At 29.1% G+C, this 57671-nt stretch carries 59 protein-coding genes, 1 pseudogene and 1 riboswitch (1 of these 61 cut by a window edge); of the genes and pseudogenes, 2 read left to right on the top strand and 58 right to left on the bottom strand.

What is annotated here, in order from left to right:
- The 48 genes from thiC to HLB29_RS02575 all read right to left on the bottom strand — a co-directional run.
- Window positions 1-193, bottom strand: the 5' portion of a protein-coding gene (gene thiC, locus HLB29_RS02800) for a phosphomethylpyrimidine synthase ThiC (protein WP_185623603.1). Its footprint begins 1118 nt before the window's first position; 193 of the gene's 1311 nt are visible here — the first part of the coding sequence; its start codon is at window positions 191-193; its stop codon lies beyond the left edge, outside the window.
- A gap of 64 nt (window positions 194-257) precedes the next feature.
- Window positions 258-1718, bottom strand: coding sequence for a hydroxyethylthiazole kinase (thiM, locus tag HLB29_RS02795; protein ID WP_185623602.1), 1461 nt, complete (start codon window positions 1716-1718; stop codon window positions 258-260).
- 2 nt (window positions 1719-1720) lie between these two features.
- Window positions 1721-2548 (bottom strand): bifunctional hydroxymethylpyrimidine kinase/phosphomethylpyrimidine kinase, encoded by an 828-nt coding sequence (thiD, locus tag HLB29_RS02790; protein ID WP_185623601.1) that lies wholly within the window; start codon window positions 2546-2548, stop codon window positions 1721-1723.
- 51 nt (window positions 2549-2599) lie between these two features.
- A riboswitch (TPP riboswitch) is annotated at window positions 2600-2705 on the bottom strand.
- A gap of 81 nt (window positions 2706-2786) precedes the next feature.
- On the bottom strand, window positions 2787-3713 hold the full coding sequence (locus HLB29_RS02785) for an AEC family transporter (RefSeq protein ID WP_185623600.1): 927 nt from the start codon (window positions 3711-3713) through the stop codon (window positions 2787-2789).
- 61 nt (window positions 3714-3774) lie between these two features.
- On the bottom strand, window positions 3775-5565 hold the full coding sequence (locus tag HLB29_RS02780) for a heavy metal translocating P-type ATPase (RefSeq protein WP_330604362.1): 1791 nt from the start codon (window positions 5563-5565) through the stop codon (window positions 3775-3777).
- A 114-nt stretch (window positions 5566-5679) separates the two neighbouring features.
- Window positions 5680-5940, bottom strand: coding sequence for a heavy metal-associated domain-containing protein (locus HLB29_RS09780; RefSeq protein ID WP_330604361.1), 261 nt, complete (start codon window positions 5938-5940; stop codon window positions 5680-5682).
- A gap of 9 nt (window positions 5941-5949) precedes the next feature.
- Entirely contained in the window at window positions 5950-6255 is a 306-nt protein-coding gene (locus HLB29_RS02775) for an ArsR/SmtB family transcription factor (RefSeq protein ID WP_408635102.1), read from the bottom strand.
- A gap of 340 nt (window positions 6256-6595) precedes the next feature.
- A complete protein-coding gene (locus HLB29_RS02770) occupies window positions 6596-8353 on the bottom strand; it encodes an ABC transporter ATP-binding protein (RefSeq protein ID WP_185623598.1) in 1758 nt (585 codons plus the stop codon).
- Between the two features lie 42 nt (window positions 8354-8395).
- Window positions 8396-10084 (bottom strand): phosphoenolpyruvate carboxykinase (ATP), encoded by a 1689-nt coding sequence (locus HLB29_RS02765; protein ID WP_185623597.1) that lies wholly within the window; start codon window positions 10082-10084, stop codon window positions 8396-8398.
- Window positions 10085-10098: 14 nt separating this feature from the next.
- Window positions 10099-10962 carry a TatD family hydrolase gene (locus HLB29_RS02760; RefSeq protein ID WP_185623596.1) on the bottom strand — a complete coding sequence of 288 codons (864 nt, stop codon included), beginning with the start codon at window positions 10960-10962 and terminating at the stop codon, window positions 10099-10101.
- A gap of 86 nt (window positions 10963-11048) precedes the next feature.
- The gene (gene mscL, locus HLB29_RS02755; RefSeq protein WP_185623595.1) at window positions 11049-11438 is read right to left on the bottom strand and encodes a large conductance mechanosensitive channel protein MscL; all 390 of its coding nucleotides are present in this window, start codon (window positions 11436-11438) and stop codon (window positions 11049-11051) included.
- An 89-nt stretch (window positions 11439-11527) separates the two neighbouring features.
- Window positions 11528-13318: a vWA domain-containing protein gene (locus HLB29_RS02750; RefSeq protein WP_185623594.1), complete on the bottom strand. Its 1791-nt coding sequence runs from the start codon at window positions 13316-13318 to the stop codon at window positions 11528-11530.
- A gap of 164 nt (window positions 13319-13482) precedes the next feature.
- Window positions 13483-14397, bottom strand: a complete 915-nt coding sequence (locus tag HLB29_RS02745; RefSeq protein ID WP_185623593.1) for an AAA family ATPase — start codon at window positions 14395-14397, stop codon at window positions 13483-13485.
- A gap of 60 nt (window positions 14398-14457) precedes the next feature.
- Complete coding sequence (locus tag HLB29_RS02740) at window positions 14458-15291, bottom strand: DUF4097 family beta strand repeat-containing protein (RefSeq protein WP_185623592.1); 834 nt, start codon at window positions 15289-15291, stop codon at window positions 14458-14460.
- Window positions 15281-15877 carry a DUF1700 domain-containing protein gene (locus HLB29_RS02735; protein ID WP_185623591.1) on the bottom strand — a complete coding sequence of 199 codons (597 nt, stop codon included), beginning with the start codon at window positions 15875-15877 and terminating at the stop codon, window positions 15281-15283. Before HLB29_RS02735 ends, HLB29_RS02740 begins: the two co-directional genes overlap by 11 nt.
- Window positions 15870-16193 carry a PadR family transcriptional regulator gene (locus HLB29_RS02730; RefSeq protein WP_185623590.1) on the bottom strand — a complete coding sequence of 108 codons (324 nt, stop codon included), beginning with the start codon at window positions 16191-16193 and terminating at the stop codon, window positions 15870-15872. The genes HLB29_RS02735 and HLB29_RS02730 overlap by 8 nt, the downstream gene beginning before the upstream one ends.
- A 449-nt stretch (window positions 16194-16642) precedes the next feature.
- Window positions 16643-18901, bottom strand: coding sequence for an ABC transporter permease (locus HLB29_RS02725; protein WP_243155067.1), 2259 nt, complete (start codon window positions 18899-18901; stop codon window positions 16643-16645).
- A gap of 10 nt (window positions 18902-18911) precedes the next feature.
- The gene (locus HLB29_RS02720) at window positions 18912-19610 is read right to left on the bottom strand and encodes an ABC transporter ATP-binding protein (RefSeq protein WP_185623588.1); all 699 of its coding nucleotides are present in this window, start codon (window positions 19608-19610) and stop codon (window positions 18912-18914) included.
- 295 nt (window positions 19611-19905) lie between these two features.
- Window positions 19906-20865 carry a C1 family peptidase gene (locus HLB29_RS02715; RefSeq protein ID WP_243155066.1) on the bottom strand — a complete coding sequence of 320 codons (960 nt, stop codon included), beginning with the start codon at window positions 20863-20865 and terminating at the stop codon, window positions 19906-19908.
- Between the two features lie 18 nt (window positions 20866-20883).
- The gene (locus HLB29_RS02710) at window positions 20884-22686 is read right to left on the bottom strand and encodes a DNA/RNA non-specific endonuclease (protein WP_185623587.1); all 1803 of its coding nucleotides are present in this window, start codon (window positions 22684-22686) and stop codon (window positions 20884-20886) included.
- A gap of 392 nt (window positions 22687-23078) precedes the next feature.
- Window positions 23079-23774, bottom strand: a complete 696-nt coding sequence (locus HLB29_RS02705; protein ID WP_185623586.1) for an N-acetylmannosamine-6-phosphate 2-epimerase — start codon at window positions 23772-23774, stop codon at window positions 23079-23081.
- Window positions 23775-23946: 172 nt separating this feature from the next.
- Window positions 23947-24708, bottom strand: a complete 762-nt coding sequence (gene pflA / locus HLB29_RS02700; RefSeq protein ID WP_185623585.1) for a pyruvate formate-lyase-activating protein — start codon at window positions 24706-24708, stop codon at window positions 23947-23949.
- Between the two features lie 157 nt (window positions 24709-24865).
- Window positions 24866-27094: a formate C-acetyltransferase gene (pflB, locus tag HLB29_RS02695; protein WP_185623584.1), complete on the bottom strand. Its 2229-nt coding sequence runs from the start codon at window positions 27092-27094 to the stop codon at window positions 24866-24868.
- 254 nt (window positions 27095-27348) lie between these two features.
- Window positions 27349-28770 (bottom strand): leucyl aminopeptidase, encoded by a 1422-nt coding sequence (locus HLB29_RS02690; RefSeq protein ID WP_185623583.1) that lies wholly within the window; start codon window positions 28768-28770, stop codon window positions 27349-27351.
- 211 nt (window positions 28771-28981) lie between these two features.
- Window positions 28982-29488 carry a VanZ family protein gene (locus HLB29_RS02685; protein WP_185623582.1) on the bottom strand — a complete coding sequence of 169 codons (507 nt, stop codon included), beginning with the start codon at window positions 29486-29488 and terminating at the stop codon, window positions 28982-28984.
- 76 nt (window positions 29489-29564) lie between these two features.
- Window positions 29565-30464, bottom strand: a complete 900-nt coding sequence (locus HLB29_RS02680) for a helix-turn-helix transcriptional regulator (RefSeq protein ID WP_185623581.1) — start codon at window positions 30462-30464, stop codon at window positions 29565-29567.
- 222 nt (window positions 30465-30686) lie between these two features.
- Window positions 30687-31274: an L-2-amino-thiazoline-4-carboxylic acid hydrolase gene (locus HLB29_RS02675; RefSeq protein ID WP_185623580.1), complete on the bottom strand. Its 588-nt coding sequence runs from the start codon at window positions 31272-31274 to the stop codon at window positions 30687-30689.
- A gap of 268 nt (window positions 31275-31542) precedes the next feature.
- The gene (locus HLB29_RS02670; protein WP_185623579.1) at window positions 31543-32418 is read right to left on the bottom strand and encodes a hypothetical protein; all 876 of its coding nucleotides are present in this window, start codon (window positions 32416-32418) and stop codon (window positions 31543-31545) included.
- Between the two features lie 265 nt (window positions 32419-32683).
- Entirely contained in the window at window positions 32684-33241 is a 558-nt protein-coding gene (locus tag HLB29_RS02665) for a DUF2812 domain-containing protein (protein ID WP_185623578.1), read from the bottom strand.
- On the bottom strand, window positions 33234-33557 hold the full coding sequence (locus tag HLB29_RS02660) for a PadR family transcriptional regulator (protein ID WP_185623577.1): 324 nt from the start codon (window positions 33555-33557) through the stop codon (window positions 33234-33236). Before HLB29_RS02660 ends, HLB29_RS02665 begins: the two co-directional genes overlap by 8 nt.
- Before the next feature lie 177 nt (window positions 33558-33734).
- Window positions 33735-35066, bottom strand: coding sequence for an MATE family efflux transporter (locus HLB29_RS02655; protein ID WP_185623576.1), 1332 nt, complete (start codon window positions 35064-35066; stop codon window positions 33735-33737).
- 390 nt (window positions 35067-35456) lie between these two features.
- The gene (locus HLB29_RS02650; protein WP_185623575.1) at window positions 35457-37976 is read right to left on the bottom strand and encodes an ABC transporter permease; all 2520 of its coding nucleotides are present in this window, start codon (window positions 37974-37976) and stop codon (window positions 35457-35459) included.
- A 14-nt stretch (window positions 37977-37990) separates the two neighbouring features.
- Window positions 37991-38290 (bottom strand): ABC transporter ATP-binding protein, encoded by a 300-nt coding sequence (locus tag HLB29_RS09775; protein WP_330604359.1) that lies wholly within the window; start codon window positions 38288-38290, stop codon window positions 37991-37993.
- Window positions 38253-38489, bottom strand: coding sequence for an ATP-binding cassette domain-containing protein (locus HLB29_RS09770; RefSeq protein WP_330604358.1), 237 nt, complete (start codon window positions 38487-38489; stop codon window positions 38253-38255). Before HLB29_RS09770 ends, HLB29_RS09775 begins: the two co-directional genes overlap by 38 nt.
- Window positions 38490-38936: 447 nt before the next feature.
- Window positions 38937-39401 carry a hypothetical protein gene (locus HLB29_RS02640; RefSeq protein WP_185623574.1) on the bottom strand — a complete coding sequence of 155 codons (465 nt, stop codon included), beginning with the start codon at window positions 39399-39401 and terminating at the stop codon, window positions 38937-38939.
- A complete protein-coding gene (locus HLB29_RS02635) occupies window positions 39385-40035 on the bottom strand; it encodes a HEAT repeat domain-containing protein (protein WP_185623573.1) in 651 nt (216 codons plus the stop codon). Before HLB29_RS02635 ends, HLB29_RS02640 begins: the two co-directional genes overlap by 17 nt.
- A 6-nt stretch (window positions 40036-40041) precedes the next feature.
- On the bottom strand, window positions 40042-40566 hold the full coding sequence (locus tag HLB29_RS02630) for a PadR family transcriptional regulator (RefSeq protein WP_185623572.1): 525 nt from the start codon (window positions 40564-40566) through the stop codon (window positions 40042-40044).
- Window positions 40567-40655: 89 nt separating this feature from the next.
- Window positions 40656-41447, bottom strand: coding sequence for an ABC transporter permease (locus HLB29_RS02625; protein WP_185623571.1), 792 nt, complete (start codon window positions 41445-41447; stop codon window positions 40656-40658).
- Between the two features lie 18 nt (window positions 41448-41465).
- The gene (locus tag HLB29_RS02620; RefSeq protein ID WP_330604355.1) at window positions 41466-42470 is read right to left on the bottom strand and encodes an ABC transporter ATP-binding protein; all 1005 of its coding nucleotides are present in this window, start codon (window positions 42468-42470) and stop codon (window positions 41466-41468) included.
- The gene (locus tag HLB29_RS02615; protein ID WP_185623569.1) at window positions 42457-43245 is read right to left on the bottom strand and encodes an ABC transporter permease; all 789 of its coding nucleotides are present in this window, start codon (window positions 43243-43245) and stop codon (window positions 42457-42459) included. Before HLB29_RS02615 ends, HLB29_RS02620 begins: the two co-directional genes overlap by 14 nt.
- A 61-nt stretch (window positions 43246-43306) precedes the next feature.
- A complete protein-coding gene (locus HLB29_RS02610; protein ID WP_185623568.1) occupies window positions 43307-44227 on the bottom strand; it encodes a helix-turn-helix transcriptional regulator in 921 nt (306 codons plus the stop codon).
- Between the two features lie 44 nt (window positions 44228-44271).
- Window positions 44272-44577 (bottom strand): DUF2812 domain-containing protein, encoded by a 306-nt coding sequence (locus HLB29_RS02605; RefSeq protein WP_243155065.1) that lies wholly within the window; start codon window positions 44575-44577, stop codon window positions 44272-44274.
- Between the two features lie 215 nt (window positions 44578-44792).
- Window positions 44793-44978, bottom strand: a complete 186-nt coding sequence (locus HLB29_RS09870) for a PadR family transcriptional regulator (RefSeq protein ID WP_330604354.1) — start codon at window positions 44976-44978, stop codon at window positions 44793-44795.
- 270 nt (window positions 44979-45248) lie between these two features.
- Window positions 45249-45707, bottom strand: a complete 459-nt coding sequence (locus HLB29_RS02595) for a DUF6773 family protein (RefSeq protein WP_185623567.1) — start codon at window positions 45705-45707, stop codon at window positions 45249-45251.
- Window positions 45704-45904, bottom strand: a complete 201-nt coding sequence (locus tag HLB29_RS02590) for a helix-turn-helix transcriptional regulator (protein ID WP_185623566.1) — start codon at window positions 45902-45904, stop codon at window positions 45704-45706. Before HLB29_RS02590 ends, HLB29_RS02595 begins: the two co-directional genes overlap by 4 nt.
- A gap of 117 nt (window positions 45905-46021) precedes the next feature.
- Window positions 46022-47419, bottom strand: coding sequence for an MATE family efflux transporter (locus tag HLB29_RS02585; protein ID WP_330604353.1), 1398 nt, complete (start codon window positions 47417-47419; stop codon window positions 46022-46024).
- Window positions 47388-49853 carry a PEP/pyruvate-binding domain-containing protein gene (locus tag HLB29_RS02580; RefSeq protein WP_185623565.1) on the bottom strand — a complete coding sequence of 822 codons (2466 nt, stop codon included), beginning with the start codon at window positions 49851-49853 and terminating at the stop codon, window positions 47388-47390. The genes HLB29_RS02585 and HLB29_RS02580 overlap by 32 nt, the downstream gene beginning before the upstream one ends.
- A gap of 32 nt (window positions 49854-49885) precedes the next feature.
- Window positions 49886-50482, bottom strand: a complete 597-nt coding sequence (locus HLB29_RS02575) for a TetR/AcrR family transcriptional regulator (RefSeq protein ID WP_185623564.1) — start codon at window positions 50480-50482, stop codon at window positions 49886-49888.
- A 528-nt stretch (window positions 50483-51010) separates the two neighbouring features.
- On the opposite strand from HLB29_RS02575, the gene HLB29_RS02570 reads away from it, so the two are divergent.
- Window positions 51011-51334: a hypothetical protein gene (locus HLB29_RS02570; protein ID WP_185623563.1), complete on the top strand. Its 324-nt coding sequence runs from the start codon at window positions 51011-51013 to the stop codon at window positions 51332-51334.
- A gap of 133 nt (window positions 51335-51467) precedes the next feature.
- Here HLB29_RS02570 and HLB29_RS02565 read toward each other — a convergent pair whose 3' ends face one another.
- From HLB29_RS02565 to HLB29_RS02535, 7 genes and pseudogenes are all read right to left on the bottom strand, one after another.
- Complete coding sequence (locus HLB29_RS02565) at window positions 51468-52085, bottom strand: SAP domain-containing protein (RefSeq protein WP_185623562.1); 618 nt, start codon at window positions 52083-52085, stop codon at window positions 51468-51470.
- A 173-nt stretch (window positions 52086-52258) separates the two neighbouring features.
- Window positions 52259-52798 carry a ClbS/DfsB family four-helix bundle protein gene (locus HLB29_RS02560; RefSeq protein ID WP_185623561.1) on the bottom strand — a complete coding sequence of 180 codons (540 nt, stop codon included), beginning with the start codon at window positions 52796-52798 and terminating at the stop codon, window positions 52259-52261.
- A 6-nt stretch (window positions 52799-52804) separates the two neighbouring features.
- Window positions 52805-53068 (bottom strand): zinc ribbon domain-containing protein, encoded by a 264-nt coding sequence (locus HLB29_RS02555; protein ID WP_185623560.1) that lies wholly within the window; start codon window positions 53066-53068, stop codon window positions 52805-52807.
- Window positions 53069-53606: 538 nt separating this feature from the next.
- Window positions 53607-54077 carry a flavodoxin gene (locus tag HLB29_RS02550; protein WP_334298237.1) on the bottom strand — a complete coding sequence of 157 codons (471 nt, stop codon included), beginning with the start codon at window positions 54075-54077 and terminating at the stop codon, window positions 53607-53609.
- 20 nt (window positions 54078-54097) lie between these two features.
- Window positions 54098-54382 (bottom strand): annotated as a pseudogene (locus HLB29_RS02545) (GrpB family protein); the annotation flags it as partial.
- A gap of 7 nt (window positions 54383-54389) precedes the next feature.
- Window positions 54390-54839, bottom strand: a complete 450-nt coding sequence (locus HLB29_RS02540; RefSeq protein WP_185623558.1) for a hypothetical protein — start codon at window positions 54837-54839, stop codon at window positions 54390-54392.
- A gap of 58 nt (window positions 54840-54897) precedes the next feature.
- The gene (locus tag HLB29_RS02535) at window positions 54898-55368 is read right to left on the bottom strand and encodes a GNAT family N-acetyltransferase (protein ID WP_185623557.1); all 471 of its coding nucleotides are present in this window, start codon (window positions 55366-55368) and stop codon (window positions 54898-54900) included.
- A gap of 410 nt (window positions 55369-55778) precedes the next feature.
- On the opposite strand from HLB29_RS02535, the gene HLB29_RS02530 reads away from it, so the two are divergent.
- Window positions 55779-56030 (top strand): hypothetical protein, encoded by a 252-nt coding sequence (locus tag HLB29_RS02530; RefSeq protein ID WP_185623556.1) that lies wholly within the window; start codon window positions 55779-55781, stop codon window positions 56028-56030.
- Between the two features lie 104 nt (window positions 56031-56134).
- On the opposite strand, the gene HLB29_RS02525 is transcribed toward HLB29_RS02530, so the two are convergent.
- The 3 genes from HLB29_RS02525 to HLB29_RS02515 form a co-directional block, all read right to left on the bottom strand.
- Window positions 56135-56404: a hypothetical protein gene (locus HLB29_RS02525; RefSeq protein WP_185623555.1), complete on the bottom strand. Its 270-nt coding sequence runs from the start codon at window positions 56402-56404 to the stop codon at window positions 56135-56137.
- 66 nt (window positions 56405-56470) lie between these two features.
- The gene (locus tag HLB29_RS02520) at window positions 56471-56872 is read right to left on the bottom strand and encodes an ABC transporter transmembrane domain-containing protein (protein WP_279287992.1); all 402 of its coding nucleotides are present in this window, start codon (window positions 56870-56872) and stop codon (window positions 56471-56473) included.
- A 291-nt stretch (window positions 56873-57163) separates the two neighbouring features.
- A complete protein-coding gene (locus HLB29_RS02515; protein ID WP_185623554.1) occupies window positions 57164-57565 on the bottom strand; it encodes a DUF3592 domain-containing protein in 402 nt (133 codons plus the stop codon).
- Between the last annotated feature and the right edge of the window lie 106 nt (window positions 57566-57671).

The raw sequence follows: 57671 nt of genomic DNA, 5'->3' as shown, positions 1-57671 counted from the left end.
TCTTTGTACTTAAACCTAAGCCCACACCTTCGGCTAATAGACTAGTGTGATTTATATTTGCAGGTATTGCTACTTTACCTTCTGCTACTCTTTGCATTAAAACTTGTGGATCCATATGCTCCTTTTCAGCCACCCTTTTCATCTGATTAGTTAGAACTCCCTTTTTAGCGGCTTCCATTTGTGTCTTATACATTATTATACTACCTCCAAATTATTAATATTATTATTATTTATAAAATCGAATTATATTCGAATTATTATCTAAAATTTTTGAATTTCTCTATTATTTCTCTTGTTCTCTTCTCACAGTCATCTGCACCGAGAATATCCGATATCACACATACACCTTGTATATCTATTTCTGACAAATAACCCATATTATCATATTTTATTCCTCCAATTGCCAATATGGGAATAAATAGTTCCTCTGTCATCTTTTGTACCGTTTCCAGGCTAATAACCTTGGCGTCATCTTTTGTATCAGTTGAAAAAATTGCTCCTACACCGATATAGTCAGCTCCATTTTCTTGGGCTTCTCTTGCCTCTTCCATAGTTTTGGCGGATATACCTATTATCTTATTGTGACCAAGCAGTTTTTTAGCATGAAGTATAGGCATATCGGATTGACCCAAATGAACACCATCTGCGTCTACAGCCAAAGCAATATCTAATCTGTCATTTACCAAAAATGGAATGTTGTATCTATGGCAGATTTCTTTTAACTTACTGGCTCTTTCAAAAAATTCTTTCGTATTCATCTTCTTTTCTCTAAGTTGAACTATTTTAGTACCACCTTTTATACTTGCCTCTACGGATTCATAAAAGTCTTTTCCTTTACAGGCTTTTTCATCCGTTACTAAATACATTGAATACTTGTGTTCTATTTTTTCAATATGTATTTTCGATCTTAATCTTATTATATTTTCATCGAATTTAAATATATTGTTTATTACATTTTCTTTATATGAACAAATACCTTTGTCAATAGAATCATCTTTTAAATATGATTCATATGCCATCTCTCCGGAAAGACTCATAGCTAATATTCCCGATACAGCACTTATAAATGGATCTTTAGTAGCCCCCAAAAAACCTCCCATAAGTGAACCTATCATACATCCGGTTCCTGTAATATAAGATAAAAGATCTGACTCATTATATATTTTTGCAACTTGTTTACCATCAGTTATAATATCGATTTTTCCTGTTACTGCACATACACTTCTGTATTTATTAGAAATTTCAATAGCATATTTATATGCTTCAATACTTTCTTGGTCAGAATCTACACCTTTAGTTTTTATATCTGCACCTGCTAGTGACATAATTTCAGATGCATTTCCTTTGATAAGATTGATATGAACATTTTCCAAAAGTTTTTTTATTGATTTATTTCTGAAATCCGTGGCACCTACACCGACTGCATCCAAGACTATTGGTATATTTTTTTCATTTGCGACTTTACCGGCATTTATCATAGTCTGAAGAGATGTTTCGCTAATACCGCCAAAATTTATAACCAGACAATCTGATATTTCCGTCATCTGATGTGCCTCATCAATAGAATCCGCCATGACCGGTGATGCCCCTATTGCAAGTGCTACATTTGCACAATCATTAATTGTCACATAATTTGTAATTTGCTCAATAAGCGGTTTATTTTCTTTTACTAATCTGCCTGCCTCGCATATTTTTTCTATAAGTCTTTTATTATCCATAATTAAACCTCCATACCGAGTTTCTTGTAAATTTCTCCCATTGGATTAGTAGGACCGCAACCTCTGCCTATATCCAATGAATTGCTGATAGCATTCGAAATAAATTCTTTAGCATTGCCTACTGCAACCTCTACATCGTATCCCAACGCCAAATTGGCTGCAATTGCAGATGAAAGAGTACAGCCTGTACCATGAGTATTTTTTGTGTCTATTCTTCTATCATCATACAAAATAACTTTTTTATCTTTCGTGACTAGTACATCACATGGGTTAGATTTTAAATGACCGCCTTTTATCAAGATATTGTTTCCCATAAACTCAGAAATAATTTTTCCGGCTTTTATCATTCTTTCTATAGAATCCAATTCTTCAATATCACATTTGCCAATTTCATTCAAAATACACTGTGTTTCCGATAAATTAGGAGTCAATACATCAGCTAATGGCATCAATTTATGTATTAACAGGTGTTTTGCTTTTGTGTTTACTAAATCAAATCCGGATGTAGAAACCATTACGGGATCCAAAACTATATTTTTAGGATTGTAAAATTTAAACATATCATAAACGGCTTCTATAATATCGATTTCTGAAAGCATACCTATTTTTACCGAATCTACTTCTATATCCTCAAAAAGAGATCTTATTTGCGCTTTTACCATTTGTGGAGATATACTTTCTACACTGCTTACTCCCAAAGTATTCTGCGCGGTTACAGCGGTAATTACACTCATTCCGTACACACCATGCGCGGCAAAAGTCTTTAAATCAGTTTGTATTCCCGCTCCGCCACTAGAATCAGATCCGGCTATTGTAATTGACTTTTTCATGACACCTCCGAAATAAAAAATAAATTAAAAAAGCATATACCTAAGTATATGCTTGCGTTTTTTCATATTTCCTACGCTGGCATTACCCAGATCAGGTTAAAAGGTCAAGGCTCACATCCTTTTCTCAGCCGATTTATCAGCTCCCTAAAAAATATTAATTTTTCCACATTTTTATATTATCACAATTATTTTTCTATTTCAAGTTATTAATTTCCTAAAACAATTTAATATTTACATTTTATAATAATCCAGCGAAAATCGGTACTGACAATACACTTACTACGGTAGTAATAAAGACACATTTCGATGAAAATTCCGCACTTGTATTATATCTCTCAGCCATTATCGTTGTAAAAGCCGGGCTTGGAAGTACGGCTGTGTAAAACAGTACAGCCAACGGTAAATTTGTATCTATATCTATATTCATCATCTTGAAACCTATCAAAATAATAATTGGAAATACAATCATTCTAAAAAATGTCAGTCTATAGGCTTCCTTGTCTGTAAACATATTTTTTACATCATATCTGGACAAAGACAGACCAACTACCATCATCGAAAGTGGTACGGTTAAATTGGAAACGTAATTTAATAGTGTATTAACAGATTCCGGAACTTTAATCTGAGTTACAAATAATATCATACCAATAACTACTGCAAAATTCTGCTTTGTAAATATAATATTTCTTAATCTCACCCTTTCGCTTAGATTATAATTCATAGTAATCAATTTAACTCCCAGTGAGAATATTAGCACATTCTGTACGATATTCCCCATTGCCATAATGAATAATCCATCTTTTCCATATAAAGCAAACATAAGCGGGTATCCTATGAAGCCGTTATTTGAAAATACAGTGGCAAAAATCCAACTTCCCCTCTTTTTTTCGTCTACTTTCATTATTTTTGTTATAAAATATGAAATTCCCGTCATAGCTAAGTGATATATCAATACAGCTATCACAACTCTTATAGTATCCGTAATTAGTTTTTCACTAAACGGTCTTATCATTGAAACAATTATTGTACATGGAATACTCACATCAATTAATATGTTTGTGATATCGTTAATAGAAGAATGAGCAACTATTTTTTTAGCTCCCATATAATACCCTACAAACAATAACATAAATAATATCAGTACATTTGTAAAAACTACTTGCAATGGTGATTCTCCTCTCTTTTAAATTCACATTGCTTAGTATAACATAAAAAAAATAATATATCTACTTATATTTTAACACTCTTAAAGAATTTAATACAGCCAGCAGAGCAACTCCTACATCAGAAAATATAGCTACCCACATATTTGTAAGACCAAGTGCACTAAGTGCTAAAACCACAATTTTCACACTTAAAGCAAATACTATATTCTGCCAAACTATTTTACCTGTATGTCTAGCTATGCGTACTGAAAGAGGCAATTTTGAAATTTCATCAGTCATAAATACAACATCAGAAGCCTCAATAGCAGCATCTGAACCCATACCTCCCATAGATATTCCTACATCTGCTCTCGCAATAACAGGTGCATCATTTATTCCATCACCTATAAAAGCAACTTTTGTATTTCTATTTTTTTTGGACATTATTCTTTCCAAAATATCTACTTTATCATTTGGCAATAAATTAGAGTAATAAGTATCAATTCCTACTAATTTAGAAATTTCTTTTGCAACCGGTTCGGAATCACCAGTTAACATAACTATCTCTTTTATTCCAATTTCTTTCATATTGCTAATGGTATCTTTCATTCCTTCTTTTAATTCATCTGATATCTCTATACAACCATAATAAGTCTTATTAACTGCTATATGAACTTTTGTCGATGCATTATTTCTTTCTATGTACTGAATATTGAAATTCTCCATCATTCTCTTATTTCCTGCAAGCATTTCTACTCCATCATATAACATTTTAATTCCGTTTGAAGGAATCTCTTCGTACTTCTCTATTTTACCGTCCTCTACATCTATATTTGATATACATTTATTTTTGCAATATTCGAGTATAGATAGTGCAATTGGATGAGTTGACCTAGCTTCAGATATACACGCATATCTTAATATATCTTCAGCATTTGAAACTTCACTAGATAATACTACATCACTTACTTCAAAAATACCTTTTGTAATAGTACCAGTTTTATCCATAACCACAGTATCTACATATTTTAATGCCTCTAAGTAATTACTTCCCTTTACGAGGATACCGTTTCTGGAACACACACCTATTCCAGAAAAATAACTAAGCGGAATAGAAAGTACAAGTGCGCATGGGCAAGATACTACTAGAAAAATTAAACCTCTATAGAGCCATTTTCCCACGGGTTCGCCTAATAAAACAGGGGGTATAAATGATAGTGCCAATGCAAGTATAACTACAATAGGTGTATAATATTTTGCAAAAACAGTTATAAAATTCTCTGTCTTAGATTTTTTGGAAGTTGCATTTTCAACCATATCTAAAATTTTAGAAACAGTTGAATCTTTCATTGTCTTTAAAACTTCCATAGTTATAACTGATTTCTGATTGATAACTCCCGATAGTATTTGATCACCAACCTTACTACTTCTATATACAGATTCACCTGTTATAGCAGATGTATCAAATAAACTTTCCCCTTTTATTATTTTACCGTCTAAAGGCACTTTTTCACCGACTTTTACAACAAGTTTATCACCAATTTTAACTGTATTTGGATCCACCTCTACTATCTCATTTCCCACTATTAAATTTGCAATTTCAGGCTTTATATTCATCAGAGCTTCTATATTCTTTCTTGATTTTGCCAATGCCTTTGATTCCAAATATTCTCCTATTCCATAAAACAGCATTACTCCTACTGCTTCCGGATATTCTCCAATAGCAATTGCACCTATTGTAGCTATAGTCATCAAAAAGTTTTCATCTAACAAACTACCCTTCACTAAATTTCTTATAGCATTAAAAAGTACATTATATCCTACCAAAAAATATGCTATCATCATTAGTAAAATACTAAATACTTCAGACAATCCGAAATGTTTTCCAAGTATACCTAATATATACAATATTCCGGATATAATTATAAATTTTAGTTTATTATTTTTATTCCCACGTTCCTCATGGGTATCATTTATTTCTAAACCTCAGCCACAATCTTGAGTATTATTTTTTTTATCATCAATTATTGTTATTTCCAATCCGGGTTCAGTATTATCAATTATATTTGTCACTTTGTCTACTACATCATCTATTTTATTACCTTCTGTAATTTGTAGTGTAATTTTTTTATTGACAAAATTCAATGTAGCTGAATCAATTTCTTCCATTTTATTAACTTTTTCTTCAATCTTGCTTGCACAATGAGCACAATTGAGTCCTTTCAAAATCATCTCAATTTTTGACATAAAAACCTCCTAGTAATACATTTCTTTGATATGAGTCAGTCCACAATCAAATATTGTATTTATATGTTCATCATCAAGAGAATAATACACTGTTTTCCCTTCTTTTCTGAATTTAACTAATCTGGCTCTTTTCAAAACTCTTAACTGATGTGAAATAGCCGACTGAGTCATTCCTAGAAATTCCGCAATGTCACAAACACACATTTCATTTTCAGATATAGCATATATTATTTTTATTCTTGTAGCATCTCCTAAAACTTTGAATAACTCTGATAAATCTTCCAGCATTTCTGATGATGGGAGATTTTCTTTCATCTTATCAACTAATTTTTCATTTATACAATCTGATTCACAAACCTCTATTTTATCATCCGTTAAACATTTAGTTTTATTAAAATCCAAATTATCAACCATAAATATCCTCCTCTTTCAACATATGAATACATGTTCATATGTTTATATATTTGTATTATACACTTTTTTAATATATTTGTAAAGATTTTTGTAAAAAAATAAAGAGTTATTTCCAACAAAATGTTGAAAATAGCTCTTTAAACATTATTAATGTATTTTCTTATATTTTATTACTATTAACTTCTGCTATAATTTTCCCCATTATAAATCTATTTCAAGTATTTTTCTATACAATTCTTATTTATTCAGAAAAAATAGTGTTATTTCCCGCTTTGGTATACAGATCATAATAATAGTTTCGTCTTTCCATAAGTTCTTGATGATTGCCTCTTTCAACAATACCATCCTGAGTCATGACTATTATCATATCTGCATTTTGAATAGTAGTAAGTCTGTGGGCAATTGTAATGGTAGTTCTTCCTTTTGATAGCATTTCTAATGAAGATTGAACTATTGCCTCACTGTTATTATCAAGCGCTGAAGTAGCTTCATCTAGTATCAATATCGGAGGGTTCTTCAAGAAAACTCTGGCTATAGATATTCTCTGTTTTTGTCCACCTGATAATTTAACACCACGTTCACCTACATAAGTATCAAACCCATTGTCTAATTCCATAATGAAATCATATGCCCCGGCAAGTTTTGCTGCTTCTATTATCTCTTCTTCACCAGCTTCAGGTTTTCCATATCCAATATTTTCTCTAATTGTCCCTGAAAAAAGATATACGTCCTGCTGTACTATTCCTATATTGTTTCTCAATGATTTAAGGCTAAAATCTCTGATATCTGTTCCATCCAGATAAATTCCGCCTTCAGAAACATCATAAAACCTCGGTATTAAAGCACAAACTGTGGTTTTACCACTTCCCGATGGACCTACCAGCGCAATATTTTGCCCCTTTTTAATAGATAAATTAAAATCATCTAACACTTTTTCTAAACCTTCTTTATATCTAAATGAAACATTTCTAAATTCTATTTCACCTTTGACATCCTTAAGTTCAATAGCATTTTCTTTATCAGTTATTTCCGGTTTTATAGAGATAATTTCATTAAATCTTTCTATGCCGGTCATACCTTTTTGAAACTGTTCAGTAAACTCTATAATTCTTTTAACTGTTGCAAGAAGAGCTGTTACGTACATAACATAAGCAACCATATCTCCCGGTTCAAGCTTATTTTTTACTATTAAAAGTCCACCGAAAACAATTACAATTAAATACATAATACCGTCAATTGCTCTATTGACAGTACTAAAACCTGCCATTGACTTATAAAAAACTTTCTTTATAGAAAGAAATTTATTATTATCTTTTTGGAATTTTTCAAGTTCTATATCTTCATTTGCAAAACTTTTGACTACTCTTACACCTAAAAGACTATCCTCTATACTTGAATTTAAATCTCCGACATGAGCTCTTTGCTTCTTTGCAGCCTTTCTCATCTTATTTCTAAATTTGCTTGAACTTATAAACATTATAGGTATCATTATAAATATTGCAACAGTTAATTCAACATTTATATTTACCAATATAATAAACGAAACTATAAGCTTTATGGCACCAATAAAATATTCTTCCGGACAATGATGTGAAAATTCAGTTATATCAAATAAATCATTTGTCATTCTTGACATTATTTGTCCAACTTTTGTCTCATTATAGAAATTATCGGATAATGTTTGAAGATGCGTATAAACGTCTCTTCTCATATCTGTTTCAATCTTTGCTCCCATTATATGACCTATTGAGGCCATGTAATAAACCGCCACCAATTCTATAATTTTAATTACCACAAATAAAATTGACAATCTGGTTATTAATTCAAGTGTAAGAGATGTTCTATCCACTATACCTAAATTCGTTATATGCCTTAAAATTAGTGGTAATATCATTTCTGATGCAGTCGTCAATGCAGCACACAGTAAATCTAAAAATAATATATTTTTGTATTTTTTAAAATATGGTATTACACTTTTAATTAATTGTATATTTGTCATAAATCACACTTCCGTGCATTCATCTCCTTCCATTATATATAACTATTTATACAGCTCCTCCAATAACTGACGAGCTGAACTCTTTATACCTTCTCCCGTATTACTTACACCTAATTGTGTATATATCTGACCTACTTTTGTATTTGTGGCAAACAATGTTTCAAATATATTGTCTATCAATGGATTTGTTTCGCCCTGTTTCTGCTCGGGTCCAAACGGATTTGCAAAATATGTAGTGCTAATTCCCTTTTCATCTGTAGTTCCAAGAGCTTTTCTCTTTCCTTCAACAAATACAGGTCTTGCTTCTTGTGCATCTTTAAAATAATATACTCCAATTTCTTCATCGTAGTTATTAGCATATAAAAACATATCAACTTTTACACCCTTAATTATATCTTTATATGTTGATACAGGTATTACTACCCTTGCATTTGTAGTTTCAGGATTGAAGAAAATACTTCTGTCCATGTCCCTATAAGCAGCGCCGCTTTCAAGATCATCAAGTCTCACAAAAGCTCCTATTTCAGTACCTTTCGCATATACTTCTCCATTTTCAACATAAAAACTCCCCATATCATCAAATACTATATCCATATCTCTTATTCTATCCTCAGAAATCATTCTCAAAGCTTCTATAGTTTCTGATTTTCCGGCGCCTGAATCACCTAAAAAAGCAATATTTTTTATACTTCCATCGGTTAAGGTGATACTTACCATTGCACCATGTATAGGTAGATTTCCTTTTGATAGCATAGATACGTTATGAAGAGTCAAGCAAGTTTTTTTGATATACCCAAAATACTCCGCTTTTTTATCATAAGCTACTTGACCTACATAAATATCATTTTCTTGATCATAATAGAATTTGCATCCTTCGTTAACTGTAGTCATACCAAACAGACAAATTAAATCAGGTTTCTTGTACCTTATTTCGTCTTCAGTTGCCATTTCAAATAAATTAGCAAGCGATACTCCACTAGTTATAAAATCTTTATGAAAATATATAAACGCCAAACTTTCTCCTATTTTCGCCGGATAACAAAACCAATTTTCAGGGCTTTCATTAAACTCTTTAATAGGATTCTCAAACATTTCATCAAAAGTTCCTTCTCTCTTATTTGACGCAGGATGAATTAATAAAGGAGAACGAAGCATTATTGTATTAATAAATGGTATAGCGGCAAGCTTTCTATATGTATCACCTGATTGCCACTCTAGATGGTTTAATAATACACATGCATTTGACCCTGGATTAAGTTGTCTATAAACTTGATTTGCATGCCCCTGAACTTTTTCTCCAATTGTTCTATAAAAACTTAAAACTAAATTATTAAAATGATTATCTATATCCATAAATCTTTTGGAAGTAAGTACACTATTATTCAATTCAATTATCCCAAATTTTAATCTACTTCTAAAGAAAGTGTATATGTCTTCAAAAGTCTTTAAAAATAGGTTTCTATCTTCTAGATATTCATCCACTATTTCCTCTACATTAAAAATCAATAATTTTTTTAGACAAGCAATAAAATCATTTGCAGCCTGATAATTAGTCTTATTTTTTAGTATATATTTTGCAATTTTACCATTTCTTTTCTTAATTATAGAAATATAACTTGCCAATACTTCTTCCATTTCCTTGCTACTAACCAGCTCAAAAATATCTTTGAAATATGTTTCTTTATAGTTAATTATTATCGGAGAATTACTCCCCTCGCTGTAATTTACCATTCTATCACTCCTAACTAAAGACCTTTTAATAGTCTTTCTGAATTTTTTATAATATTTGAATAAATATATTCAAATGTTTCGGATCTTAAATTTGCAATTTCTTCAATTACATTAATTAAAATACCTCTGAGTTCTTTATGATTAAACTTTCTTTTAAAAAGCCACTCTAGTGCATCCACTCCATCTGTTTCAATTAAAATTCTATCCACTGAAACACCTTTAGCAAGTTTTCTAATATTATTATCCTCAAAAATTGCAGGTCCAAAAGTAAAATAACATCCTAAATCTATAAATTCTTCATTAAAATTATTACAACTATACCAATGAACAATATATGTTAAATCAAAATTTGAAATAATATTAAATATATCCTTCTCCATTCCTTTTGTGTGTAATACAATAGGCATATTTAGTTTTTTCCCAATTTCTAATGATTTTAAAAATTTTTTTTTCTGAGTATTTTTATCAATTTCACACCAAGAGCCATCCATTCCTATTTCTCCAATTAAATTAGATTTTTTCAGCAATAACTCATAGTCTTGACCATATTTTTTATCAAACTTATCAGAATCAAACGGATGCACGCCGGTACTTAAAAATAAACTCCCACAATTCTCATTTATTTTTAATAAATTTTCACCGTATTTACTTTTTTTCGACTTATTAATAAACTTATTTTCATTTGAATCCAAGTTATCCAACAGACTCTCAAAACACATTCTTTCATAGAAGGATTCTATTTTTAGAAATTCCTCTTTACTTCTAATATTTATTACGGGGATAATATTTTGATTATAATATGATATAAATTCTTGATAATCGCCTATGTGAGTATGAAAATCATATAAAATATTTTCTTTACTTAAAAATTTATTCATTTTAGTTCTCCATTTTTATACAAGTATACCCCACCAATTATTGGCAGGGCATAGCTAAAAAAGTATAATAATATTTTACCACATTATTATTTTTTTGCAAGTAAGTCTCTTATCTCTGTCAATAAAGCGATATTTGGATCAACAGTTGCTTCTTCTGCTGCCTCTTCTTGTTTTCTAACTTTATTGAAAGCAGTATTTATTAATTTCACAAAGACGAATATACAAAATGCTATAACTATAAAGTTTATTATAGCCTGTAAAAATGCTCCATATTGTAAAGAGACACCTTTTACTGTTAAAGCCATTTTGGAAATATCAATTCCTCCAATAGCTATTCCAACTAAAGGCATTATAATCTTTTCTACTAATGCAGTGATAATTGCACCAAATGCAGTTCCCATTACAACACCGACTGCCAAATCAAGAACATTCCCCTTCATAGCAAATTCTTTAAATTCATTTATAAATCCCTTCATAATACACACCTCCAAATATGTTATTCTATAAATTATAACACAAAATGCAATGTTTTTATTTATTTTTTTAAATCATATTAAAATATTGATTAAAATACAACTTGAGTAATAAAAAAACCAATTATATGTGAAAATCGTTCTATATTTTTTATATAAGCAAAGTCTTTGCCATATATTTTCTTTTCAATTTCTAAATCTTCGTCTTCACCTGTAAATATTCCCAGAACATATTTATCTCTTAGTTTCGCATTAAAAATCTCCTGTGCCGTATCCTTAACCGCAACTTCGTCTTCATAATCTTGCCCCTCAACATTCAAAAGCCCAGTTATTCCTAAATTAATTTTATCATTGGGTTTACCATCGCTTAAAACTATCAATACTTTATTTTCTTTTTCCAACAAATCCATTTGACGAGAAATCAATTTAATAGCTAAACCGTCCCTATTGCTTCCCGCTATTTTATAATTAAATAATCTGTTATTATAAGCTCTTGGATCATTATAATCTCTATATTGGGTAAGAACTAAATAATTAAAAAAATTACAAAAACCCGTAACTCTTGTAGGAATATTTAAAGAAGTAAGAGCCTCCGCAATTATAAAAGCCTGAGATGAAACATATTCCTCTCTTTCCATTTGGGAAGATGAAGCATCTAGCAAAATATCCACAGAAATTGATCCAATTTCATTTTGATTATTTTTTATAAAAATTTTATCGTCGTTTAAATATTTGCTTTTCCAAATTTTAGATGGTATAAGTTTACCATTATTAGTAAATTCAAATTCATCTTCTTCGTCTAAAAGCAGCTTTTTACCTAATATTTCTCTTAATTCATTTATCGATCTTCTAAATAAAAGTTCATTCTCTTTATAATACTCCAAATTTTTTTCTCTCTGTATATTTATGGCATTCGAATAAAATTTATCGTGCTTACCACTTATAAACTTTCCCTCGGTAAAATGAATCTTTATACCGTTATGTATACCTGTACATATTTCTTTTTCCAAACCATTTGTATAATAATCAGGAAATATTGATTCTCCAAATCTGGTTTCTATCATACTTTTAATTTTTTGATTAGAACTTAACTTTTGCCTAGCTTTATTATCATTAATTCTTTCATCAACAATTTTTTCATCTTCTGATATATTCTTAGTAAATTCAGCTGATTCAATACTAAAGTCTCCTATCAAATCACTATGTTTCATATCCCTAACATGTTTTTTCCTCATAGAAAAATTCAATCTTGTTCTATCAAATTCTTTGTTATTGTCTATTTTGTTATTGTTATTTTCTTTATCACCGGATTTTAAATAACTTTCATAATTTGCATTCTTCAAATTACTTCTATAATTTGCATAAAAATATTTCAAAAAAACTGCGTTAAGATCATTAATTAGAGTATCAATATCTTTAATCCCTCTTTTATACCTGAGTGTATTTACCAAATCTTCCGTAACATTTCTACATTTAACAAAGTTACCTTTTATTCTGGATACATATACATATTCTAATTCCTGTTCAACACTTAATTCAGTCTTTTTTTCATATTTTTTTATAACTTTATCATAAAATTTATTTCTATAATCTGATACACCCGGTCTGTCTTTTATAACCTCTGCACCAAAACAATCATCTAAATACAATTCCACCATTTTTAGAAATTCATTCTTTAACTTGGTCTTTTGCAAATGAATAGACAAATACTCAAATAATTTTTCCATATCAAGCACTTTATAAAGATATCCCAACAAAGCCATTCTATAATAGTCCATCTCAAAATCATTATATGAATCAAATAAATTAATAACCGGAATATAAGAATAGTCCTCTGATGTTGTCCAGACTATATTTTCTTTTCTTAGTTTTGAATCTTCCATTTTTGTACTCACTTTTCCAAATTAAAAACCATTTTAAATTTATTATGATTTAAAATTTAATTATATTACTATTTTATCTTTTTATATAATTGTGATATCTATAATTTATAAATATCACCATTATATACCTTTTTCATTGCACATTTTTTCATTGCTGCATAGCTTTATAATACTTTAAAAATATCACTACTTTTCAAGTCATCCTTAAATAATGAGTTAATAACATCAGAAACTACTTCTCTTTCATACGCATCAAAAGTTTTATTAACAATCCCCATTTCTAAAGCCAATTTAATCGGTAACCCTCTTTTCATTGTCTCTATACTGGAAAATAATCCACGCATATCTATAGGTTTAGAAGAAATTTCTGCATTTAAAGATTTTTTTTGCAAATCCATAAATAACCTTACAAATAAATCCAGATACTCATTATTCAAATCGAATTCTTCTTTTAATATCATTTTTAAGTTATCTTCACTGATTATCGGCATATCAATTACCAAAAATCTCGATACTAAGGCTTCATTCAGTTCCTTTGTACCGATATAACCATAATTCATTGTTCCTATAAATCTGGTTGCCTCATGCATATCTACTTTTTTATACCCCGGTATATCTATAACTCTTCTATAATCCAATGCAGAATAAATTACTGACAATGAATCGTTCTTTGCCATATTAATCTCATCAAATACTGCAAATCCCCCGTACTCGGCAGCAGAATAAACGGGACCTTTTCTTAGCACAACTTCATTATTTATAAAGGTATCCGTACCTAATAAACTTGCACTGTCGGATGTTATATTCATAGATATATTCCACATCGGTCTGCCAAATAACATCGCTAAATTTTCTGCAAGTACATTTTTTCCGGTAGCTTTTGGACCGGATAAAAGTATATTGTATCCACTAAGCAAGGCAGCTATAGACTTAGTTAAAATTTCTGTTCCATAATATTTGTAATGTGGTTTTGGAACTCTATCACTCACCTGTAAATCCAATTTATAATATTCTCTGAATTTATGTAGTTCCTTTAATAACTCTTCCGGAACACCTTGTTTAATTAAAAAATCGTCCATAATACCTCCTTTCAGGGTTTACTTTCAACTAAATAATACCCACTATTAAAGGTTTTTAATTTATATTTTACTGATTAAATATGTGTCTATACAAATAGAACCATTTGCTGTAAATATTTTCATTTTATTTTTTTCTTTTTGAGCCTTGTAGTAAAATTTTGTATTGTCATCTTCCGAATCAATAGATGTTGAGTCTTTATCGCTTAAATTATTTATACTAATATCCCCACTATTGTTCCTTACATCTAATGATGTATCATTACCTAATATTTTACTTACACGTACATTAATATTTCCGCTATCCGTACTTATATCAGATTTGACAATATCAGTTTGAAATAGATCAATATCACCATCGGTACTTCTAAAGTACAGATTTTTAGATTTTATTCCACTTAACTCTGTTTGACCACTTTCATTTTTTATACTAATATTTTCCGGTTCTTTATCCTTTGGTATAAATAACGTTACCCCTTTCGCTTCTTCTCCTAAATTAATGCTAAAACGTTCAATATTAATCCATGGATTAATTCTTCTAACCGAATTAGTTTCATCTACTACATTTTCCTCTAAAAGTATAGTGGAGGAATTTTCTTTAGACTTTACAAATTCAGATTCGGAATGATATTTATAATACTCTATATATGCATTTTTTTTGTCAGTTTTTCTTACTGTAATATTCAACTCTTTTAAATCTATTTCAATTTTTTTAAAATCCCCAAGTTCTTTTACTACTATTTCTTGTGAAGCTTTACTTCCTATTCCATATTTAGAAAGATCTGTGTTATTTATAAAATCCATAGCTCCTAATGTATATCCTATGCAAGATAAACTTGCCCCTATCAAAATCATAATAAGGGAAATGATTGCAATCTTTTTAATGTTAAGCTTCATTTACTTTCCCTCCTCTTTTTATAACTTTTCCTGCTAACATAATGAAACAATATGAAATAAATTTTATAATATAAAATAATCCTATAGCCATAAGTATAGAAATCCCTATAAGTGCCAATCCACCACCAGATAGTAATAATACCGCCGGTATAGATTCAAATATCATCGTCAAGCCTGAAATCAATATACTTCCACCTAATATAAATCCCGTTCCGATTATTGTGACTATTGCAAATAATGCGCCTAGTACTAAAAATATTAAAGCCCCTATCAGAAAAATAAAACAAACAAACAGCGGCAATCCTATTGGAGTCGCAAAAATTGCTAAAATTGCTATCACGACTGCTTTCCATGAAAAACCACTTTTATTATCTACTATTTGATCAGTAGATTCTACAAGTAAATTCTTAATCAATTCGCTCGCCGCTTCTTTTGGACTCCCCAACTCATCAATCACCTCTTGTTCATTTCCTTCGCCGGCATCTTCAAAATACTCATTAAAATATTCTATTGCCTCTTGTCTCTCTTTCACAGGCAATTTTCTCAGATAAAGTTTTAAATTAGACAAATATTCCTGTTTATTCACTGTCCTTAACCTCCTCTTCAATAATTCTATCTATTGTATTTTTATATTCCTCCCATTCTCTTTTTAGATATTCTAATTCTTCTTCACCATATTTAGTAATCACATAATATTTTCTTGTTCTCCCTTGAAACTCTTTTTTGTAGGTATCTAAAAAATTATTTTCTTCCATTTTTTTCAATATGGGATATAAAGTCGACTCTTTGATACTGGATACCAATTTAATCTTTTGACTGATTTCATATCCATAAGAATCACGTTGGGATACGAGGGACAATATTAAAAATTCTATCAATGGTGCAGGTAATGGATAATACATCTATTCACCTTCTTTCCAACTGCATTTTCTTTTATATTTATCATGTATAAATATAATATTAATAATATCATTTATCTAAGCATAATATGTAATAAATTTATATATATAAAATTTTTATATATTATATTCATAGTATTACATATGCAATTCAATTAGTCAATATATATGTAAAATTTTTATATATATGTTTTTGTAAATAACTAAACCATATGCCTATTTTATATTTTTTGCTTCATAAATTTATTTTTGCATTAAAAAACAGGACCGATATAAAAGTTAATTTTTCAGTACATATTAATATAAAGTATACTTTTTTTAATAGTTCTATTATCATGATAAAAACAACTTTTTTCATGATAAAAATAACTTTTTCAACTTTTTGCCCGGTCCTATTTCAAATTATATTATTCAATTTTTCTTTTAAGTGTTTTTAAAAGTTTATCTCATATTTATTCTATATTTTTTAGAGCTACGTTTTTAGGAACTTTATATATCTTTATTAATTGAATAATTGAAACTGCTAAATAACTTACAATCCCCATTATTACCATGTTTATATATACTTTTTGAGATACTTGTAAAGGTATGTACCCGGCTATTGTTTTATATATTACTTCTGTGAATAACTTATACATTATAATATCCACAACAGGTATCGCAACCAATAAAGATAGTATAACAACTATAGTAGTCGCAATAATATATAATCTGGCAATTTCTATATTCGTAAATCCTAATATTTTAACCATAGCAATAGATTGAGTATTTTTTTCTATTATCTGTTTTGAAAGCAAAAACATCAACAATAGGAACATTACAATACCAAACCATTTTAAAACATCCATGAAATTTCCCATCGATACTTTCAACTGTGTTGATAATTTTGTTAAATCATCTTTAGTTATTATTGTCGCAATAAGATTTTTATCCAAATTATCTATTTTTTTATTACTAAAATATCCGTTAAAATATCCAACCGGTTTATCAAACCTTTTGTTAAAATCTTCTTTATTCATAAATACAGACATAACCGCATCATACTTATATTCACCGGCTATAGTAAATTTATAGTATTTATTTTCATATTTTTCCCTTAGTTTTATAGTATCACCCTTATTTAAAGAATATTTTTTCATTATTCCACTAGATAAATAAACTTTTCCCTTTGGTATTTTTAAATTTATATATTTACTGTTTTTTTCAATACCATAAATTGTTATATCATCCGAAATAAAATCCTTTTGAGTGCTTGTAAGCATTGTTACACTATATTTTTCCACATCTGAATTTTTTACTTCTACCGGATATTTCAATACATATTGGTAATTGGAAAACATGCTATTTGAAATGTCATTGGCATAGTCATCTAAAAGTGGCGAAAACATTGTTCCAAATACTACCAAGATAGATGCAAACACTATTCCAATAAAAAGCACTATATAACTTGAAATATTCTGAACAATAATTCTAATTCTAAATCTATGTAAAAAAGGTATCAATGTACTGAGATTTATAGCTTTCTTTCTTTTGAAAGTGGTTAAGTCTCTTCTAATAAATTTTATAGGAGATATTCTCAACTTAGCATATAAAACTATAAAATTTATCAAAAACATCAAAATTATCGGAACTAAAGTAGTAGCAATAAATGCCTCCGTATTCAAAAGTACTTCATATTTAGTAAGACTATAACTTCCATAGTACAATCCCGCCATTTTTTTCTCAAAGTACGTATATCCTAATATATTACCAATTATACCTGCAACTAAGGTAACTATAATAGGTAAAATCATATAATGCCTTACTAACTCCATCTTAGTATACCCTGAAGCTCTTAAAGTGCCTATTGTACCGGCTTCTTTAATAATTGTATTAGATGTTGTAACAGCAAATACAAAAGCTATTATAAGTATAACTATATAGGAGAAAATTAAAAACATAATTTTATCTTTACCTAAATCATCTCCCGAAAATGTAATAGCTTTATTTTCCAATCTTGGAGTAAAAGATGTCAGAATTACATCCTTTTTTAGATTTTCTAACAAATCATCAGATATTTTTTTCTCATTCATATCATTTCTAGGTTCTTTGTCATATTCATAAGCATAGCTATATACAGGATTACCTTTATCTATTGAATTAAATCCATCTTCAGTCATAATCGCTACTGAAAAATGTGTCGCATCAAAAATCATGTCTGAATTGCTTTCAAATAGACAACTATAATCAGGCAAAGCAATTAATCCTGAAACAATTAATTCATTATCACCGAATCTAATTTTATCTCCTTTTACTATCCCCGTATTATCAGAAAACATTCTGTCTATTGCAATTTCATTTTTATTTTCTGGGAGTTTTCCAGACATTATACATTCTTTGTTTACATCATCTCTTTTTGAAAATATTCTATACTTTGCTTTATCACTATTCTCTTTTAAATCTCTATAATACAAATTATATATTTTTATATTATTTTTCTCTTCAATTTCTTTTATCTTTTTATTATCTAATTCAATCCCTGACACAAAATTTCCATTTTCGATATTATATTTTTTAAATGATTGATTATATGTTGTGTACATACTGTTGTCCGCTACCAAAAATCCCGATACTATTGAAATAAATATGGTAAGAAAAAGAAAAATAATAATATATTTGACAAATTCTGTTTTTAATTCCCTTGGCAAACGCCTGTTAAGCGGATTTTTCATATCGTCCTCCTTACCATTCAATATTTTCTATCGGAGTTTTAGACTCATTTACATAATTTTTTTGTATTTCTCCATCTTTTAAAGTTATAATTCTATCTGCCATATTTTTTAAAGCCTCATTATGAGTAACTATTATAACAGTAGTACCATATTTTTCATTAATATCTTCTATTAACTTTAATATTTCCTTTGATGTATTGTAATCAAGAGCTCCTGTAGGTTCATCACATAATAGCAGTTTAGGGTTCTTTACTATTGCTCTTCCAATAGATGTTCTTTGTTGCTGACCTCCAGATAATTGATTTGGCAACTTTTTTCTATGTTCATATAAGCCTAATACTTTTAAAAGTTCATCCGTATCAAGTGGATCGGAACTTAAATATGCTCCAACCTCTATATTTTCTCTTATATTCAAATTTGGAATTAAATTATACATTTGAAAAACATACCCTAAATATTTTCTTCTATATAGAGTAGAATTTTTTTCATTCATATCTTCTAATTTGGATCCTTGAATTGATATATAACCTTCATCTGCTGATTCTATAGCCCCTAATATATTTAGAAGTGTTGATTTTCCAGAACCTGATGGCCCCAACAAAACACTCAATTCGCCTTCTTCTATTTCCAAAGAAATGTTTTTTAATACTTCTACTTTATTCTCCCCTTCTCCATATGATTTAGAAATATTATCAATTTTTAAAAACATAGTTTTTCCCCCTCACTTTCAACCCTATTGATATAGATTTTTATTATCAATAATTCATAAAAAAATAATAGACTCTTTAAATACATTATACCACTTTGAGAACATAGAAATATAGTATTTATTTTATAAAAATATCAGATTCGTAAAAACAAATCTGATATTTTTAAATAAATATTATTAATAGTTCAAAATATATTAAGTATTTAAAATAAATATTAAAAATCATTAATTTGAATAACTAATATTAATTCATTTTTAAATACTACCATCAAAATAAAAATCTCCTTTAAATACTTTATTTATTCAAACCAAACTGTTGAGTGTCTACCCACTCCATAGATAATATTGACCAAAAATCCTGAGCTAATCCATCTATAACATAATCATATGGTATCCATCCATATCCTTCTTCTCCCCATGACGTTCCCCAAGAGTTTCTAATTAATATGGCTCCTTTTGTTTTTTTATTACATCTTGTATTTATTATTTCCTTATCATCATCGTAACCTACTGCCATTACCGCATGTCCCCATTCTGCATTTTCATTTTTGCAAGGATAAGGTATTGCCCCCGGTGAATCAGAATCTTCAAATGATGGAAAACCGAAAAAACCAAACATGGAAGGAATACCTGCAGCAAGATATTTTTTTACAGTACGTAAAACCTCTTTTTCATTATTCTTCTTACCTAGTGGATCATAACAGAAATAATTAATAGTAGTATAATTCTTTGCCATAGCGTATAAGAAACTATCAGGCTCTTTATCCCAATCAGGATTTACTGTTTTTCCATCTAAGGAATATGGAAAATATTTCTCATCAGGCACTCCGAATAGTACAAGGGCTCCCATTGCTGATCTTAACCATGCACCGGAATCGCCTTCAGATAACATAAGTTTTCTCGTCGTCTTATATACAAATAATCTTGACCCTTCCAGATACATTCCATAAGCTCTTCTTTGAAAGTATTCCACCATTCCCACAGCGGCATTTGCAGTACACGAACCTAGTTCCAGCTGATCCTCGACAGGGGAACACCATTCTCTAAGATCGACTTTTTTAGGCAAAGCAGTTTCATTTCCATCTATTCCTAATTTTTCAGCAAGTTCTGTTATTACGGGATTGTCATCGGAATAATCTCTCATATCAGGAAGAGGTGGCAACCATCCTGTGGTTATTTTTTCACCAAATTTTTCACCTTTTAAAAATCTTCTTTGCCTATAAGTATTATATAAACTACTACCCATTAATGACATAACATCACCAACCCAATCTTATAATCTAATATCGTTTTCATCAGTTATACGCAATCCTGAAAATTCAACATTTGCAATAGGATCGTATTTTGATAAATCTCCAAAGTCCAAACCGGTAAGTTCTTCTATCTTTCTCACAGGCACCTGATACGTTTCATACGCCCCATAAGCAAATTCCAAGTCATCTATCATATTTTCCTGAGTCTGAATATATGCAGTTGCAGACAATGTTCCATTATCCTTTACTACTGTAACTACCTTCCAGAAATCAGCAGGTATTTTGAATTTTTTACGATAAATCATATCGTCTTCTTTAAATACAGGCCCTGTAAATACAGAAACCTTTATATTCATTTTATCAGCATTTTTTAGTATATAATCTTCTAGACCTAACCAAATTTTCTGATTTAAATCTTTATGTTGTGGTGCACTGTTTGTGAAGTGAAATGTATCTTCATTGGCTTGATATGCATGTTCTCCCCAGTTAGGATCATTCCTTCTTACCAAATGACCTCTATCTAAATCATTTTTGTTATATACTTCATTTCCATACTGATTTTCTATATTTATCCTTGTATCAAAACGCCAATCATCATCAGATCTTTTTATCTTCACCAAATTTTCACCATCTATATTTACTGCTGTAAAATATGCTAATCCTCTGGATTTACACATAACTATTGAAAAATGAACATAATCTAACACATAATTTCCATCTTTCATTCTGGATACATCTTTTTCCATTTTTTCATTTAATTTAGGAAGATCTACTTTAAAATCCTTACCTAAGAAATTTGGATTATAACCTGTCCTTACATTTGTAGGTATATCATCGCTTGTATCATCATCCTTATAATCATTTTTTTGATCATCATTTAAATCCTTTATTTTTAAATCAGGAAAAATTTCTCCCACTATCTTTTTACCATCGCTGTTCAAATTACTATACTCCTTTCCAATGAAATTAGCTATTGAACTAATTCTGATTCCCTCGTTTGCTATCCATTCACCTTTGCTGTCCGGATTAGGCACTCCTGAATGATGTAACCCAACTACTATCCACTGATCATTAAACACAGGTGACCCTGATGAACCCGGTTCAGTATCAGTCATATAGTGCAAGTAATCATCAAAAATATGTTTGACTTTGTTTTCTCTCAGTGTAACCGACTTTGGTCCACCTTTAGGATGTTGAATAATAGAAACATACTCTCCTTCCATGACTTTTCCTTCCTCAGGTATTAATTTAATATAACCAAAATCCTCATATGATTTTCCGTTTGATAGCTCTTTTTTAATTGCTATTATAGTAAAGTCCAACGATTTGTCAGTAATGAAAAACTTCTTGGGATTCATTTTATAGTAATATATTTGGCAAGGCATGAAATTTTCATCATTTTGATAATTGAACTCCGCAATTGCACACATTGCTGTATCTATGTCTGGAATAACATGATTATTTGTCATAATAATTCCATTTCCTATCATGAAACCTGTTCCACTTCCAATCACGTTTCCAACCTTATTTCTTATTGTTATTCTACAAACTGATTTTCCAACCTCAAATCCTTTTTGTAAATATAAAATAGGAACCAAATCATTTTGCCCTAATATCCGTTCCATCGCCAATGAATCTTTCTTATTGATTACTCTTTTTCTTGCGATTAACATGTCATCAGATGCGGTCATTGTAACATTTTCCCTATCCCTTTTACTCGATTCTTTTAAAAACCTGTCTAAGGCCTCTTTTTCAATTTGAGCTTCACGATTTAAAAGCGTCTCTTCCGAAATCTTTCCTCTGTCTACAATTCCTTTCAACATATTGGTCCCTCCTTAAATCCTACAAATATTCAATTTTCAGCTACTTCTTCCTTTAACATAATTATACAATATTGTATATAAGCGTCAAGTTTTTGAAAATTCAGAAAATAATATAAATTACTGTACCAATCTTATTTTATTAGTACAGTTGAGCATAACTATATACAATATATAGAAAACAATATCAATTCTTAATTTTCCAAAATTTTTCTATCAATTTTTATTCATATATTATTTAAATGTTTTTAACGTTCATCATTTAATTTCTTATAATCTTCTTTACTCAAACTCATTACATATTCTGTTCTAACTTCATTCAAAATAGGAATATATTTTTCTTTAATCTTAACAATAATCTTTCTGTTTCTAGAATCATAATAATTACTCCATAGTTATTTTATAGCTTTTACAAATCTGGTTGCTATTTCTCTAGGTCTGGTAATTGCTCCACCTACTACTACTGCATAAGCACCTGCATTTAATGCTTCTTTTGCTTGTTCAGGGTAATGTATTCTTCCTTCTGCAATTATTGGTATATTTATAGATGAAGTTAGTTCTTTTACTAAGTTTATATCCGGTCCGTTATTTTTTCCCTTCGAGTAGGAAGTATATCCACTCAAAGTAGTACCTACCAAATCTACACCGGCTTTTTGTGCATTTATTCCTTCTTCTAAGGTTGAAATATCAGCCATCAAGATTATATCGGGATATTTTAATTTTATTTGCTCTATAAAACCATTTATACTTACTCCGTCATTTCTTGGTCTCATAGTACAATCCAAGGCTATTATTTCACATCCGGTTTTCACTAATTCATCAACCTCTTTCATAGTTGCAGTAATATACTGTTCCATTCCATCGTATCCTTTTTTGATAATTCCGATTACCGGAAGATTTACTTCTTTTTTTATATCAATAATATCCCTTGTTCCTTGCGCTCTTATTCCTACTGCACCAGCGTTTAAAGCTGCCTTTGCCATCAATGGCATAATTCCACCTTCAGGTCTGTATAAATCTTCTCCTTCAAGTGCCTGACAAGATACAATTATCCCGCCTTTTATTTTAGATAATACATCTTCTTTTCTCATAATCCACCTCCTCGTATATAAATCTTAGCATTTTAAAATAACTTTGTAAATATAGTGTTTAAATTATTTAATTAAACATTATTTTTAAAATATGCTATTAAAATGTATTCTTATATATGTGGATACTTTATATAAGATTATAATTCAATGCAGGTCTAATTAGTGATTTTTTTTACAAATCACGATATCGAGTATAACTATCTACATTTAAAATTTTCTTTGCATTTTCAATACGTTCTTGAGTTGGTGGTTCTATCCCTTCTAAAGTGTATTCCATCCCCAGATTATCCCATTTATATTTTCCCATCGTATGATAAGGTAAAATTTCCACTTTATAAACATTATCCAACGTTCTTATATACTTATCCAATTCTATCAAGTCCTCATCATAGTCACTGCGTTTGGGAACTAAAACATGTCTTATCCAAACAGGTATTTTTTTTTCAGACAGATACCTACCCATTTCAAGTATATTTTTATTTTCCCAACCAGTTATTTTTTTATGAACTTTATTTCGAATATGTTTTATATCAAATAAAATTAAATCTGTATATTTTAACAATTCATCAAACTTAGAAATAAATGGCTCATCATATGTAAATGGCATTCCACACGTGTCAAGTGTTGTATTTATTCCTTCTTTTTTAGCAAGTTTAAAATACTCTATCAGAAAATCAATTTGTAAAAGGGGTTCCCCTCCACTTGCCGTTATTCCTCCTTTATCTCCCCAAAATTCTTTATATTTCATTGCTTCATTAAACAATTCTTTGGCAGTATATGGCTTTCCTTCTTTAAATTTCCAAGTATCAGGATTATGGCAAAACTCACAAAACATGCGACACCCCTGAAAAAAAGAAATAAATCTTATTCCCGGTCCATCTACTGAACCAAAACTTTCAGTAGAATGAATATATCCTATTATCTTTTTTGACATTTCATCATCAACCTTCCATTTTTAAAAGGGACTAACTCACAAGTCAAAAATATTAGCCTATCAAGATATAGAATTTCTAAATTAATAAATTTACTATAATGATAAGTTAAAAATATAGACTTTTGGATTAGTCCCTTAAATTTTTAAATATACTTTTTTACATACTTTCATGCATAGTGCGTTTTATAACTTCCAGCTGTTGTTCGCGAGTCAGTTTTATAAAATTAACTGCGTATCCGGACACACGAACCGTTAACTGAGGATAATTTTCAGGATGTTCCATTGCATCCATCAAAGTTTCACGGTTAAATACATTAATATTTAAATGATGTCCGCCCTTTTTAGAGTATCCATCCAACAACATAGCTAAATTTTCTTCTTGTGTTTCCAATTCTTTACCCAATGCTTTTGGAACTATTGAGAATGTGTTTGAAATACCATCTAATGAATATCTGTATGGTAATTTTGCCACTGATGTCAAGCTGGCCAATGCTCCATGAGTATCGCGACCATGTAATGGATTCGCACCCGGTGCAAATGGAGTGCCATCTCTACGACCATCCGGAGTATTTCCCGTATTCTTTCCATAAACAACATTTGATGTAATAGTCAAAATAGAAGTTGTTTGGACAGATTCACGATAAGTCTGATATTTCTTGACTTTAGTCATAAAACTCTTCAACAGGTCAATTGCAATCTGATCAACACGATCATCATTATTACCATATTTAGGATAATCTCCCTCTATTTCATAATCAATTGCCAAACCGGTTTTTTCATCTCTTATAATTTTAACCTTTGCATATTTAATAGCTGAAAGTGAATCTGCTGCAACTGAAAATCCTGCTATACCGGTAGCCATTGTACGCAATAATTTTGTATCGTATAGTGCCATCTGGATTCTCTCGTATGAATATTTATCATGCATATAATGAATAACATTCAAAGTATTCACATATAAACCTGCTAACCATTCTTCCATTTTATCAAATTTTTCCATTACTTCATCATAATCCAGATACTCGGATGTTATAGGTTTATAACTCGGTCCAACTTGAATTCCCGTCTTTTCATCTACACCACCATTAATGGCATACAGTAAGCACTTTGCTAAGTTCGCACGAGCACCAAAAAATTGCATCTGCTTTCCTATACGCATAGCAGAAACACAACAAGCTATTCCATAATCATCTCCATATTCCGGACGCATTATTTCGTCATTTTCATACTGTATTGCCGATGTATCAATCGATACTCTTGTTGCAAACTTTTTAAATCCATCCGGTAGTGCCGGTGACCATAATACAGTTAGATTTGGTTCCGGAGCCGGACCTAAATTGTACAATGTATGCAAGAAACGAAATGAATTTTTTGTAACTAATGATCTACCATCTAATCCAATTCCCGCTATTGATTCAGTTACCCAAGTAGGATCTCCAGAGAACAATTCATTATAGTCAGGAGTACGGGCAAATTTAACTAAACGCAATTTCATAACAAAATGATCTACTAATTCTTGTGCTTCTTTTTCAGTCAAAATTCCATTTGCAATATCCCGTTCAACATATATGTCTAAAAATGTTGAAACACGTCCAAGAGACATTGCTGCACCATTTTGTTCTTTAACTGCAGCCAAATAAGCAAAATATGTCCACTGAAAAGCTTCTTTTGCATTAGTAGCCGGCTTTGAAATATCAAATCCGTAAATTTTTCCCAATTCTTTGAGTTCGTTCAATGCACGATATTGTTCACTTAATTCTTCACGTTGACGAATAACCGACTCTGTCATAGTTCCATTACCAGTATTATTCCAATCCTTCATTTTTTCATTCATTAAACGATCTGCCCCATACAATGCTACACGACGATAATCCCCTATTATACGACCACGACCATATGCATCCGGCAATCCTGTAATTATTTTATTACTACGAGCTCTACGCATTTCAGGAGTATATACATCAAAAACACCCTGATTATGAGTTTTTCTCCAATCTCTAAAAATACGCGAAATTTCTTTATCTACCTTGTACCCATACAATTCACAAGATTGTTCTGCTGTACGAATTCCACCAAAAGGCTGTAGTGAACGCTTAAATGGTTTATCAGTCTGAAAACCAACTATTTTTTCCTTATTTTTATCTAAATAACCAGGTCCATGAGAAATAATAGTAGACACAATTTCTGTATCCATATCTAAAACTCCACCATTTTCTAACTCTTTTTTAGATAGTTCCATTACTTGTTCCCACAGGGCTTTTGTAGCTTCTGTAGGTCCTACTAAAAAATCATCATTACCTCTGTACTCGATATAATTCTGTTGAATAAAATCACGAACATCGATCTCTTCTTTCCATGTGTGACCTTTAAAACCTTCCCATGCCATCTTATTCCTCCTTTTTTTAATAAAATTAATAATCAGGTATTTTTACATTAAAAACTCCTACATAAATAGTATAACATACTTTTTATTAATTGCGAATGATTTTTATTCTGTTTTATTTGAAGTTAGACTCTTACATAATTCTTTCGATTTGAATAACCTTTATTCCAAAAATAATAAGCAAGTAAAAATAGGTATTTTCACGGCTAAAGTTGAAAATACCTATTTAAATCACACTAATCACACTTTATACATTTCTATTCACTTAATAAATAATATAAGGATTTAACTAATGTTCCGGTAGCTCCTTCTTTTAAATATCCATATGATTTGCTAATATATGCTGTCCCTGCAATATCTATATGTATCCAGGGAATTTCTTTACCTATAAATGAACCTACAAATAGACCAGCTGTAATCATACCACCAAACTTTCCACCAGTATTTTTTATGTCGGCCACCTTTGAATCGTTCATTTTTTTATAATACTCTATATTAGGCATTTTCCATACAATTTCACCGGCTTTAAAAGTAGCCTCTTCAAGTTTTTTAAAAAACTCATCATTATTTGTAACTACACCGCTCACCTGTTCACCAAATGCCATTACGCAAGCTCCTGTCAATGTCGCAAGATCAATCAATTTAGTAGCTCCCAAATTATTAGCCGCATAATACACCGCATCTGCTAAAGTAAGTCTTCCTTCAGCATCTGTATTTACAATTTCAATTGTTTTTCCACTCATAGAATTTATAATATCACCATTTCTATAGCCATCACCTGAAATCATATTTTCACAAGCAGCTACAATCCCTACCACATTGACCTTTGCGTTCATACCAGATAATGCATTCATCGCACCTATAACTGTACCTGCACCACCCATATCAGTAAACATATCTACCATACTAGTCGCCGGTTTAATTGCATATCCGCCACTATCATAAGTAAGTCCTTTTCCAACAAGTGCAAACCTTTCATCAGATTCGGGATTATTATAATACTCCATTACAATTAATTTAGGTTCTTTAGCACTCGCTCTGGCAACACTTAAATAAGCCGCCATATTTAAATCTTCAATTTCTTTTTTTCCATAAATAGTTACTTTGACCCCATTTTTTTCTAACTTTTCTTTTGCTATCTGTGCCAATGTTTCAGGGTAAATTACATTTGCAGGCTGATTAACCAGGTCACGTGCCAAAAATATTGATTCCACTAAATTTATTGATTCATTAATTCCTTTTTCAGCTCTCTCTTCCTTTCCTGAAACCGGTATATAATTAACTACAATTTCATTGACTTCTTTTCTATCACCTTTAAATTTATCATATTTATATGTAGCTTGTAACATACCTTCAGAAATCGCTTGAGCAATTCTATAATTGCATAAATTATTTAATTTAGGTATATTAAGCTCTACCTCATCAACCTTGTTTTTTAGCAAAGTATTATTTACATTGTAGAAAGTTTTTCTAAGAATATCATAATCAATTTTTGATTCTTCTCCTAAACCTATAAACAGATATTCTTTCATATTTGAATCTATATAATAATGAACTTCCTCGGCTTTTCCACTAAAAATTTCTTTATCTTTTAAATACTTCAAATACTCAGTCTTAATATCATTTTCAAAGACCAAAACTCCCTTAACTCCGCCTGATTTCCCTATATTAAATTTCATAAAACCTCCTATTTAATACCTATTGATTATTTTTATCAATATTATATCATTTCGACAATTTGTTTTCCATAATACTTAACGATTGATTATAAAAGCCAAGCAACCAAAAATATATTTTTGTCCTTTATTTAGCTATGTATTTTTTATCACCAGCAATGCTCTTCATAATCATATTGTTCTTGTATGATGCAGGAAATACCGCTATTTCAGATTATTTTTGAATCACTATTAAAAATAAATATCCTAATACAGCTATTATCTCCATAATCAAGAAAAAATAATTTACTAATTTTTCTGTCCTATGCTTAAATAACTTCTTAAGAAAATTATATAAAATTATACCTACAAAAACACCTAATGTATTACCAATTACATCTGTAATATCACTACCACCTATAGCAAATATGTATTGTATAGTTTCAAATATTATACTTATAATAAATCCTACTAATAATTTTAACCAACTTTTTTGTGGAAGATTCAAAATCATCATATATATTCCCAAAGGAATGAAAACAATTATATTATATATAATTTCAGAGTAATCCATTTTTCCGTTTAAAATCACTGATTGTCCAAAAGGTACCAGATTTAAATTTCTCATGTGCGGAATATCATATATATTTGTTGATAATTTAAAAAGGATTAACCATACAAGAAGTATAAAATAAATACTAAATACAATTTTCGTCAACATAAAATTTTTCTTTTCTAACATATTTTAATCCTCCCTCTTATTTTTTTACTTTATTTATAACTACTTTCAAAATAAACTCAATGCTTGACACCATTTGTCAAATTTCATATTTTTGTACTATTTTATTTGCCATCTCTTTAATTTGCATACGTATCTCTGCCGGTTCCAAAACTTCGACACCATCTCCAAAAGAAAAAATGTAATTATATAGATTATAGTCATTTGGTATTTCTATTTCCGCATACAGATAACCTTTATCATCCTCAGTTATATCTCCACTTAACTCATCATAAACCCTAAATGCAACTTTGCGTTCAAATTTCACTTTTATACATACAGTATTTTCATACTTTATCTCTTTTTTTAATGCCAAACTATCAAAATTTTCTTCAAATTTTACAGATAATACTTCCAAATTTTTAATTCTGGATAACTTAAAATATCTAAAATCATTTCGGAACAAACAAAATGCATATAAGTACCAATCCTGGCCTTTAAACAATAGCCTTGCGGGTTTCACTTTGCGACTTGTTTCCTCTTTGTTACTACTAAAATATGAAAAAGAAATTATACTTTTACTTAAAATCGCAGACTTTATTTCATTGAAAGTTTTCTCATGAATCTTATTATTTTGCCAGTTATTAAAATCAATCTCTATCCAATTTGTGTTTTTCATTTTAAATAGTGCCGATAATTTTGTTAGCAATTCATTCTCATATAATTTATTTATATTTTCCAAACCATGAAGTGCTACCATAATTTGCTCTTTTTCGTCTTTAGTCAGTAATGATTTGCTAAGTACAAATTCTTCAGCAATTTCTATACCTCCATTTTTACCTTGAATTGTGTAAATTGGAATACCCGCACCGCTTAAAGAATCTATATCTCTGTAAATTGTCCTTACTGATACTTCAAACTTATCTGATAACTCTCTTGCTGTTACTTTACCATTTTCCAGTATATAATATAGTATTCTAAATAATCTATTATTTTTCATAGCTTTGACCTCTCTTGCCCCTATTATACCATATTGAAACTATACTATATATCATATTCAAAATTATAATTAAAACCTCCTATTTTTTTGTACCGACCACCAAAAGTTATACCAAAAATCTAACAATTGAAGATCTGTACAATATTACAGGAGGTTTTATTAAAAATATTTTAAATTCCAATTCTATAATCTTTTGATTGATTTTACATAGCTGACTATAAGTTAATTATCCAAGTCATTTTTAAAAATAAAACAAAAATCACACTTCTTTCCACCCATACCAAGTGTTTCATTTCGCCTAAAGTCCATTTTATCTATATTTCCAAAGACAATATGATCGCTTAAACAAAATACTTCGCAAATTTCAATACAGTCAAAATAACTACATGTATCGGCCCACAAGCATTTAGTTATATCCACCACATATTTTTCGTCATTGTCAAACAGTATTTCACTTATCCAAAATTCATTACCATTCATTCCTTTTCTCATAAAAAATCTGAATACTCTAGAAAATTTAGGTAAATGAAAGAATTTTGATAATATATTATGTGCTTTTTCCGCCCTAAAATAAGCTCGTTTTCTTACTAATTCTCTTGCCCTTTCTTTTGGTATCCCATACTGCAAAAATGTTTTGTATAAAGCAATATTAGGCAAGATACTACTTTTTTGTTTCTTTTTTTGTTTTTGAGTCCATGTTCCCTGATCAAGTTTTTTAATGAGAATATCCATATTTCTTCTATATTCTTCATCTATATTTTCCAAAATATGTTCTTCTACTTCACAAGAATAAAAATCTTTGAATTTCATTATCTCACCCCCCAAAAAAATCTAACTATTCTAACCTATAAATTTTTAAAGGTTTACTATATTATAACATTGAGAGAAGATTTTTTATAGATATGATTATTATTATCTTATTTAAATGAGTTTTAATTTTATACAAAGATTATTTTTCACCCATAGTATTGAATAATATTCACATAAAACAAAGTTTATGTTGTTTTCAAAACTTTCAAAAATTCGAATTAATTAGACTTTTGGTTAATAATAAAAAAATTATATACCTTTCTTTCTGTTACTTGAAATTATCATAGATTGCTTTGTATATTTTATTTTCTCTATGAGGAATGCAATCTGCTACATAATTCCACCAAAAATATCCACCTATGTAATTTTTTGTAAAAAAAGGCATTTTATAATATTTATTTATCATTTCGATTTTACTATTGATATTTGCAGTATTTGCAGTATTACCACATTCTCCAATTCCTATCTTTGAATCGGGAAATAGAGTCTGAAATTCAGTAATTAGTTTTTGCCAATCCGGATTATATCCCTCATTATCATCCTCATAATAACTAATAAAAACATAATCTATTTCTTTTCTAATCTTCAATGAAACATTCTCTCTTATCCACCTGATCATATCTCTATTATGTGAAGGATTCTCATAATAAAATGTTATTGCTGTTTTTTTATCCGTACCTTCGAAAACATCATGAGCAGCCATCACTTTTTTAATAATCAGTTTATCACTTTGTCTAATCCATTCTACTCCATTTATTTCATTTCCAATTTCCCAGATATCAACGTATTTTCCCAAATATTTATCCGATTGCAAAAATCTGTTTCTATAACTCTCGACATCTTTATATAAATTCATCTCATAAGAATCTACCGGTTCTGCCATAATATATGCCACTTCATGTATCTCTCTAAATATCTCTATATACTCTTTGGGGTGAGTATCTTTCGACATTACAATTCTCACTGTGGGTTTGACTTTAAAATTTTTCAGTGACGAAACAATCTCTTCAATACTGACATTATCATACCAACTATCATCAATTGTTAAACCATATAGTTTTTCATCGTTATTTTTTATCTTCCAGAATAGTATTATTGATAGTATCAGAACTATTGTAAGTATAACGCTTATTAATTTCTTCATACAGTACTACCCTTCCTATCATTAGTTTTTTTGTTATATATCAACAAATTTAAACATTTATTATAAAGTTTTATTAAGATTCTATTTAATTATATTTTCGTAAAAGTTTTTCTATTTATTCAAAAAAACTAGTTTGGTTATAGATATTCCAAATAACAATCCTATAATAAAATCATGGCCTTCAGGTATATCATTTAAAATTATTACTACTAATAAGACTATAATACTTAATAGAACTCGATTCTTTTTGTCCATAGATAAATATTTAATACCCATCTCGAAACTCCTTTTTTAATTTTTTTAACTTTAAACCACAATATATAAATATAAACAAGTACAAAATAAAAAGTGAAATATAAAATACTTCTAAGTAACTACCTCCAAACTTAGAGTTTTTTTGAATAAGTCTTATTAAGTTTGGAATTATTATTGCAAAAAAGATTATTAATAACGGTAGCATCCTTGTTCTAAAGATATGTTCAATCATACTAATTTTGGATTCTGTGTCTGAAAAAATTTTTCTATCATTTTCGCATAAAACATTAATATCTAATTTTCTAAAATAATTCCATCCAAAACAAGAACCTAAGTATTCCCATCCATAATCTTTATACATTTGTAAATAATCTTCTGTGACCTTTTCATCTTTGTAATCCAATTGATAAATAACCTCTTCTGAATCACATTCTTCAAAAATAAAAAAACAAGGAGGTATCATTTTAAGTAACTTCCAACCTTTTTTATGTTGCTCTTCAAGCCATTTTTCTTCTTCCAAATAATCGGCGATTGTAAAAAATCTTACTCTTGTTTTTCTCCTATCCATTATATTCTTCCCCCAAACTGTTGATGTATAATCGTTTTATTCGTTTTAACTCAATATCTAATATTTCTCTTCCTAAGTCTGTAATCAAATATATTTTTCGTTTGTCTTGTTCATTAATAAACTTAATTAATCCGTCTTTTTCCATTTTTGATAATGTACCATACATCGTACCAGGACTTATACTTACTTCATTTCCAGTCATCTTTATTACTTTCTGACCAATACCATATCCATGTTGCGGTAACTGTAAACAATATAAAATGTAAAAAGCTGTTTCAGACATAGGAACATATATTCTTTTTAATTTGGCATCCACAGTATTTCCCCTTTCTATATCGTAGTATTATATATCGTGATTCGTTATATAAATTATATCGAGATACGATATATTTGTCAATAATAATATTAACATTAAACAAAATTTAACATGTAGAAATAAAAGTATTCTTTTATCGCTAAGCAAAAACGTTTTAATTATGTTCCAACTTTCCCTTTAACTTAAATTTTTACTAACACTAATTGCAAATGGTATTGTTATAAGTGTTGTCAAAAAATCCGAAACGGTTTGAGCGTACATAACACCATTTAGGCCCATAAATTCAGGCAAAATTATAATAACCGGAATAAATATAATTCCTTGTCTACAAATATTCAAAAAACCACCCAGGATAGCTTTACCCATTGATAAATATAATGTTAAATAAGTAAATTGAAATCCAAACGTAACAAACATTATTACTCCCGCCCTCAATGCAGGAACTGCTATTTTTAAAACATCCTCCCCTGTGCCAAATATCAATAATATATTTGGTGCAAAAACATAAATTATAACAGTCCAGGTCATACAAAAGATACTAGACCACTTTATACAACATTTAATTGCTTCTCTCACTCTTTCGTAATTTTTAGCTCCATAGTTAAAGCCTGCTAAGGGTTGTAACCCTTTCATATATCCAAACACAACATTCGTTCCAAGTGTTACAATCCTAAGAACAATACCCATCGCAGCAATCGCTTCTTCTCCATAAAAAGAAGCTGCATAGGATACTTTGCTTATGGATATAGTTTGTAAGAGTTGAAGAATTAACATAGAAATTCCTATCTTTAATATCTCTTGATAAATTGCAATCGTAGGTTTGAAATAAGATACTTTTATATTAATTAAATTTTTATCGTCTATAAAGTAAATAACATATATGATACTTGTTATGACTCTTGCTATAAATGTTGCAATAGCTGCACCTTTTACTCCTAAATTAAATCCAAATATGAATATTGGATCTAAAATCATATTTGATATAGAGCCTACAATCATGGCTTTTAAGGAAATTTTTGCAGCTCCTTGTGCGACAACTAAGTTTCCAAGCGTTACATTGATTGCTCCTAAAATACCACCAACTATAAATATTCCAGTATATGATTTAGAAAGTTCCATAATTGATGGGATTGCACCCATGAATTTCAACATTCTGTCTAAATTGCAAAACAATGTAATAGCTGTTATTATTCCTAAAATTGCACTGGACAAAAAGGAAACTGTAGCTACAATATTTGCTTCTTTTCTGTTATTTTCTCCAAGTAATCTTGATATATAAGAGCCTGCTCCCGCACCAAAGGTTAATCCTATTCCTAAGAAAATAAATTGAATTGGAAAAGCAACTGAAACAGCAGCCACCGCTTCTTTTCCAAGTCCGGACACAAAATATGTATCTACTACATTATATAATGCTGCTACCAGTAAGCTGATTACCATAGGAATACCCAGCTTAAAAAGTGCTTTGTTAATATTTTCTTCTTTCAAAATTTTTATTCTACTTTCATTCATTTAATCTTTCTCCATTTCTCAATATTCTATTTCTTGTATTTACGCAACAAAAAAAGGCATAAATACAAAATCGTATCTGCCTTTTGTTCGATAAACTATAAACAAAAGGCCACAGACAAAACATTGCCCATAGCCTTTTACATTTTAGTTACATATCGAGAAATGCACACAAAAACAAAGCCATATAAATGACTTAATTTTTTGTATTTCCCGATGAAAATCTTAAATGCAATTTACATGCTATACTCTGTACAATGTTTCATCGGTTTCATTTGTACAGAGTTAAGTTTGTTCTTTGGATGATTTTTTAGGTAAATGTTCATTATATTTTCCTTTCAATTTTCGCAAAATATTATATCATATTCTTTATCAAATATCAAAAATTAAGCATTAAGCATTCTGTTTATTTATTGTATTCTTCGATGCAATATATGTCGAAACTATTGAAACTACTATAAATAAAATAAATACTTGCATCACCTGCTTTACAGGAACTCCATTATCAATCATTTTCGTAAATTTCGCTTCTTTCAACACCTTGTTAACATTTGAGATTTTATACATATATACACTTGAGGCTACAATAGATGCAATTATCGATGAAACTATTCCATAATAAAGCCCTTCTAAATATATATTTTTCCTTAGTTGAACTCTACTCATACCAATGCATAGTAAATCGTGTATTTCTTTTTTTCTAATAATTAAATTACTCTTAATTATAAATATGGTATTTATAAAAACAATTAATATTGCCGTTAAACTATACATTATTCTTAATTTTTTATCAATTTTCAATTGCAAGCCTAAATATTTTATCTCCTCACCTTTGCCTCCCATGGATATTGCATCATTTTTTGAAATGATTTTTTTCAAGTCTCTTTCAAGATTCATAATTTCATTCTCGCAGGCAAAAATAAATAACGAGTTATCATTATATACATTTGTTATTCTCCTGTAATCCGTCTCGTTAAATATAACCTGAGCTCCGTTTAAACCAACATTTCCATCCTGTCCACCTGCATAGTCAGTATTCATTATTCCAGATACTTCTACATTCAAAACTTTATACTCTTTAATCCCATTATTATCAACAGGCAGTTTTATTTTGAGTGTATCTCCAACACTAACTTTATTTAAGATTTTTCTATCGATTGATGATATTTTTTTCGAGTAAATATTATTAACAAGGAGCACTCTAGGTTTTTCATTACCACTTACTTCCTGTATATTTCTACCTTCATTTATGAATTTATCTCTTTTTTTCAACATATTTTTATTATATGCTCTTATCATTATTGGATACTCTCTTGAATCTATTCCGATTTCTTCTTTATATTCATTAGATACTTTTTTCTCATAATCTAACAAGAATGCATCCATTGTCATACTGCAAAACTCAACTTCTTTTACATAACTTGATTCCTTTACTTTATCTCCAATATTTTTACTTATATTAAAGTAAAGTGAATCAGTCCCTTTAGTACTTCCGTCTATTTTTTTATCAACACTTCCATAGCTCATTGACCATATACCACCACTTGCACCTGCATACATACTTTTCATAACCATTTCGGCTGAAGAAAAATTCAAAATGAATACAAGTCCCACAGTAGTCATTGTCAATATTGATATAATGGTTTTAGTTTTATCTGCCCAAATATTTGATAGCGCTAATTTAACAATTATATCGTTTTCTAGCATCTTTATCCTATATTTCCATTTTATCGGATTTCTCACTCTATTAGTCTTCATAAGTTCTATCACTGTATTTTTAAGTAACTTATAAATTAATATAAAATTCGATAAATATACCGCAAACACTGCAATAAGAATAGCTATTCCTATATTGGTATAACTAATTGTCAATACGGGATTATCATACATAAAGTTGATGTAAGTATAAGAAATTAAAATACTCGCAAAAACACCTATAAGTGTACCTATAACTACAAAAAAAGACGAATATATCAATAGCATTTCCATTAACTGTCTTTTTGTCATCCCTAGCGATCTAAAAGTTGCAAGCTCTTTTCTCATATCGGATAAAATTATATTAAATATGTTATGAATCACTATAATTGATATAATAACTATTAATGCTGTATTTCTTATATTCTCGATATTTAGTTCGGAGCTTTGTTTTAACAATTTTATTGAAGATACCTCACTATTTTCATGTATACTATCCCATCCTAGATTCAATTTATTTTGTAGATAAAGTGAGTATTTTTCGGCATTACTTTTTTTTAAAAATACATATCCATCGTACTTTTTATTAGAAGATACCGTTGGTAGTGAATCTGTATTGAATATAAAAGCTCTATATTTTGTTCCTCCAATAGAATCAGCCAAAGATTCGTAATATTTATCTGTCTTTTTTAATATACCTACTACCTTAAATTTCTTATTTGATGATTTAATGTGATTTTCGCCATTTTCATTATAATTTATCGAATGTAGTAAATTAACATATTTACCAATTGGATATTTAATATTAAGTTGATTTATAAATTTTTCTTCTAAAACAATTTCATTATCATTTTGTGGAGCTCTCCCTATCATGTTGTATTTTAAACAGTCAACAACATATTGTTTGTCAAACACATATATGCTTGTCTTCAGTCCAATTGATTTATCTATCAAATCTCCACTGCAATTTTCAGTATATAATATACTCTTTATTTCTTTATCAGAATTCAGCATACTGATATTCTTTTTCGTCAATCCTAGCAATTCTATATCATAATCTCCATACACAGACTTCGCTTCTTCAATTTGAGAGTCATAAATGGAATCTCTGGTTATACTTATAGACAAAAATAACACTACAGCAACTATTACACTTGATAGTAGTACAAGTGTTTTTCCATAATTACGAGTAAAATAGTTAAATGAAAGTTTAAACATATATAACTCCTTTATCAACATTTATTATATTTGTCTTTTACAACTTTTCCATCATTAAGTTCAATCACTCTATCAGCTTCTCTAGCTATTTCAGGATTATGTGTTACCATAATTAAAGTTTTATTAAATTTACTTACTAATGATTTCAAGATATTCATGACTGCCCTTGCATTTTTGCTATCAAGATTTCCAGTGGGCTCATCAGCAAATATTATATCAGGATTATTTGATAATGCTCTTGCAATAGCGACTCTTTGTTGTTGACCGCCAGACAGTTCATCTGGATTCATCAAGTTCACATAAATTTGAATCACCTAAATATATACTCCCTTCTGTTGGAACATCTAAACATGCTATACAATTTAACAATGTTGTCTTACCCGAACCACTTGCGCCTATAATAGCCACAAATTTTCCTTTCACTATGGTGAGTGTAATTCCATCAACAGCTTTTACTACATCATTTTTCATATTATAATATTTTTTTAACCCGTCAATTTTTACTATCTCCATAACAAACCTCTTTGATACTACAAAATTTACTGAAACTACATACTTAAGTTACCTTCTTTTTATTTCTATATTATGCAACTTGATACAATGGCGATATCTTTTAAAAATATCGTAAAATTAATATATTATTTAAACCCTTCATTATAGTTACTATTAATTTTCACATTTATTTTAACATTGAACATTTTCTTTGTCAATGAACCATTATCGAATTCTTGTTATTATACGATAATATAACCTTATACTTATTTTTCAATTATATCACTTTTTGGTGCCAAACTTGGTACTATACAATATTCTTTATAAAATGTCAAAAATCAAGCTTTTATTATATATAATTTCACTATTTTTTTAATTTTACAAAATAAAAAGAACAGATGCAATCTGAATAATACGCCGATAATACAATCATTTCTTATATTCTTTTTTTATAATTATTTTATTTCTTCAGAATACTTCAATTTCTCCCTGATATTTATTGGCTTTATCTATCAAACCTCCCTTCGCACCCATTGTAAAGGCAATATTACTACTGCGAATAGCTAAAAGTTTATCCCCGACTTTTATTCCTAAAATTTTCATCAAAGGCTCCGGCAAACTAATAGTATCTTTTTTTAATACAAGCCAACCATATTTTCTTCCTTTGTATGAAATTAACTCTCCTTCTCTTAAACTTCTATCTGCTAAACTCGGATTTTCTTTTAGAATATTTTTGAGTTTAGAGTGAGAAAGCAATGATTCGGTCATTACACAAAAACCTCCTGTTTGCTTACTACCTGAAACAATATAAATATGTGTTTCTCCTTCTAACTTATATTCTTCTACTGCCATTCTTGAAAAAGTTAATTCTCTATTTTCTCTTATCCTTGACCAGCCAAAAATATACTTTCCTCCCTTAGTCATCTGTGGCATTTTCAATTTCCTCCAATGCTTTTTTTGTAATACGTATTGCACCGGCACTATGAATTCGAACAACAGGATGTACATCATTTTCTGCAAACCATTGTAATTTTTCTAAGTAAGGTTTTACGTATTGTGGTTTTCTTTTTCCAATCACTCGAAATATTTCAGGTGCTTCTATCCGAACTCTTTCTCCCTTATCTGATATCAATTCATAAAACAATTCTAATTTTTCACAAAATAATTCCGGTGCATTTGTGGCGATATTTTCACAAGCCCAGACAAAGGCAAGTCTAACATCATCCATTTGATCATCTTTCATTTTCATCAATTTATCTAAATAAGAAATAACTAAATTCTTATCGGCTCTACCTATTCTTCCCAATGCATTAACGGCTCGTTCTCTTAACTTCGGATGCTCATCTTCTAAATGACCGACAATATCTTCAATATATATTCGCACTTGCATAGGATAATTTAAACCCATTTCTCCAAGAAGCCATAAGATTTTTGCTTTTACCTCAATAGAATGTTCTTCATTTAATTTACCTGCAACATTATCAATATTTGCACTCCAGTTTTCCTTATTTTTTGTTATTACTCTTAATTCCCTTAATAGTTCTTTATCCTCTATGTTTTTTGCCATTTTTCATTATTCCTCTAAATAAAAATCTCTAAAGTCTGTTATCCATTTATCCAATGCTTCTGACAATAATACCTGTTGTTTCAGAATTGTTTTTCCTGTAAGCGGAATATCTGTTCTTTCTTTATCCAACTGTGATACTGCATTTTGAAATTGATTTATTTGATACTCAATATTTTCTGTCAATTCCTTTCGTTCCCGTGAAGACACCATTTCCAAATTGATAACAACTGCATTGAAATTTAAAAATATATTTATCATTTGATCAGAAATTTTCTTCATAAGTCCAAGAAAATATCTATCTCCACTCTCTGTAATGTGATAAATAGACTTTTCAGGCATATTTCCCTCTTTTGATAAATTTCCTTGTATATATCCTTTTTTTTCTAACTGAACTACCTTTTTATAAATTGACGGTGTACTTACTTTAACCCATTTAGAGATATTTCTATACTCAATATTTTTTTGTAAATCATAAGCACTTTGTTCTTTTTCCTTAATCATTCCCAAAACAATTAAATCTATCGCTGACATATATTTCCCTCCAAAATAAAAACCTATTATAAATTATATCACTATACTTTATAGTAGTTCAAGAATAGATATTGTTAGCAAAAATAAATCTAACCTCCAAATGTACAATATTTTTCTATTCCTTTTTCCCATAGCTTAATAGAACTTATTATCAAAACCAATAGCCAAATTAACCCTATCGCCATCTGTTCCAAAGCAAATTCAATATCTATGTCTTTTATCAAAAATATTGTAGGGATATAACTTGTATATGCAAATGGTAAAATTTTAAAAATAGATAAAATATTGGATGGTAACATAACAAGTGGAAAAACAATCCCTGCAAAAATATTTCTAACAACCTTAATTGAAGTATACAGTGACGACACTCTTGAAAAATAAAAACTATATAGACCTATTGAAAAATCTATAAAAAAATTTATTAAGTATCCAATAATCAGTAATGATATCATCATGAATATTCTCACAATGTTAATTGAAAAACACATATACTTAGATAATATTACATATATTATCAGAATTGGTACTGCATTCATTGTAATAAAAATTATTCGTTGTGGCATATCAATCATAAGTTGATATAAAGCATAGTTATATGGTTTTATAATATACTTACTTAATTCTCCCAGCCTGATATCATCGGAAATTTTGAAAACAGAAGATGTATAAGTAATATTGCTGACAACTAGAGTTACAAAATAATAACTGATTGTTCCGTTTACACCTAATAACACATCATTATTTTTGATTGTAACTGCAAGCCAGAGTAATGTATTTACTCCAAATGGTATAAGTGAAAAAAGGAATGATGAAATGAAATTTACTCTATATTCCAGTTGATTACTCAATGCCATCTTAAAAATTTCAAAATATTTTCGCATATTAACCCTCGCTTCTTTTTATGATTGATATATTCTTCTAATTACATCATCCATACTTATATTTTCAATATTAATATCTTTTAATTCATTGATTAAATTTTCTGATATATTTTTTAAAACATCTAAACTTGAATCTGCATATGCTATTATTTTTATAGAATCTTCACTTAGCTTTTCCGCCAAGAAAGTTGTACTATTTTTTATATCTTTTATAAATTTACTTGCATTAGTTTCTTTAAATTTCAAAACAAATAATTTTTCATTCAAAAACTCATTTTTAAAATTTTTGAAGCTGTCAGAATATATTTTTTCTCCTTTGTTTATAAGTATTAGTGAATCACACAAATAAATAATATCATTAAAATTATGACTTGTAAGAATTATTGTAGTCCTATACTTTTTACAATATTCCTTCAAAAACTCTCTTATATGATATTGTGTAATTACATCAAGTCCTATTGTCGGTTCATCAAGAAAAATAATTTTAGGTTTGTGAATTAGAGCTGCTATAAGCTCCATTTTCATTCGTTCGCCAAGAGATAATCTTCTAACCTGCGTATTTAATTGTTCTTTAACATTTAATATATCTACCATTAAATTCAATGTTTCTCTATATTCCTTCTCATCTATTTCATAAATGGTTTTGTTTAATCCAAAGGAATCCAATGCTGGCAAATCCCACCAAAGTTGGCTTTTATTTCCCATAACCATAGAAATCTGTTTTAAATATTCTTTTTTCTTATCAAAAGGTTTATATCCCAAAACAGATATTTCTCCCTTTGTTGGTAAAATCAAACCTGATAACATTTTAAGAGTTGTGCTCTTTCCTGCTCCATTTAAACCTATTAACCCTACAATTTCTCCTTCTGAAACCTCAAATGAAAGATTTCTGACAGCACTTTTTAAAAGTATTTCTCTAGAAAATAAATTTTTTATACTTCCTTTTAGTCCTGCATCCTTTTTATAATAAATATATTCTTTATAAACATTTTTTAATTTAATGATTTTTTTAACCTCCTGCACTCGCATACCTCCTCAACCCTCTTTGAAAAATCCAAGTCGATATAATAAAAATAAGTATTCCTGAAAACAAAGAATATATTATGAATTTTTTTTCCAGGCTATTTACCAAATATAAAATCGGAAAATTAAAACAACACAGAATAGGTATAATATAGGTAAGAATTTTTTGAATTACACTAGGATATATAGACATAGGTTTATTGCCAATAGTAATTAGCTCAGAACCTATTCCCATAACCATATCCATTCTAACAAACCAAAATGCCAATGACATTAGAATAAACATAATAGAATATATAATAAGAAATCCATTGACAGATAATAGTAAGTACAGGCTAAAATTTATTGGTCTTACTTCAATCTTTAATTTTCCTATACAGTATATAATTCCAAATATATTAATTAAAATATTTTTAATTTGTGGTATATCAAATTCATTGAATGATATATTAAATCTTTTATTAATTGGTTTTAATAATATAAAATCCAAAGTTCCCATATTTATCATTTCAGGTAGTCTTCTTAGGCCCGGAACTATGCAAAAAGTAAAAATAGAGTCCATTAATCCGCCCTGAAAAGTCAACAAGAACATCTGATATCTATTCCAACCATTTATATTTTCTGTATGAATAAATAATACCTCTATGAATATAATATACATTATCATCCAGATAAGTTCAAAAGTTCCACCTGCAATAAAATTAAATTTATACTCCATTTGATTCATTAAAGAACCTTTAAAATAAGATTTAATAATAGAAATATATTTTTTCAACTTAAAACCTCACTTCTTATATACTTTATTATGCTCATAATATATCATATTAGTACGACAACTATATGTCGTAATTAGATAAAAATTTTTGAGCCGTTTCTATCAGCTCAATTTTATAACTTTCGGGTGATATAACTTTTACACGATTACCAAAACTTAACAATAAAGCTTTCCATAATCTCTCTTTTGCAGGCACACGAATTATAACCCTATACAAATTCACTGAAATCTTTTCTATGGGACAATCGGGAAAATATTCCTCTATTAGTTCATATTCATCATTTGAAAATTCAACTTCAACAGATATACAAGTATCATAATATTCCTGCTCTGATGTTTTCATAAGAATTTTTACATCTTCGTGTTTTGTTATCGATATTTCTTTTTCGATGCTGAGATTATTAATTCTTGCTATTTTAAATGTTTTATACTTATTTTGATTTTTTGAGTATGAAAATAGATACCATGCATACCATTTATAATGAATTGCCAATGGCTCTATATACTGCTTACTTCTCTCTCCTTGCGCGTTTTTATAATCAAAACTAACATAATTTCTATTATCGATTGCTTCTTCTAAAATTGTATTTAAATTCTGCACTTTATAATTTTCTTTTGTAATACTAAAATCCCAGAATATTTTTTGTCCGCCTTCTTTTTCAATTATTGTATTATATTTTTCAATAAGCGAGTTTAAGGCATCACTTGAATATGAAGTTGCAAGACTCTCTAAAGCATTAATAATTAGTTGTTGTTCATTATTAAAAATATTCATATTTTTTATTTTGTAGTTTTTCATAATAGAATATCCACCATTTTTTCCGCTTAATGCATATACTGGAATTCCTATATTAGATATACAAATCATATCTCTTTGTATCGTTCTTACAGAAACTTCAAATCGTCTTGCCAGATAACTAGCGGTTACATTATCATGATTAAGCAAATATATTATTATTTCCAAAATTCTGTCTATTTTCATAATACGCTCCCTATCATTCTATTCAATATTACTAAGCATTCTCATTAGAAAAAAACTCCAAAGCAAAACCGTGATAATCCATTACCAATAAAATGTGTATAGCGCTTTTTAATCTTTTTATTGATCTCCTTATCTTCTGTATATAACTCCAATAGACCTTCAAATTTATTTTTGCGCAAATAAACTATTCCGCCATACTCGTCAACAATACTAATTCCGGTCTGTTCTAAAAATTGTAAGTATTCTTTTCTCTTTGAACCAGAATAATTTGGAATATCGATTTTATATTGGCATTTTTCAGGTGAAACATCTTCAAACTCATATTTTCCATTACAGTATCCTATGAGCATAAAACTCTTTTCCCCTTGATTCTTTAACCATTCTTCCTCTTCATGAATATCTAAAAAACCTTCTTAATTGTCATTTTCATAGTCTTTCTCTTTTATTTATTTTGCATTTTGCAGTAATTCTTCTAAACGAATAATTTCCATATCAAAGAATTGCCTTACTATATCTGTAATAATATATTCTTTTTTTCTGCCTTGAGACTTATTATCTAACAGTTTTATCCAACCCTTTTTTGCAGGGTATTTAACGCTCCATATAGAGTCCCAGCTCCAAGATTAACACGATTATTGGTCATTTCTGCAATATCTTTTATCAGAGCATAACCATGTGCCGTATGATGAAGACAAAGCAGAATATAATAGATAGATTCTGTTAAAGCACCACTATTTGCATATCTTCCCATTGAACCTTCTTTTTATTACGTTTTGCAATATATCTATAAACGTAGTATGTCGTAAAACGTAATATTTGTCAATATATAAATAATTCTTTCATAAAAATGGTCACATTAATCACAAGACCTGATACTTTTACAGTATAAAACTTCATCAATGTCAGGCGTATAGCATCTGGTAAAATAAAAAAACTATTTTATTGACTGTAATATCTTTAATAAACACACCTCATTGAATAACTGCTTTAAATTTCATAAGCTTAATTTTTTCTTTTATATCTATTTAGTTTCAATATCATCATCATTTATTCTTTTATCTATACTTTTTTGTTTTTTTGAATTCAAAGTAGTAACTGTCATTTCTAAACCAAAAAAGAAAATAACAAATACGACATAATAAATTACTAAATTAACGAAATCATCTTGTCCGCTTAAAAATACATAAAGAATTACAGAGCATATCCCTGAAAAGAGCGCACTTCTTAAAATATTTATCTTGGAATTCCCTTCCACATTCCATGTGTTGATACCTTTCATATTATAAGAAATAATATTATAGAGTCCACATCCAATCAAAAGAATAAACTCAACTGCATACTGTTTAAAAGGTGCAACAAGCAAAAATTGCTGTACAATAACCGAAATAAGGAGTATATATATTATAAAACCGTAACCCTTGCTTTGTATTTTTCTTTTTTCCGCCAATATACGTTCATCTTGAATCTGACTATTTTTCATTTTATCTCCTCCCAAAATAAATCATTTAATGTTTTATTAAGTGCTTTACATATTGAAATACACAAATTTAGTGTAGGATTATAATCTCCTGATTCTATTAACCCAATTGTTTGTCTTGTTACACCAACAGCTTTTGCCAAATCCTCTTGCTTCATATCACATTCTATTCTCGCAATTTTCATCCTTTTGTTTTTCATATATGCCCTCCTTATATTACATATAATAATATTTTTATTACATTATGTCAAATATATATTGCATTATTATCTAAATTCCTCCGACGTATATAGTTAATCACACTTTTCTAAATATTTTTAGTAACTATCATCTTTGTATTTTTTTACAAGAATAAACGCTAAAATAAATGACATAGTATCCGAGATTGGTTGAAGCAAATATATTCCGTTTTTTCCAAAAATTTCAGACATAATATATAAAAGCGGAATAAAAAATATTCCTTGACGAGATATAGTTATAATCATCGCTATAAAGTATTTGCCAATATTTTGCATATACATTCCACTGACAGCATAGTATCCTAATAAAGGCATTACGATACATTGTAAACGAAGTATGTGGCTCCCCATCATTAAAACTTCATTATCACTTGTCATAATGCCAATTAAATCTTGAGCATATATAAATAATATAAGAGAAGATATTACTAAAAAAATTGTGCCCACAAAAACAGTATAATTAAATGCTTTTTTTACCCTTTCATATTGTTTTGCTCCATAATTCATGGCACATATAGGTTGAAATCCCTGACACCATCCAATTGCTATCATTTGTGCAAAAGCAAGTATTCTCGTGCTAATTGTCATAGATGCAATCATACTATCTCCATATTGTGCTGAAACAGTATTAAGTAATATTAATGATATACTGGTAATTGATTGTCTGGCAAAGTTTGGAATTCCTCCAAGTAAAACATGATAAATACGACTTTTTGTAAATTTTATTTTTTTCATTTTGGAAAAAGTATTCCTTTTCTTTCCAGCCAATATTGTTAGCGTTATACAAGCAATTATATGACCGATAAGCGTAGCATATGCTGAACCCACAAATCCATATTCTAAACTAAAAATAAAGATTGGATCGAAAATAAGATTAACAACCATTCCAATAAGAAGCCCTATCATTCCATCTTTTGCATTTCCACAAAGTCTAAGCTGATTATATATAGTAATTGCATATAGGCTAAATGGAATGCTGATTATTATTACTTTTAAATACTCTACAGTAAAAATAAAAAGTTCATTAGACGCAAAACCACCTAAAACCCTGGATAAGGGCAAAACATATATTCTTGAAAAAATAGCAATTAAAATACCACTTACTATTGCAAAAATAATTCCTATTGTTGAAAAAATCTCTGCTTCTTCAGTGTTTTTTTCTCCAATTTTCTTGGACATAATATTTCCACTACCATAGCCAAACCAAAAGCCAATTGCCTGAATAATACTTAGAAAGCTAAATACTACACCAATAGCCGCAATCATTGAACTATTATCCAGTAAGCTCACAAAAAAAGTATCTGTCAAGTTATAAATTACGGTAACCAACATTCCTATAATGGTAGGAACAGCTTTTTTAATAAGTAATCGAAAAATTGGTTTTGTTAATATTTCATAACGAATCTCACTTTCTTTATTATTATTTAAATAATCAGAACTCATACTAACAAAGTTTAACCTCCCCTTTATATCCATCGACCATAATCATATCTCCATCTTTAAATCTGTTTGTAGCAAAACCTACACCTAATACCGCCGGAATATTAAATTCTCTTGCAACAATGGCAGCATGACTTAGAGCTGAACCTGTATCAGCCACTACAGCACTTGCCAATTTAAAAAGCGGTGTCCATTCAGGATCTGTAAGATGACAAACAAGAATATCTCCTTTTTCCATTTTGAAGAACTCTTCCGGTCCATTTACAATACAAACTTTTCCAACTGTACCTCCCGGACTTCCAACAACCCCTTTTAATATATCACCGGTAGAATCAAAAATAAGGGTTTTTGATTTATCCCATACTTTTACAGCAATTTGAGATTTCTGAATTCTTCTTTCGATCTTTTCTTTATCACTTTCATTTAAGAATCCTCTTTCCATAACATCAATTAATTCTCTGAAAAATAGATTGCCTACTCCTGATTTATAATTCTCATTTCCAAATAAGATTAGATTTATTCTTTTTACACAATTTTTAATATTATAAAATAGTTCTTCCCACATATACTGTGTTTCCTCACGCACAAAATGAAAATATCTTAGGTAATTAATATCTCTTTCTATTGAATCATATTTTTGTGGATAAACGGTTTTTAATTTGTCCATTAATAAATAGTAATCTTCAATTGTCATAGTCTTTGTACTATCTTTATCTTTTAATACCGGTTTTAATATACTCAAAATTCTATTTGGATTCTCAATAAATGATTTTCCTTCAAGAAGATAACAATTATAATCCAACTTAAATCCGTTTTTACTTAAAAAGTCATCAATTAAAGATTTGAAATCAGAAAACTGATTATATAAATTTTCAAAGCTTTCTCCTGATAAAATTGCCGATGTTAAGTTATCGTTTTCCTTTATTGTATCGGACAATTTGAAAATATCATTTGTGACAACAGAAGTCTTGTTATTAAGTCCCCAATATAAATCAAATGCAGAATATTTTTTATCTACTTTCTTGACTATTTTGGTGAAGAATTTTTCTCTTGCTACACTGGGAAATATAGCAAACTTGAACCTATCATATGCAATACTTCTTAATAAATCATAGCTATTCAATATAAAACTTTTGCATTCCGGCAGAGTCATATCTTCATAACTTAAATTTCTTATCTGTTCTATTTTTCTTTTATATTCATCCATGAATCGTTTGCAAGTATAATAGCACTTATCATAATTTTTTATATCTCTTATTATTTTAAATATCTTGAAAATATTTTTGCTTATTTTCCTGCTTCCATTGGGAATAACCATTATTCCATCATCATCCATTTTAGGATTGATATCATAAATTATTCCACCTTCTTTAAAAATAATTTCCTTTTGTTCGCTAATTGCAATCATAAAATCGTATTCAAGCGGACTAAATACAAAAGGTGCTTTTTCAAGTAAAAAAATCATACTTTCTTTTATAGTATTTTTTACTCTAATATTTTTTGTATATCTATCAACTATTTTTTCCAAATCGTTATTTCTTAATGTTGTAATAGCTCTAGCCTGTAGTATATATATTTCATCATCTTTTATCGACCATTCAATATCCATTGGCATATGATAATGTTTTTCTATTTCTAAACCTACTTCTGTTAGACTAATAATCTCGTCGTTATTTAATGCTTTTTCTTTTCTTTTTTCATCTTTTACTATTTCTTTTTTTGTATTTATATCATCATAAACTATTTGAATTTCCTTACTACCTATGGTTATACTTTTTATCTCACCATTTTTACCAACGATATAACTGTCTGCTGTTACCTTTCCACTTACAATACTTTCTCCCAGTCCATAACTTGCATTAATTTGAATTTCATCTTTATTTTGTGTTAAAGGGTTTACAGTGAATAGCACTCCTGATTTTTCACTTTCAATCATCTCTTGAATAACCACAGCAATAGCAACGGAAGTTTGATCATATCCATTATTAATACGATATTTTATTACTCTGTCACTCCATAAAGATGCGTAACATTTTTTTATTTTATTTAAGACTTCTTCTACTCCAACAATATTTAAATAAGTTTCCTGTTGACCTGCAAAGCTTGCTTCCAGCAAATCTTCTGCTGTTGCTGATGATCTGACTGCAACTCTTATATTATTTCCTAATGAAAAATATTTTTTTAGAATTTCCTCTTTTAATTTAGTTGGAAAACTTCCCTTTGTAATTAATTCTCTTAGAGATTTTGATATTGTTTTTAATCTATATTCATCGTTTTTAGCTCGGTCGAGTTCTTGTATCATTAATTCAGTTATCCCATTTTCTTTTAAAAAATATCTATATGAATCCGATGTTATAACAAAACCATTCGGAACATTTATTCCAGCCGAAATCATTTCCCCTAAATTAGCTCCCTTACCTCCAGCTACTAATAAATCTTCTTTTTTTATATCACTAAAGTCCAGTATCATAAATCCTTCCTCCAAATAAAAAAATAAATATTTTATATTTCTATATATTTTGAAACAAGACTATAAATATATACTCTTAGTATCTCTCCAAAATAATCTTTATCAAAATGATAGAAGTTTGAACATAATATAAAACTTCCCACTAATGAATTAATTAATCCTTTTTCATCAATACCAATTACTGCTTTATTATCTTTCCAATATTTCATTAGCTTAAATAAAAATTCCGAATATAAATTTTCAATTCTAGTTACTTTTGTATTTTCTTTTTTCCATAATATTTTAAAAGCATCATCGTAAACCGGTTGCGTGCGAATTTTATCTATAATATCCATAGAATATTCAAATATGACCTCTGTTAAAAAATTAATTGGATTGACAAGAGAATCAGAAAACTTTTTTTCAATAATATTCAATTTTTGTGTTGACCTATACACAACAAGATCAAGAATAAGTGATTCTTTATCTTTCCAAAAATTGTAAAAACTGCCTTGTGCTATACCCGCTTTTTTTGTTAATTCACTTATACTCAATGATTTAGTTCCTTTATCATGAAACAGTTCAAGAGCTGTTTCCATTAATTTCTCTTTTATTTTGTTTTTCTCTTCTATAGTAAATGCTCTAGCCATAATACCTCCTTTTAACATCTATGAATATTTTTTACTTTATTCATAGATATTATATAACAAATTTCCATTTTTAGTCAATGAATATTATTAAATAAATTCATTGCTAATATTTTTTAATAAATAGTTATTTTTTTAACTAAATATTCTGATTGTCTTTATAATCAATTTGGACAACCAACTAATTAAAAACTTAGTAATCACTCTCCTTATCATATTTTGAAAACTCATATCAAAGAATATCAAATCCATCTCTATTTTTTATGATGTAATTATTTTTTTTCATGTCAAGTAATACTAATTAATTTCAATATCAGTAATTTTCCAAAAAATATATAAATAAGCTACTTTTTACAAAAATATAGATATAAGGTATTATGTTTCATTGAAATTATATTATTTACTAAAATTTTTTTATTAGTTCCATAAAAATTAATAAATTATTTTTTCTAAATTTATGTTGTTATTTTATGATAATGTCACCTTAGGATTAATTTTGGACTTTGTCACTTTTTGATATAAAATAATATTATGAAAGAAGGTAAAATAACATTGACTATGAAACAACTAAAAAGATATCAAGTGATTTGTAGCTACATAGATAAACAAATTACTAGAAGAGAAGCCACTGATAAAAACAAACAATTCCAGGTTATTGATGATGGATTTCCTCTTATTCCATCAAAGACTGAAATTCAAGTATTGGTAAATCCCAATTTTGGTATTAGAGTGAAGTATAGAGATAATATTTTCGAAACTATTAGATACGTTAAACCTGCCGGCAAAATGATCTGTTATTTTGTGATAAAAAATTCAGCTATTGACAGCTTAAATAAATTACCAATATCAAAATAAATTATGTATACAAATAATATTAAAATGAATTATTTAATAATAATAAGAAGAAAACTTAATATAAATAAAATAATCTTAAAAAATACTATACACTCTATTTCTAATATGGAAAAATAGACAAACTGGCAGTTGTCTATTTTCGATACTTATTTATTTTATGAGAATATTCAGTTAAAAGTTTCCTCGAATAAATTTTTTCATTTTCTGAATCTTTAACTTCTTTCCAAAGAATAGAAGCAACTTTCAACTTATTAGAATAGCCGGAACTATATTCATCTAAGCAAAAGTCTTTCAAAAACTGATTCCATTGGCAAACTGAATTATCATATTTTGCATAATCTGATTCTCCATAATATACTTTCAACATATCTTGAATTGTAAAATCCAAATCATTTTCTCTTTTTACTTTTCTCCAAGCCGCAGCCATATCAGCATTAAACTTAAATGGAGAAACACCCGTCAGAATGGAAAAATACTCTCTAAATTTTGCATTAAATGAAAATCCGCACTCAATCAATGACATATCTATGGATATAATATCTACTTGTTTACTTTTGATTTGTTTTTGATGTTTTTCAATTAAATTCCCCTTAAAAAATTCTTCAATAATATAATTAAGATCCTGTTTTGTACCTCTATGTTCCAGTCCCATTGATTTACATATTTGCGAAAGTTCTTCACGATACCAATAGTACTTGTTGAACTCTTCAAACGAAGTTATATCTCTGAATTCTGGTCTGCTTTCCTTCATTAATTTGCCTCCACAATTTGCCTCCACAAATTTACAATTTCATTTTTTCTTGACACTCACTACACTCTCCGTCGTGAATGGAAATAATCCCTCCATTACAATAAAATCTGCACTTGTATTTTTCAAAATCTAAATAATTATCTTGTACTAATTCATTAGCAGTATTCCACCCGCTATTTCTTACAGTTTTTTCGATGAGCTTTTAATTTTTTCATTGCCCAATCATAATGACTTGAGGTAGCACTTACAAAGTAGGAACCTAGCGTACTACCACCTGTCCATTTATAGACACCTTTTGAGAATAATTCTTCATTCGTAAATGTTTCGGCTAACGCTATCACTTGTTCATGGGAAAGAAAAAACATATTCTTAGCTTCTTCAAGCGAAGTTTTCTGGTGCTTTTTCCAAAATTCCACATTCATATCTCCATAAGTTTTCCAGTTATAAGGTTCCGGCAAAAATGGTCTTTCTATACCGTTTTGATTGGAATGTACCCAATTCAAAATAAGCTGATGCCATTCGTAAAGATGAATCAAAATATCTCTTAAGTTCTTATCCCTTTTCCAATGGGCTTCTTTTTTCTTTTCATCTTTTGAAAAATCAAAAGGAGTTTCAAGTTCTTGCTCTGTTAGATTTGATATAAGAGCATTGAGTTTATTATAATTATCAGTCGCTGCAATCAATAAATCATTTTTTGTAGTAGGTCTTGGCATATTGTTTTACTCCTTCCATCTTTTAAGTGTCGGAAAAAACTCCAACATCATTTTTATCGCACTTTCCTCATCCATTTCCTCATTAGCTTCCAGTACATGAGGAATGCATATCTCAATCATTTCTTCCATTGTTCCTTTAAAAGTAAAATCTCCCTTATCAAAACAATATTTGCAATAATCTTCATTGATGCTTCCGTCCAAATTTGTTCCATAAAGATCTGTTCCTTCTCCCATAGGCATAGCACAACATTGACAATATTTTGTATTCATTTTTATTCCTCCTTATCACTATTTGAAATAATTATACAACAGAATACATGACACCATTTGTCATATTATATATTTTTATGCTAAAATTTTTATTTTTTCTTTCATCTGCAATAATGTCTATTCGAGTTTAAAATTTCGACATTCTCTATAAATTATAGTACATTATGATGTAAATTATAATTATTTGCCAATTCAGCTCTGTATAGAATTAATTATTGCTTCTTGTGGAATCGGAAATTTATATTTATTTCCATTATTAAGATAATGATTGAAATACTTTTTTTTAAAAATTCGAGGTTGTGCTTAGTCATAAAAAAACCAACCTCCAATTTTTAGAATTTTGTTCTAACTTTTTGGGATCGGTACATATCTCCTTGTTTTTTTATTTGTCATGATTTAAATTATACATGAGACTTGACATGTGTTCTTCCTTATTTTGTATTAGCATTGTGAGAGAAAAAAATTCTCTCATCAACGCTAAATATTATACAACCGTTTTATTTCAACAAACTGGGGGTTGACTATGTGAAACTGAAATTTACAAATTACTATCTAACCATGTTTTTAGTTCATCAAAACTGTAATCTCCTTTTAAAGCTATTCCATCTTTAATAATTGAGTTTTTACATTCCTTTTTGTAATCTTCAATCATTCTTCCAAAACCGCCTCCGCCATGCGTACAAAACGGAATGATTTTCTTTCCACTTAAATCAACCGTTCTTAAAAACGATAGCACGGGTGGGGCAAAGGTTTTAAGCCAATTAGGAGAGCCAACAAAAACCACCTCTGCATTTTCAATAGTTTCTGCCCCTTGAATAAGAGGAGGACAGTATCCTTTTTCAATTTCTTCTCTCGCTTCTTTTACAGCTGTATTATATGAAAATGAATAAGGCTTTTGTGGCTTTAACTCTCTCAAATCTCCATCAGTAATCAACGCAATATCTTCTGCTAATCTTCTTGTTATTCCTGAATATGAATAATATACAACTAAAGGACTCAATAAAATCACCTCCTTTACTTTTAATTTGGTTAATATCTTTTCCCATATAAACTTTTTGCTAAATTTGTATATTTTTTTATAAAATCTGTTTTTGCCTCAGTATATCCATCTCTATCATGTTCAAATTCTTTCCAAAGTGATAGTTTTAAGGTTTCATATTCTTTGGCTATTTCCTTATGCTCATTCAAATAATCTCTAAAATACAGTTCATCATTATCTCCGACAATTCTAATATGAAGATGGAATACCTTTTCTGCAAATCCTTGTTCTGTATACCCTTTGTTTAATGTAATGCGGGTTTCAGTCATATTCATTCACTTTCTATTCCGATTGTTTATTAAGTAACTTTATCCACTTCTTTTGTCTGTGCGAGTAAAATGCTTTTGCCCACAAATATATAAATGGTGTTTTCCATCCTGCCCCGATTTCTACCTCGTCAGTGTATTCGGTTTTGCCATCATCAGTTTCTTTAAGAATAATTCGATGATTCCACATAGGGCAAAAAGGATTGCCCTCATTTGTATAGATGTTATCTGAGTTGAATTCTTTGACATTGATAACATGAACACCGAGCGTAATGAAGCTAAATATCTTAAAATCGAAAGAGAAACTTCTGCCAACTTCCCAAACCAATTCCGTTTGTTCATCGGGACTTTTGAATGTTGCATAAGGCTTGGCAATATATGCAAGTGTATCAAATCTTTGCAGTAGTTCAAAAACATTGCTTTGCTTCGCTGGAAAAACAGATTTTTTTTTGACAGTCATTTTCATTTATTATCCCTCATTTCCGAAGCGGCTAATGGCCTCGACAGTTTCATATTTTTATTAACTAAAATTTACAAATCATAATATAGTCTTCTTCATTTTCATGAGCAACTTCAAATCCTACTTTTTTATACATACCTACTGCATAGTTCGCCTTTTGAACCGATAATGAAACTTGCTTATATTCTTGCTCTTTCAAAGTCAAAAGAATTTGCTTCATAAGTTCTGTTCCAATACCCAAATTTCTATACGCCTTGAGAAGTGAAATTGAAAGAGATGGTGTTTCATCATCAACATGACCGTAGTCATCTATTATACGAGTCCATACTGCTCCTACTATCTTTCCCTCAACTTCCGCAACATAACAGATATCATCTTTCTTACCAAAATCTGAAACATATATTTGTAGATCGGGATGTTTTATAATATCTTTTGGTGGAACTTGTACTCCTTCAGGAATATAAATAGCCTCATATAGAAATGTATCCAACAGTTTAATTTCACTCTTCTTTAATTCTCTTATTTTGTAATCCATCTTAGCCTCCAATTCATATTCTGATAGTTGTTTTATAAATAGGCTTTCATTCCACACATATTATACATCCACAATCTAAGTAATTTTATTACTACAAACTTTAATTTATTAGTTTTATTATACCAAATATACCTATTCTCTATAAAGCCATAACATAAAATATTACAATCTTGTAATTACAATATTTCTATTCAGATTTGCTTTGCCTTTTCACCTGATATAACTTTCTATATCAAACAAATTCTTCTTGTCATAATCCTCAAGAAGCTTATAATTCTTATGCTATGCCTTTCTTTTACATTTGACTTGCCGATACTCCTAAATGAATAATCAATATCTATTCTATGTGTAAATGCTAGTATAAAATATACAGTTTGGTAAAATTAATGAATATAGAAAGAAGTATACAAATGACATATTTATTGATTTTAAAAGATATAAACTTTAAAATAGAAAGTTTAAATTATTTACCAAAGTTAAAACAAATTATGGAAATAAATAACATAACACCAAATTTTTCAGCACTGGTAAGAGAACTTGGAGTATATAGAAGAACTGTAAAAAAGTACTACAATGGATTTGAAAAATCTAAAACAATAAAAAAATTATCAAAAGTGGATAAATACTTCGTTGACATGAAAAATCTAAAAGACATCTTATAATGGTATATCGTGACTACGAAAACAATAAAATCAAATCAAATAGAACTATTTTACTTGATGAATTCACACTCTTGGAACTTAAAAAAGAAAGAAATGGCCAATATCTAAATACTAATGGCTTTAAATATTGTACTAAAGTGATTAAACATAACCTTAAAATAAATTTCAATTATCATAGTTTGAGATATCCCCATGCAGTATGTTCCTATAGTCATGGGATTTACTTTGACAAACAACATGGATAATGAGTGGTTATCTTTATCAAGCACAGCAAAAATCCAATACATATATGCTGTAAAATACAATAAAATGATTACATCTAATATAGCTGAAATAATTCTAATCATACCCATATGTTCTGCTATTTTCCGCATGAAATATTACCTCCGTTTATTGTCACATTTGATATTTTAATTGTTAGCCAAGTTTGGACAAAAGTGCTACACACTCCACATATATATTATAAGCAATACCGGTCCGACTATATTGGCTGTCATCTCGGGTAATATGTGCGATAAGGTTGTTTCCATGCTATCGACTTTATCTACAATTATGTCTTTCAAAGTTCCAGAACTAATACTTGTAATATTCCCCAATGGCATTTCAAATAATTTATCTGAAATTTCTTTTCGTATATTCCTCAATGATTGAAATGTTGCAGTATGAGAAATATTTGTTGATATTCCTGCCAATATTTCTTTAATTAAAAACATTCCCGCTATAATCAATAATTTATTTAAGTACAATTCCCAATTTGAATTCCCGTTAATTAACTCTACTATAAGACTTGCAAGAATCATATATGAAATCAAGCCAGCCAATATACTCAAAACAGTAAACAAGATGGAAAAAGAGAATTAAATAGTTCGTTTTTTTATATATTGCTTAATTATATTCATATAACACTTTCTCCCTCTCTTTTATTTGTTCTCCCTCTTCCAAATAAAGAAATTTATCACTCGTGACTTTGGCCAAAAGTAAATCATGTGTAATAATAACTACTATTTTCTCTTTCTCAGAAAGAAGCTTTAGTTGTTTAGGTTAGACAAACTGGAATTTTCCGAAAAAGAAACTCCTTCTTCGCTTTATGACCTACCGAACCTCTGATTAACAGATTTCCTTGCTAAATGACTCTACAGGTTTTGTTGAACAACACCAAACATGAATAGGAGAAAACCAAGCAGAATCATCACGATTCCGATGGCAAGAATGATGTTATAAATTTTCACGGAATCATAATGGAACGGCTGTGCATCTTCCGGTTTTTTCGGATTATACCAAATGGTACAATTATCGCCAATTTCATTTGCCTGCTTGCTTCGAATTGTTGATTTAGTCTGATACTCAACGCCATTTACAGAATATAAATAAATATATGTACGCCTAGTGCTTCCTTGAGAATTATCTGTCTCAAAGCTCTCCTTTAATATTCCTTGTGTCTGCGCTGAACAACGAGTATTCTTCTTTTTATTTATTGGAGCGACGATAGTTAAAATTATTCCCAAAACAAATACTGTGAAACCTGCAATCCACATAATAGTACCTCCCGATTATAGTTTTTACAAAATTCTAATTTTTCTCTCTAAATATTTTTTATATTATAGCATTTTTAGAGCGTTTTTTCCAACTTGAAATTAGTGG

This window comes from Peptostreptococcus canis, assembly GCF_014229965.1.
Lineage (GTDB): Bacteria > Bacillota > Clostridia > Peptostreptococcales > Peptostreptococcaceae > Peptostreptococcus > Peptostreptococcus canis.
This window is presented reverse-complemented; position numbering and strand designations above follow the sequence as displayed.

Excerpts from the sequence above, each read along its gene's own strand:
- thiM (WP_185623602.1), bottom strand. The coding sequence starts at position 1,718 with ATGGATAATAAAAGACTTATAGAAAAAATATGCGAGGCAGGCAGATTA.
- thiD (WP_185623601.1), bottom strand. The coding sequence starts at position 2,548 with ATGAAAAAGTCAATTACAATAGCCGGATCTGATTCTAGTGGCGGAGCG.
- HLB29_RS09780 (WP_330604361.1), bottom strand. The coding sequence starts at position 5,940 with ATGTCAAAAATTGAGATGATTTTGAAAGGACTCAATTGTGCTCATTGT.
- HLB29_RS02775 (WP_408635102.1), bottom strand. The coding sequence starts at position 6,255 with ATGAAAGAAAATCTCCCATCATCAGAAATGCTGGAAGATTTATCAGAG.
- HLB29_RS02770 (WP_185623598.1), bottom strand. The coding sequence starts at position 8,353 with ATGACAAATATACAATTAATTAAAAGTGTAATACCATATTTTAAAAAA.
- HLB29_RS02765 (WP_185623597.1), bottom strand. The coding sequence starts at position 10,084 with ATGGTAAATTACAGCGAGGGGAGTAATTCTCCGATAATAATTAACTAT.
- HLB29_RS02760 (WP_185623596.1), bottom strand. The coding sequence starts at position 10,962 with ATGAATAAATTTTTAAGTAAAGAAAATATTTTATATGATTTTCATACT.
- mscL (WP_185623595.1), bottom strand. The coding sequence starts at position 11,438 with ATGAAGGGATTTATAAATGAATTTAAAGAATTTGCTATGAAGGGGAAT.
- HLB29_RS02750 (WP_185623594.1), bottom strand. The coding sequence starts at position 13,318 with ATGGAAGATTCAAAACTAAGAAAAGAAAATATAGTCTGGACAACATCA.
- HLB29_RS02745 (WP_185623593.1), bottom strand. The coding sequence starts at position 14,397 with ATGGACGATTTTTTAATTAAACAAGGTGTTCCGGAAGAGTTATTAAAG.
- HLB29_RS02740 (WP_185623592.1), bottom strand. The coding sequence starts at position 15,291 with ATGAAGCTTAACATTAAAAAGATTGCAATCATTTCCCTTATTATGATT.
- HLB29_RS02730 (WP_185623590.1), bottom strand. The coding sequence starts at position 16,193 with ATGTATTATCCATTACCTGCACCATTGATAGAATTTTTAATATTGTCC.
- HLB29_RS02725 (WP_243155067.1), bottom strand. The coding sequence starts at position 18,901 with ATGAAAAATCCGCTTAACAGGCGTTTGCCAAGGGAATTAAAAACAGAA.
- HLB29_RS02720 (WP_185623588.1), bottom strand. The coding sequence starts at position 19,610 with ATGTTTTTAAAAATTGATAATATTTCTAAATCATATGGAGAAGGGGAG.
- HLB29_RS02715 (WP_243155066.1), bottom strand. The coding sequence starts at position 20,865 with ATGTCATTAATGGGTAGTAGTTTATATAATACTTATAGGCAAAGAAGA.
- HLB29_RS02710 (WP_185623587.1), bottom strand. The coding sequence starts at position 22,686 with ATGTTGAAAGGAATTGTAGACAGAGGAAAGATTTCGGAAGAGACGCTT.
- HLB29_RS02705 (WP_185623586.1), bottom strand. The coding sequence starts at position 23,774 with ATGAGAAAAGAAGATGTATTATCTAAAATAAAAGGCGGGATAATTGTA.
- pflA (WP_185623585.1), bottom strand. The coding sequence starts at position 24,708 with ATGTCAAAAAAGATAATAGGATATATTCATTCTACTGAAAGTTTTGGT.
- pflB (WP_185623584.1), bottom strand. The coding sequence starts at position 27,094 with ATGGCATGGGAAGGTTTTAAAGGTCACACATGGAAAGAAGAGATCGAT.
- HLB29_RS02690 (WP_185623583.1), bottom strand. The coding sequence starts at position 28,770 with ATGAAATTTAATATAGGGAAATCAGGCGGAGTTAAGGGAGTTTTGGTC.
- HLB29_RS02685 (WP_185623582.1), bottom strand. The coding sequence starts at position 29,488 with ATGTTAGAAAAGAAAAATTTTATGTTGACGAAAATTGTATTTAGTATT.
- HLB29_RS02680 (WP_185623581.1), bottom strand. The coding sequence starts at position 30,464 with ATGAAAAATAATAGATTATTTAGAATACTATATTATATACTGGAAAAT.
- HLB29_RS02675 (WP_185623580.1), bottom strand. The coding sequence starts at position 31,274 with ATGAAATTCAAAGATTTTTATTCTTGTGAAGTAGAAGAACATATTTTG.
- HLB29_RS02670 (WP_185623579.1), bottom strand. The coding sequence starts at position 32,418 with ATGAAGAAATTAATAAGCGTTATACTTACAATAGTTCTGATACTATCA.
- HLB29_RS02665 (WP_185623578.1), bottom strand. The coding sequence starts at position 33,241 with ATGGATAGGAGAAAAACAAGAGTAAGATTTTTTACAATCGCCGATTAT.
- HLB29_RS02655 (WP_185623576.1), bottom strand. The coding sequence starts at position 35,066 with ATGAATGAAAGTAGAATAAAAATTTTGAAAGAAGAAAATATTAACAAA.
- HLB29_RS02650 (WP_185623575.1), bottom strand. The coding sequence starts at position 37,976 with ATGTTTAAACTTTCATTTAACTATTTTACTCGTAATTATGGAAAAACA.
- HLB29_RS09770 (WP_330604358.1), bottom strand. The coding sequence starts at position 38,489 with ATGGAGATAGTAAAAATTGACGGGTTAAAAAAATATTATAATATGAAA.
- HLB29_RS02640 (WP_185623574.1), bottom strand. The coding sequence starts at position 39,401 with ATGCCACAGATGACTAAGGGAGGAAAGTATATTTTTGGCTGGTCAAGG.
- HLB29_RS02635 (WP_185623573.1), bottom strand. The coding sequence starts at position 40,035 with ATGGCAAAAAACATAGAGGATAAAGAACTATTAAGGGAATTAAGAGTA.
- HLB29_RS02630 (WP_185623572.1), bottom strand. The coding sequence starts at position 40,566 with ATGTCAGCGATAGATTTAATTGTTTTGGGAATGATTAAGGAAAAAGAA.
- HLB29_RS02625 (WP_185623571.1), bottom strand. The coding sequence starts at position 41,447 with ATGCGAAAATATTTTGAAATTTTTAAGATGGCATTGAGTAATCAACTG.
- HLB29_RS02610 (WP_185623568.1), bottom strand. The coding sequence starts at position 44,227 with ATGAAAATAGACAGAATTTTGGAAATAATAATATATTTGCTTAATCAT.
- HLB29_RS02605 (WP_243155065.1), bottom strand. The coding sequence starts at position 44,577 with ATGCTCATAGGATACTGTAATGGAAAATATGAGTTTGAAGATGTTTCA.
- HLB29_RS09870 (WP_330604354.1), bottom strand. The coding sequence starts at position 44,978 with ATGGGAAGATATGCAAATAGTGGTGCTTTAACAGAATCTATCTATTAT.
- HLB29_RS02595 (WP_185623567.1), bottom strand. The coding sequence starts at position 45,707 with ATGAAAAATAGTCAGATTCAAGATGAACGTATATTGGCGGAAAAAAGA.
- HLB29_RS02590 (WP_185623566.1), bottom strand. The coding sequence starts at position 45,904 with ATGAAAAACAAAAGGATGAAAATTGCGAGAATAGAATGTGATATGAAG.
- HLB29_RS02585 (WP_330604353.1), bottom strand. The coding sequence starts at position 47,419 with ATGGATATAAAGGGGAGGTTAAACTTTGTTAGTATGAGTTCTGATTAT.
- HLB29_RS02580 (WP_185623565.1), bottom strand. The coding sequence starts at position 49,853 with ATGATACTGGACTTTAGTGATATAAAAAAAGAAGATTTATTAGTAGCT.
- HLB29_RS02575 (WP_185623564.1), bottom strand. The coding sequence starts at position 50,482 with ATGGCTAGAGCATTTACTATAGAAGAGAAAAACAAAATAAAAGAGAAA.
- HLB29_RS02570 (WP_185623563.1), top strand. The coding sequence starts at position 51,011 with ATGAAAGAAGGTAAAATAACATTGACTATGAAACAACTAAAAAGATAT.
- HLB29_RS02565 (WP_185623562.1), bottom strand. The coding sequence starts at position 52,085 with ATGAAGGAAAGCAGACCAGAATTCAGAGATATAACTTCGTTTGAAGAG.
- HLB29_RS02560 (WP_185623561.1), bottom strand. The coding sequence starts at position 52,798 with ATGCCAAGACCTACTACAAAAAATGATTTATTGATTGCAGCGACTGAT.
- HLB29_RS02555 (WP_185623560.1), bottom strand. The coding sequence starts at position 53,068 with ATGAATACAAAATATTGTCAATGTTGTGCTATGCCTATGGGAGAAGGA.
- HLB29_RS02540 (WP_185623558.1), bottom strand. The coding sequence starts at position 54,839 with ATGAAAATGACTGTCAAAAAAAAATCTGTTTTTCCAGCGAAGCAAAGC.
- HLB29_RS02535 (WP_185623557.1), bottom strand. The coding sequence starts at position 55,368 with ATGGATTACAAAATAAGAGAATTAAAGAAGAGTGAAATTAAACTGTTG.
- HLB29_RS02530 (WP_185623556.1), top strand. The coding sequence starts at position 55,779 with ATGACATATTTATTGATTTTAAAAGATATAAACTTTAAAATAGAAAGT.
- HLB29_RS02525 (WP_185623555.1), bottom strand. The coding sequence starts at position 56,404 with ATGCGGAAAATAGCAGAACATATGGGTATGATTAGAATTATTTCAGCT.
- HLB29_RS02515 (WP_185623554.1), bottom strand. The coding sequence starts at position 57,565 with ATGTGGATTGCAGGTTTCACAGTATTTGTTTTGGGAATAATTTTAACT.